At 58.1% G+C, this 55629-nt stretch carries 53 protein-coding genes and 9 pseudogenes (1 of these 62 only partly in view); 29 read left to right on the forward strand and 33 right to left on the reverse strand.

Going from position 1 to position 55629, the window contains the following annotated elements; genetic code table 11:
- A pseudogene (locus CU103_RS21775) lies at positions 1-443 on the forward strand (hypothetical protein); the annotation flags it as partial.
- Here CU103_RS21775 and CU103_RS21780 read toward each other — a convergent pair.
- Positions 440-2023: a DHA2 family efflux MFS transporter permease subunit gene (locus CU103_RS21780; protein ID WP_106666146.1), complete on the reverse strand. Its 1584-nt coding sequence runs from the start codon at positions 2021-2023 to the stop codon at positions 440-442. The pseudogene CU103_RS21775 and the gene CU103_RS21780 overlap by 4 nt on opposite strands.
- 22 nt (positions 2024-2045) lie before the next feature.
- The gene (locus CU103_RS21785) at positions 2046-3230 is read right to left on the reverse strand and encodes an HlyD family secretion protein (protein WP_106666147.1); all 1185 of its coding nucleotides are present in this window, start codon (positions 3228-3230) and stop codon (positions 2046-2048) included.
- Between the two features lie 133 nt (positions 3231-3363).
- Between CU103_RS21785 and CU103_RS21790 the strand changes: the two genes are divergently transcribed.
- The 3 genes from CU103_RS21790 to CU103_RS21800 all read left to right on the forward strand — a co-directional run bounded on the left by CU103_RS21790 (position 3364) and on the right by CU103_RS21800 (position 5029).
- Positions 3364-4011, forward strand: coding sequence for a TetR/AcrR family transcriptional regulator (locus CU103_RS21790; protein ID WP_106666148.1), 648 nt, complete (start codon positions 3364-3366; stop codon positions 4009-4011).
- A gap of 118 nt (positions 4012-4129) precedes the next feature.
- Positions 4130-4558 (forward strand): MarR family winged helix-turn-helix transcriptional regulator, encoded by a 429-nt coding sequence (locus CU103_RS21795; RefSeq protein ID WP_106666149.1) that lies wholly within the window; start codon positions 4130-4132, stop codon positions 4556-4558.
- Between the two features lie 87 nt (positions 4559-4645).
- The gene (locus tag CU103_RS21800) at positions 4646-5029 is read left to right on the forward strand and encodes a hypothetical protein (RefSeq protein ID WP_106666150.1); all 384 of its coding nucleotides are present in this window, start codon (positions 4646-4648) and stop codon (positions 5027-5029) included.
- A gap of 577 nt (positions 5030-5606) precedes the next feature.
- Here the strand turns inward: CU103_RS21800 and CU103_RS21805 are convergent.
- Positions 5607-6950: an aminotransferase-like domain-containing protein gene (locus CU103_RS21805; RefSeq protein WP_106666151.1), complete on the reverse strand. Its 1344-nt coding sequence runs from the start codon at positions 6948-6950 to the stop codon at positions 5607-5609.
- 180 nt (positions 6951-7130) lie between these two features.
- Here CU103_RS21805 and CU103_RS21810 point away from each other — a divergent pair, with 180 nt between their 5' ends.
- The 3 genes from CU103_RS21810 (at position 7131) to CU103_RS21820 (ending at position 8800) form a co-directional block, all read left to right on the forward strand.
- Entirely contained in the window at positions 7131-7367 is a 237-nt protein-coding gene (locus tag CU103_RS21810; protein ID WP_106666328.1) for a DUF1127 domain-containing protein, read from the forward strand.
- On the forward strand, positions 7367-8146 hold the full coding sequence (locus tag CU103_RS21815) for a sulfite exporter TauE/SafE family protein (RefSeq protein ID WP_106666152.1): 780 nt from the start codon (positions 7367-7369) through the stop codon (positions 8144-8146). Before CU103_RS21810 ends, CU103_RS21815 begins: the two co-directional genes overlap by 1 nt.
- 186 nt (positions 8147-8332) lie before the next feature.
- On the forward strand, positions 8333-8800 hold the full coding sequence (locus tag CU103_RS21820) for a MaoC family dehydratase (RefSeq protein ID WP_106666153.1): 468 nt from the start codon (positions 8333-8335) through the stop codon (positions 8798-8800).
- A 65-nt stretch (positions 8801-8865) separates the two neighbouring features.
- Here CU103_RS21820 and CU103_RS31525 read toward each other — a convergent pair whose 3' ends face one another.
- Positions 8866-9042, reverse strand: coding sequence for a hypothetical protein (locus CU103_RS31525; RefSeq protein WP_162707140.1), 177 nt, complete (start codon positions 9040-9042; stop codon positions 8866-8868).
- Between the two features lie 200 nt (positions 9043-9242).
- Here CU103_RS31525 and CU103_RS32850 point away from each other — a divergent pair.
- A pseudogene (locus CU103_RS32850) lies at positions 9243-9356 on the forward strand (DUF983 domain-containing protein); the annotation flags it as partial.
- Positions 9357-9692: 336 nt separating this feature from the next.
- On the opposite strand, the gene CU103_RS21825 reads toward CU103_RS32850, so the two are convergent.
- Positions 9693-10310 (reverse strand): TetR/AcrR family transcriptional regulator, encoded by a 618-nt coding sequence (locus CU103_RS21825; protein WP_106666154.1) that lies wholly within the window; start codon positions 10308-10310, stop codon positions 9693-9695.
- 88 nt (positions 10311-10398) lie between these two features.
- Here CU103_RS21825 and CU103_RS21830 point away from each other — a divergent pair, with 88 nt between their 5' ends.
- Positions 10399-11172, forward strand: a complete 774-nt coding sequence (locus tag CU103_RS21830) for an SDR family oxidoreductase (protein WP_106666155.1) — start codon at positions 10399-10401, stop codon at positions 11170-11172.
- 492 nt (positions 11173-11664) lie between these two features.
- Here CU103_RS21830 and CU103_RS21835 read toward each other — a convergent pair whose 3' ends face one another.
- From CU103_RS21835 to CU103_RS21860, 6 genes and pseudogenes are all read right to left on the reverse strand, one after another.
- Complete coding sequence (locus CU103_RS21835) at positions 11665-12000, reverse strand: ion channel (protein ID WP_342588910.1); 336 nt, start codon at positions 11998-12000, stop codon at positions 11665-11667.
- An 82-nt stretch (positions 12001-12082) separates the two neighbouring features.
- Complete coding sequence (locus CU103_RS21840; RefSeq protein ID WP_106666156.1) at positions 12083-12547, reverse strand: hypothetical protein; 465 nt, start codon at positions 12545-12547, stop codon at positions 12083-12085.
- Between the two features lie 191 nt (positions 12548-12738).
- Positions 12739-12978, reverse strand: coding sequence for a hypothetical protein (locus tag CU103_RS21845; RefSeq protein WP_106666157.1), 240 nt, complete (start codon positions 12976-12978; stop codon positions 12739-12741).
- Between the two features lie 27 nt (positions 12979-13005).
- A complete protein-coding gene (locus CU103_RS21850; protein ID WP_210203818.1) occupies positions 13006-13389 on the reverse strand; it encodes an anthrone oxygenase family protein in 384 nt (127 codons plus the stop codon).
- A 98-nt stretch (positions 13390-13487) separates the two neighbouring features.
- A pseudogene (locus CU103_RS21855) lies at positions 13488-13751 on the reverse strand (antibiotic biosynthesis monooxygenase family protein); the annotation flags it as partial.
- 101 nt (positions 13752-13852) lie between these two features.
- Positions 13853-14764: a LysR family transcriptional regulator gene (locus tag CU103_RS21860; RefSeq protein ID WP_106666160.1), complete on the reverse strand. Its 912-nt coding sequence runs from the start codon at positions 14762-14764 to the stop codon at positions 13853-13855.
- A gap of 138 nt (positions 14765-14902) precedes the next feature.
- On the opposite strand from CU103_RS21860, the gene CU103_RS21865 reads away from it, so the two are divergent.
- Positions 14903-15232, forward strand: a complete 330-nt coding sequence (locus CU103_RS21865; protein WP_106666161.1) for a nuclear transport factor 2 family protein — start codon at positions 14903-14905, stop codon at positions 15230-15232.
- Entirely contained in the window at positions 15229-16008 is a 780-nt protein-coding gene (locus tag CU103_RS21870) for an SDR family oxidoreductase (RefSeq protein WP_106666162.1), read from the forward strand. Before CU103_RS21865 ends, CU103_RS21870 begins: the two co-directional genes overlap by 4 nt.
- A 28-nt stretch (positions 16009-16036) precedes the next feature.
- Here the strand turns inward: CU103_RS21870 and CU103_RS21875 are convergent, their stop codons facing one another.
- Positions 16037-16504 (reverse strand): MarR family winged helix-turn-helix transcriptional regulator, encoded by a 468-nt coding sequence (locus tag CU103_RS21875; RefSeq protein WP_106666163.1) that lies wholly within the window; start codon positions 16502-16504, stop codon positions 16037-16039.
- A gap of 144 nt (positions 16505-16648) precedes the next feature.
- On the opposite strand from CU103_RS21875, the gene CU103_RS21880 reads away from it, so the two are divergent.
- Both CU103_RS21880 and CU103_RS21885 read left to right on the forward strand, forming a co-directional pair.
- Entirely contained in the window at positions 16649-17446 is a 798-nt protein-coding gene (locus tag CU103_RS21880) for an alpha/beta fold hydrolase (protein WP_106666164.1), read from the forward strand.
- A 191-nt stretch (positions 17447-17637) separates the two neighbouring features.
- On the forward strand, positions 17638-19245 hold the full coding sequence (locus CU103_RS21885; protein ID WP_106666165.1) for a GMC family oxidoreductase: 1608 nt from the start codon (positions 17638-17640) through the stop codon (positions 19243-19245).
- Positions 19246-19388: 143 nt separating this feature from the next.
- On the opposite strand, the gene CU103_RS21890 is transcribed toward CU103_RS21885, so the two are convergent.
- Entirely contained in the window at positions 19389-20276 is an 888-nt protein-coding gene (locus CU103_RS21890) for an AraC family transcriptional regulator (protein WP_106666166.1), read from the reverse strand.
- A gap of 132 nt (positions 20277-20408) precedes the next feature.
- Between CU103_RS21890 and CU103_RS21895 the strand changes: the two genes are divergently transcribed.
- Entirely contained in the window at positions 20409-20603 is a 195-nt protein-coding gene (locus CU103_RS21895) for a Rossmann-fold NAD(P)-binding domain-containing protein (protein WP_210203819.1), read from the forward strand.
- 108 nt (positions 20604-20711) lie between these two features.
- Here the strand turns inward: CU103_RS21895 and CU103_RS21900 are convergent.
- Both CU103_RS21900 and CU103_RS21905 read right to left on the reverse strand, forming a co-directional pair.
- Positions 20712-21015: pseudogene (locus CU103_RS21900) on the reverse strand (aldo/keto reductase); the annotation flags it as partial.
- 81 nt (positions 21016-21096) lie between these two features.
- The gene (locus tag CU103_RS21905) at positions 21097-21978 is read right to left on the reverse strand and encodes an NmrA family NAD(P)-binding protein (protein ID WP_106666167.1); all 882 of its coding nucleotides are present in this window, start codon (positions 21976-21978) and stop codon (positions 21097-21099) included.
- A 257-nt stretch (positions 21979-22235) separates the two neighbouring features.
- Here CU103_RS21905 and CU103_RS21910 point away from each other — a divergent pair, with 257 nt between their 5' ends.
- A complete protein-coding gene (locus tag CU103_RS21910; RefSeq protein WP_106666168.1) occupies positions 22236-23135 on the forward strand; it encodes a LysR family transcriptional regulator in 900 nt (299 codons plus the stop codon).
- Positions 23136-23385, forward strand: a pseudogene (locus CU103_RS32855) (GMC oxidoreductase); the annotation flags it as partial.
- 219 nt (positions 23386-23604) lie between these two features.
- Here CU103_RS32855 and CU103_RS32155 read toward each other — a convergent pair.
- The 5 genes and pseudogenes from CU103_RS32155 to CU103_RS21940 form a co-directional block, all read right to left on the reverse strand.
- Positions 23605-24462 (reverse strand): annotated as a pseudogene (locus tag CU103_RS32155) (IS110 family RNA-guided transposase); the annotation flags it as partial.
- Between the two features lie 156 nt (positions 24463-24618).
- Positions 24619-25395: an ABC transporter permease gene (locus CU103_RS21925; RefSeq protein ID WP_106666170.1), complete on the reverse strand. Its 777-nt coding sequence runs from the start codon at positions 25393-25395 to the stop codon at positions 24619-24621.
- Positions 25379-26209: an ABC transporter ATP-binding protein gene (locus CU103_RS21930; RefSeq protein WP_106666171.1), complete on the reverse strand. Its 831-nt coding sequence runs from the start codon at positions 26207-26209 to the stop codon at positions 25379-25381. The genes CU103_RS21925 and CU103_RS21930 overlap by 17 nt, the downstream gene beginning before the upstream one ends.
- Positions 26210-26219: 10 nt before the next feature.
- On the reverse strand, positions 26220-27221 hold the full coding sequence (locus tag CU103_RS21935; protein ID WP_106666172.1) for an ABC transporter substrate-binding protein: 1002 nt from the start codon (positions 27219-27221) through the stop codon (positions 26220-26222).
- Between the two features lie 47 nt (positions 27222-27268).
- Positions 27269-28351: a 4-oxalomesaconate tautomerase gene (locus tag CU103_RS21940; protein WP_106666173.1), complete on the reverse strand. Its 1083-nt coding sequence runs from the start codon at positions 28349-28351 to the stop codon at positions 27269-27271.
- 111 nt (positions 28352-28462) lie between these two features.
- Here CU103_RS21940 and CU103_RS21945 point away from each other — a divergent pair, with 111 nt between their 5' ends.
- Complete coding sequence (locus CU103_RS21945; RefSeq protein ID WP_106666174.1) at positions 28463-29362, forward strand: LysR family transcriptional regulator; 900 nt, start codon at positions 28463-28465, stop codon at positions 29360-29362.
- Positions 29363-29841: 479 nt separating this feature from the next.
- On the opposite strand, the gene CU103_RS21950 is transcribed toward CU103_RS21945, so the two are convergent.
- Positions 29842-30045, reverse strand: a complete 204-nt coding sequence (locus CU103_RS21950; RefSeq protein WP_106666329.1) for a cold-shock protein — start codon at positions 30043-30045, stop codon at positions 29842-29844.
- A 519-nt stretch (positions 30046-30564) separates the two neighbouring features.
- Between CU103_RS21950 and CU103_RS21955 the strand changes: the two genes are divergently transcribed.
- From CU103_RS21955 to CU103_RS21965, 3 genes are all read left to right on the forward strand, one after another.
- A complete protein-coding gene (locus tag CU103_RS21955; RefSeq protein ID WP_106666330.1) occupies positions 30565-31014 on the forward strand; it encodes a thymidylate synthase family protein in 450 nt (149 codons plus the stop codon).
- 243 nt (positions 31015-31257) lie between these two features.
- A complete protein-coding gene (locus tag CU103_RS21960; protein WP_106666175.1) occupies positions 31258-31629 on the forward strand; it encodes a COG4315 family predicted lipoprotein in 372 nt (123 codons plus the stop codon).
- A gap of 146 nt (positions 31630-31775) precedes the next feature.
- A complete protein-coding gene (locus tag CU103_RS21965; protein ID WP_106666176.1) occupies positions 31776-32039 on the forward strand; it encodes a DUF982 domain-containing protein in 264 nt (87 codons plus the stop codon).
- A gap of 868 nt (positions 32040-32907) precedes the next feature.
- On the opposite strand, the gene CU103_RS21975 is transcribed toward CU103_RS21965, so the two are convergent.
- The 6 genes from CU103_RS21975 to CU103_RS22005 form a co-directional block, all read right to left on the reverse strand.
- Complete coding sequence (locus CU103_RS21975; RefSeq protein WP_106666177.1) at positions 32908-33234, reverse strand: DUF982 domain-containing protein; 327 nt, start codon at positions 33232-33234, stop codon at positions 32908-32910.
- Positions 33235-33484: 250 nt separating this feature from the next.
- Positions 33485-34831 carry a DegQ family serine endoprotease gene (locus CU103_RS21985; RefSeq protein ID WP_106666179.1) on the reverse strand — a complete coding sequence of 449 codons (1347 nt, stop codon included), beginning with the start codon at positions 34829-34831 and terminating at the stop codon, positions 33485-33487.
- Between the two features lie 81 nt (positions 34832-34912).
- Positions 34913-35173, reverse strand: coding sequence for a hypothetical protein (locus CU103_RS21990; protein ID WP_210203822.1), 261 nt, complete (start codon positions 35171-35173; stop codon positions 34913-34915).
- A gap of 75 nt (positions 35174-35248) precedes the next feature.
- On the reverse strand, positions 35249-36877 hold the full coding sequence (groL, locus tag CU103_RS21995) for a chaperonin GroEL (protein WP_106666180.1): 1629 nt from the start codon (positions 36875-36877) through the stop codon (positions 35249-35251).
- A gap of 48 nt (positions 36878-36925) precedes the next feature.
- Positions 36926-37240, reverse strand: coding sequence for a co-chaperone GroES (locus tag CU103_RS22000; protein WP_106666181.1), 315 nt, complete (start codon positions 37238-37240; stop codon positions 36926-36928).
- A gap of 328 nt (positions 37241-37568) precedes the next feature.
- The gene (locus tag CU103_RS22005) at positions 37569-37775 is read right to left on the reverse strand and encodes a hypothetical protein (RefSeq protein WP_106666182.1); all 207 of its coding nucleotides are present in this window, start codon (positions 37773-37775) and stop codon (positions 37569-37571) included.
- Between the two features lie 444 nt (positions 37776-38219).
- Between CU103_RS22005 and CU103_RS22010 the strand changes: the two genes are divergently transcribed.
- The gene (locus CU103_RS22010; RefSeq protein WP_106666183.1) at positions 38220-38567 is read left to right on the forward strand and encodes a hypothetical protein; all 348 of its coding nucleotides are present in this window, start codon (positions 38220-38222) and stop codon (positions 38565-38567) included.
- A gap of 159 nt (positions 38568-38726) precedes the next feature.
- On the opposite strand, the gene CU103_RS22015 is transcribed toward CU103_RS22010, so the two are convergent.
- Positions 38727-38972, reverse strand: coding sequence for a hypothetical protein (locus tag CU103_RS22015; protein ID WP_106666184.1), 246 nt, complete (start codon positions 38970-38972; stop codon positions 38727-38729).
- A 267-nt stretch (positions 38973-39239) separates the two neighbouring features.
- On the opposite strand from CU103_RS22015, the gene CU103_RS22020 reads away from it, so the two are divergent.
- Positions 39240-39710: an Hsp20 family protein gene (locus CU103_RS22020; protein WP_106666185.1), complete on the forward strand. Its 471-nt coding sequence runs from the start codon at positions 39240-39242 to the stop codon at positions 39708-39710.
- 89 nt (positions 39711-39799) lie between these two features.
- Positions 39800-40309 carry an Hsp20/alpha crystallin family protein gene (locus tag CU103_RS22025; RefSeq protein WP_106666331.1) on the forward strand — a complete coding sequence of 170 codons (510 nt, stop codon included), beginning with the start codon at positions 39800-39802 and terminating at the stop codon, positions 40307-40309.
- A gap of 393 nt (positions 40310-40702) precedes the next feature.
- Here CU103_RS22025 and CU103_RS22030 read toward each other — a convergent pair whose 3' ends face one another.
- Positions 40703-41065: an SPW repeat protein gene (locus CU103_RS22030; protein WP_106666186.1), complete on the reverse strand. Its 363-nt coding sequence runs from the start codon at positions 41063-41065 to the stop codon at positions 40703-40705.
- 1323 nt (positions 41066-42388) lie between these two features.
- Between CU103_RS22030 and CU103_RS22040 the strand changes: the two genes are divergently transcribed.
- The 4 genes and pseudogenes from CU103_RS22040 to CU103_RS22055 all read left to right on the forward strand — a co-directional run.
- Entirely contained in the window at positions 42389-43345 is a 957-nt protein-coding gene (locus tag CU103_RS22040) for an AraC family transcriptional regulator (RefSeq protein ID WP_106666188.1), read from the forward strand.
- A gap of 224 nt (positions 43346-43569) precedes the next feature.
- A complete protein-coding gene (locus CU103_RS22045) occupies positions 43570-44028 on the forward strand; it encodes a (2Fe-2S)-binding protein (RefSeq protein ID WP_106666189.1) in 459 nt (152 codons plus the stop codon).
- A gap of 3 nt (positions 44029-44031) precedes the next feature.
- On the forward strand, positions 44032-46251 hold the full coding sequence (locus CU103_RS22050) for a xanthine dehydrogenase family protein molybdopterin-binding subunit (protein ID WP_106666332.1): 2220 nt from the start codon (positions 44032-44034) through the stop codon (positions 46249-46251).
- 225 nt (positions 46252-46476) lie between these two features.
- Positions 46477-47179: pseudogene (locus CU103_RS22055) on the forward strand (molybdopterin cofactor-binding domain-containing protein); the annotation flags it as partial.
- A gap of 594 nt (positions 47180-47773) precedes the next feature.
- On the opposite strand, the gene CU103_RS22065 reads toward CU103_RS22055, so the two are convergent.
- A complete protein-coding gene (locus tag CU103_RS22065; protein WP_106666191.1) occupies positions 47774-48367 on the reverse strand; it encodes a TetR/AcrR family transcriptional regulator in 594 nt (197 codons plus the stop codon).
- A gap of 98 nt (positions 48368-48465) precedes the next feature.
- Here CU103_RS22065 and CU103_RS22070 point away from each other — a divergent pair, with 98 nt between their 5' ends.
- Together CU103_RS22070 and CU103_RS22075 are read left to right on the forward strand one after the other, a co-directional pair.
- On the forward strand, positions 48466-49572 hold the full coding sequence (locus CU103_RS22070) for an efflux RND transporter periplasmic adaptor subunit (protein WP_106666192.1): 1107 nt from the start codon (positions 48466-48468) through the stop codon (positions 49570-49572).
- Positions 49572-52682: an efflux RND transporter permease subunit gene (locus tag CU103_RS22075; protein WP_106666193.1), complete on the forward strand. Its 3111-nt coding sequence runs from the start codon at positions 49572-49574 to the stop codon at positions 52680-52682. The genes CU103_RS22070 and CU103_RS22075 overlap by 1 nt, the downstream gene beginning before the upstream one ends.
- Before the next feature lie 158 nt (positions 52683-52840).
- Here the strand turns inward: CU103_RS22075 and CU103_RS22080 are convergent, their stop codons facing one another.
- From CU103_RS22080 to CU103_RS22085, 3 genes and pseudogenes are all read right to left on the reverse strand, one after another.
- Positions 52841-54550, reverse strand: coding sequence for an FAD-dependent oxidoreductase (locus CU103_RS22080; protein ID WP_170117098.1), 1710 nt, complete (start codon positions 54548-54550; stop codon positions 52841-52843).
- Between the two features lie 727 nt (positions 54551-55277).
- A pseudogene (locus CU103_RS32165) lies at positions 55278-55484 on the reverse strand (oxidoreductase); the annotation flags it as partial.
- Positions 55485-55506: 22 nt separating this feature from the next.
- Positions 55507-55629 (reverse strand): annotated as a pseudogene (locus CU103_RS22085) (SDR family NAD(P)-dependent oxidoreductase); its annotated part runs 186 nt beyond the window's last position; the annotation flags it as partial.

The following is a 55629-nucleotide window of genomic DNA, read 5'->3' on the forward strand; positions in this document are numbered from 1 at the left end:
CACGCTCCTTCACCAGCTTCACCGCTTCAAGCTTGTATTCGCGGCTGAACTTTCGTCTTTGCATTCATACTCTCCGGTTTCACGCAGAACACCTTAACTCAGTGTCTATGAAACCGGCAGCAGGCCATCCTTCAGCAGCGGGATTAAACCAGAAGGACCACGCTATCGCCGTCAAGTTGCTTGGAGACACTTTGGGAAAGCGCTTCCTGACGCCCAAGGCGCGCCTTAGCAAGCTGCTTGCACGCAAGGACGAGGTGCAACAAAGCTCGCGCGCAGGCCGCAGTCAGGAAGCGGAACTCATGTTGAAAATCTTGGACGAATTCGGCGTCTGGGCAAAGCAAATGCTCGCGGACGGATCCGTGACGCTGCGATGCGCTGCGACGTACTGGGGCAGCCACCGACCCAGCTTGCTGAACGACCGTTGCGGGGCGGTTCAACGTTAATGGGCGCCGGCCCCTCCCGTCGCTTTCGGCTTTTCGGCGAACAAAAGGGCGATAGCCGCAAGGGCGAGAAGGACACCAATGACGGCAAAGGTATCGCTGAAGCCCATGATCAGCGCCTGGCGCTTGACAACTCGACCAAGGGCGACCACGGCTTGCTGGGCGGCGAGGGCCTGATCGGAAACGCCATGGGCCACGAAATAGCCGGTCAGCCGGTCGAGGCGCTGGTGAACTTCATCCCGCGCCAAGGTGACGGATTGCCCGATAATGTTGGAGTGGAACTGTTCACGCTTGGTCAGCACTGTTCCGAGTGTTGCCGTTCCGACGGCACCGCCAAGATTGCGCAGCATGTTCGTCAAACCCGATGCGGCGGCAGCGTCGGCCGCGGCAATGCCTGCCGTGGTAATGGCCGTGATCGGTGTCAGAACCAGCGCCTGGCCGATTGCACGAACGATGTTCGGAATCCAGAATTGATCGCCGGCATTGTCCGGTGAGAGCATGGCGTTCATGAAACAACTGGCGGCAAAGATGCTGATTCCGAGGAAGCCTATGTAACGGGCGTCGAAACGCCTCATCAGCATCGGGACAAGCGGGATCAGAAGCAATTGCGGCAGGCCGGTCCAGGCGAGCACATTGCCAATCTGCTCCGCATTGTAACGCTGCACCTGCCCAAGGTATTGCGGCAGGATATAGACCGTACCGAACAGCGCGACACCGACGAGGACGTTGACCACCACACCAATGGCGAAATTGCGCTGCTTCAACAGGCTGAGTTTGACCAGGGGCTTTTCGACTGTCAGCTCTATCCAGATGAAGGTTGCGAGGAACACGACGGCTACGGCGCTGAGCTTCAGGATGAAAGGCGACGAGAACCAGTCGTCCTTATTGCCCTCTTCGAGCACCGTCTGAAGCGCCGAGAGTCCGACTGCCATGGTAAAGATTCCGGCCCAATCGCCTTCTTTCAGCAGATGGAGTTGCATCGGCGTCTTGTCCAGCGTTGCGGCCAGCGCGATGGCCATGACAGCGCTTGGTATCGCATTGATAAAGAAGATGGTCTGCCATCCGTAATTCTCGGTCAGATAGCCGCCGATCGTCGGGCCAATCGCCGGAGCGAAGGTGACCGAGAGGGCGAAGAGGGCGAGGCCGACCGGCTGTTGCGATTTTGGCAGCTTCGTCAACACCATGGTGAAGGCCATCGGAATCAGCACGCCGCCGGCAAAGCCCTGCAGGCCGCGCATGACAATCATTGAACCAAGATCATGCGCGAAGGCACAGGCTATGGAGAACAGCGGGAACAGGATCGTGTTCACAAGGATGTAGCGGCGAAACGAAAACACGTTGCTGAAATAGGCGGTGAGCGGGATGACGACGATCTCACCGATCAGATAGGACGTGGAAATCCAGGCGCCGTTGTCGACGCCTGTGCCAATACCGCCCTCGATGTCGAGCAGCGACGCATTGGTGATCTGGATGTTGAGGATCGCCATGAACGCGCCGATCATGCCGGCGAGAACAGCAACCCATTCCTTTGTGCTGGCGCGCGGTTGTGGTACGGCCGCGGCGTCGAATGTGATGGCAGACATGACACGATCCTCCTGCCAGCGATCAATGGCTCTGACGCTGGGTAGCGTCCGCCTTGGTGTCGATGCTTGGTTGAACGGACATGCCTGGCCGCAGGTCGCCGCCAGCAGCGCTGTCGGCATCAAGGACGATCTTCACGGGAATGCGTTGAACGACTTTGGTGAAGTTGCCGGTGGCATTGTCGGGCGGCAGCAGTGCGAACTCTTGACCGCTCGCCGGAGCGACGCTGTCTACATGGCCGTGGTAGGCGCGGCCTGGAAACATATCCACCTCGATATCGACCGCCTGGCCGGCATGAACATCGGTAAGCTGCGTTTCCTTGTAGTTGGCAATGACGTAGACCGAAGCAGTTGGCACGACGGACATGAGCTGAGTGCCAGCCTGCACATACTGGCCAACACGCAACGTGCGATTGCCGATGACACCATCGACGGGGGCGATAATTGTTGCATAGGACAGGTTCAGTTCGGCCTGGTGTAGAACGGCGAGATCATGCTCCAGAGCCGCTTTTGCCTGTGCGAGCTCTGCTTTTAGAAGATCGACCTGCTTCATCGCAGCGTCTAGCGCAGCGCTATCGCGAACGACGGTGGCCTTCGCGGCGGCGATTTGCGAAGCGGCCTGCTGGGCATTCTGGATGTTGCCATAGCCGCTCGTGGCAAGCGTTGCATAACGCTTGTTATTCTGTTCGGCAAATGTCGCGTTGGCTTGATCGACGTCAACCGTGGCGCGCGCCGCCGCGATAATGGATTGCTGTATCGCGAGCGACGCCTGCTTGGCTTCGATCGTTGCCTCGGCGGCCGCGACATCGCCCTTCGCCTGCTCGAGCGCCGCCTTGAAATCCCGATCGTCGATGCGGGCGAGGGGCTGGCCTTCCTTTACGGCTTCATTATCCTTGACGAGGACGTCAGCGATATATCCCGAGATTTTCGGGGCGACAGCGCTATTGTCCGCCTTCACGTAGGCATCGTCGGTCTCGACTTCAAAACGTCCGACCGTCCAGTAATTGTGTCCGTAATAGGCGCCTGCAGCGATCAGAATAATCGCGGCCGTGCCAAGTAGTAATTTGCGGCCGCGCTTGCGGACCGGTTTTTCGCTCACAGCGGGCGAATGGATCGCTTCTGGAACACGAACGGGTTTGCCCGCATCGGCAGTTGGGACACCTTCGACAGGTTGAGCTACGTTGTTGTTGAAGGCTTGCAGCTTGCTCATTGTGGTCTCCGAATTTCCGGTCGCCGTCACATGGGCTGCGGCCTTTGGTTGATGAAAACTCCATTTAAGAAACTTGATGTTTTCCAAAATACGCTCTATAAACGGGTTGTCAATAATATTTTGGAAAATCGCTATGGTCGTAAATCACAAAATTGAGAAACGCCCGCGGGGCCGACCGCAAGTTCGTTGCGACGATGATACGAAAAGTCTCATCATCGAAGCTGCCAACGCGCAGTTTCATGAGAGCGGGTACGCCGCCGCGAGCATTAGCGCCATTGCGCAGAACGCCGGTGTGTCAACCAAAACCTTGTATCGGCTGTTTCCCACCAAGGCAGATTTGTTTGCCTGCATGATATCCGATCGGATTGACCGCTTCTTCTTGGCGATCAATCCCCATGCCCATGCGAACGAAGATTTGCGAACAGGTCTCGAGCGCATGCTGACCGCCTATGGCATGCTGACACTCTCGGACGACACGATTAATATCATCCGGCTTGTCATCGGCGAATCCGACCGGTTCCCGGAACTTGCTGCATCTTTCTACGAACGGGCCATCGTCAAAACGAACACAGTGATGGAGGCTTGGCTCCACGAGCAAGTCGAGCGGGGGCGCATTGCGCTCGACGATCCGCACGCTGCCAGCGGCATGCTGCGCGGAATGATGGTCATGGAGCCGCAACGTGCGGCCATGTTGCGCCAGAAACCCGCGCCACAAAGTGAGGAAATCCGCGCTCGCGCGAAAAAGTGTGCGGATCTTTTCCTGAAGGGATGTGCAGTCTAGGCGCTTATCTTTGATCAAAGCACTGTTCTGCCTTGGAAATACGATGAAAACGGATTGTCCTGACAAAATATAGCCGCCACCTCTTGACAAAGTGCGTACACACACATACACTCACGAAATGATCAAGTCGTCATTCATGGTCGCGTGCAACAGCTTCGCTACGAGGCAGGCGGCTCGCTACATCACCAGGCTCTATGAGCGACACCTCGGGACAGCTCACGTTACGAGCACGCAGTTCTCGATATTGGTGTTGCTCAGCGAGACGCCGGGTATGACGATGAGCGAGCTTGCCGAGGCATTGGTCATGGAGCGGACTTCACTTGTGCGCGCCATCAAGCCGATGGAAAGAGATGGCTGGCTGAAGGCGGAGCGGGCATCGCAGGATACGCGAAAACTTGTATTGTCGCTGACCTTACAAGGGCAGAACAAAGTCCGGGAAGCCTTGCCCTTGTGGCAGAAGGCGCAGCAGGCATTTGAGGCCCAGGTCGGATCTGAACGAGCCGCTCAATGGCGGCATGATTTTCTGGAATTGACGCGCGGGACGTAAGCTTTTGGCTAAGCAAAACCGAGCGCCGATTAATGTGTATATACACATTAAGTTGTCAATCACAAACAGAACGTAAGGAACATAGCCATGATTAGAGTTCTGAAAACTGCAGGTAGTGTCATCTTCTATGGCATGATTGCTACTGCGTCACCGGTTCACGCCAGTGAACAGCTCCCCAATGTGAAAGAAGGGCAGGGCGTTGTGACCTCGCTCGGACCCAATGCGTCGGCCATAACCTATTGGGTCAGCCAGGCAGATGGTTGGCACGTCGTGACGACTGTCGATACAAAAAGTCCGGAAAGCTCGGAGTCAGGCAATCACGCCGTTGTAAGATTTTCTGCGGTGCTGCAGCCGGGCCAGTCCCAGTCGATATCGATTCCGGTGACGATAGGCGAGCGGCAGCCGAAGTTGCTCATCCGCCGCGTTGCGGACCGGATCGAAGTGGAGCAGAACTCGAACTTGTTGAACTAGCTCAACAAATCCGATCCTCGGCGCTGTCCCCCAATTCGCGCCGAGGATCTGCGCCTTGTCCAGGCGCAAGACCGATGCATGTTGGGTAGCGGTTGTTGTCTCGGCCGCCGTGATTTATCAGGCGACTTTATGCATATCGATCGTATGACCGCTCTTTGAATAGCGCTCAGCCCGTTTTTAAGTCATCGAACGAATTAAAGCGGCGGAGCTCGTTTGTTGATTGCATCAATCATTTCCGATTAAATTTCCATAACATCTGACTAGGATGATGCATCAACAAACTATGGATGCAACGTGCAGCTTAATGTTAGCACTCGAAATGCTGGGAAGGGTCCACACGGTCGCGCCATTTGCAAATGCAGACAAGGCGAACCAGCGCAAGAGAGTCAGCCCGGATGCACGATTCTCTCCTACGCGCTCATCCCCAGGAAATTTACGAGGCCCTAGCTTCGACTGACTCGAGAACTCGAACGTGCGGTGCATCCCAATGCGGCATCGGTCCGAAATCCCTAGCGGAAAGTTTTCGACCTTTTTATGCAACTTGTCAGATCCTGTTTGGCGGTCATCGACGCTTTGCTTATTCCGTTGAATCGAAGTCGTCCTCCCGGCCGTGCAGCAGGGCAACGAGTGTACGGAGCCCGCTGTCGAGCTGATCGATTGTCGGCGCAGCCAACGCCAACCGAACGGCGTTCGGTGCATGGCCGGGCGTGATGGCGAATGTCGTCGACGGCGTCAACGCAATATCGCGTCTCGCGGCGGCAGCGACGAATGCCTGCGAGCGCCAGTGTGCTGGCAGCGTCAGCCACAGATGATAGCATTTTCCATTGGTCTGTATTTCGAAGCCTGAAAGACGGTCAATTGCCAGTTTCTGACGCGCGCGTGCGTCTAGACGTTTCAGCCGAGCCAGCTCGGCAATCGTCCCGTCGCTCATCATCCGTTCCGCGGCCGCAAACGCAAATCCTGATGCGGTCCACCCGCCGGAACGGACCGAAGTGATCACGCTTTCCCGCAATCGATGCGGAGGCACGATAAAGCCGAGCGTCAGACCCGGGGCGACCTTCTTGGAGAGACTGTCGATGAAAATGCAAGCGTCCGGCGCGAGTGCGGCAAGCGGCGGCTCATCATCGAGGAAACCGTAGACATTGTCCTCGATGATCGGAAGGCTAAGCCTTTCGGCAACGCCCAGCAGATCGGCCCTACGCGCCGCAGGCATCGTCATGCCCAACGGATTCTGGATCGCCGGCTGAATGTAGATGGCCGAGAGATGGGCCTCACGGTGCGCCTTCTCTACCGAGTCTGGTCGTACTCCGTCTTCGTCCATCGCCATTGGCACCAGCGCAATACCCAACCTGGCGGCGATACCCTTGATGAAGGGGTATGTCAGAGCCTCCACACCGCAACGGCCCCCTGTAGGAACGACTGCAGCGAGAGCTGCAGCAATGCTCTGTCGCCCGTTGCCGGTGAATACCAGTTGTTCAGGGGTGGGGGACCATGCGCCCTGCGACAGGTATGCGGCCGCAATGCTTCGGCTCGCCGGTGTTCCGACACTGGTCGCCTGTCTCAACGCAATTTCAAGCGCGGCAGGTTTCTCGAGGCCATTCAGGCTCTTTGCGATAATCGCGGTCTGGTTGGGAAGCAACGGGTAGTTGAACTCAAGGTCGATCCGGATGGCGCGTGGCTCAGATAGTGCCGCCGCGCCGCGCCTGGCATCGCCGGAGATGAAGGTACCCCTCCCGACTTCACCGACGGCAAGGCCACGGCGCAACAGCTCGGCGTAGACGCGGCTCGCCGTCGAGACGGCGATCTTGCGCTCATAGGCAAAGCTGCGCTGTGGAGGCAGGCGGTCGCCCGGCCTGAGAGTGCCGTCAGCAATTTCTTCGGCAATAGTGTCAGCAAGCTTTAAATATTCAGACTTCGACATTTATTGCTCCGAGTACAATGTTTTAATTGCACCGAGTACACTATCGGAACATAATGGCTACGTCAAACCGGATTGCACCGGGAATTGCCAAGGTCTGCGGTCAATGAGCACGCGGCGGCGCTCAACAAGCGCCGGAGCCGGCGGAGTCGCATTTCCGCAGAGCAACATCTGGAGGTCGAAATGTCTGCAACTCTTTCAACGATCGAGAAGCCGGCGGGAACAAAGACCCACGGCGTATTTCTTCGGACATTCAACGCTTGTTGGCAGCGGATCGCTCGCTATTGCATCCGTCGCGCTGCCATTACAAGCCTGCGCGAACTCGACGACGAAGCACTTCGGGATATGGGTATCACGCGCGCTCAAATCGAAGCGGCGGCTTACGGCTTCGTGACCAACCGCAACCGGGCGAGGCGGTGATGATGGCCATCCCGGTAGTACCGGAGCTGACCGCTGCCACGATCCTGGTCGCGTTTGCCGGTGTATTCCTGATCAGCTTCATGAGAGGAGCGTTCGGTGGCGGATTCGCTATTGTCGGAATTCCCCTGTTGTCGATTGTAATGGATCCGGTCACCGCGGGCGGTCTGCTCGCACCCCTGTTCATCGCGATGGATCTGTTCGCGCTGCGCTACTGGAAGCCCTCGACGTGGTCGAGGGCTGACCTTATGCTGCTCCTGCCGGGACTCGTGGTCGGCATCGGGTTCGGCTATGGGCTTTTCCGCTTCCTCGACCACCGGGCCATCGCGATCGTGATGGCCGTGATCACCCTGATCTTTGTCGGCCTCTGGTTTCTGAGGGGCGGGGAGGTGATGACCCGTCCGCGTTCGACCCCGAAGGCGATTGCTGCGGGTCTTACCTCAGGAGTGACCACGATGGTGGCGCATTCGGGCGGGCCGCCGCTTGCGATGTATCTGTTGCCCCTCGGCCTCAGCAAGGAAATCTACGCGGGAACGACGAGTATGTTTTTCACCGTAGGCAACGCCACCAAGGCGGTGCCGTGGCTGTTGCTGGTGAAGCCGACTGCCGGTGTGTGGGCATTGATGGCGATTTGTTTCTTTGCCATCCCCAGCGGCGTCTGGCTGGGGTGGCGGCTTAACGGGAGGCTGGACCAGCGTCAGATCTATCGCGCCTGCTACGGATTGTTGGTTTTGACTGCGTTGAAACTGTTGTGGGATGGCGTTTCCGGCTTTCTTGTTTGAGCACAGTGCACGATCCGGGCAGGAGTTGGTCAGACAAATGCCAAGAGCACATTCCATGAGCACGTGATACATTTGCCGTGATTATTATGGCCCTTGGCTCGGGGCAATAGCCCCGCTCCCCACTAAGGAGGCGGATCTTGCCGGCAGCGGTGTCGACACTCATTAAATACACGGAGGAGATGAACCATGAGTGATCAAATCCCGGCAGATCGTCTCCATTTGGACGATCTCCATGTGGGGCAGCGCTTTGTCAGCGCCACTCACACAATCGATAAAACACAGATCAGGGCGTTCGCCGCGCAATTCGATCCACAATTGTTTCATACTGATGAGGAGGCAGCCAAGAGTACGCTCTTCAAAGGTTTGGCAGCAAGCGGATGGCACACGGCCGCTATCACCATGCGGCTGAATGTGGAGGGCGGCCTGCCGCTGGCCGGCGGGATCATTGGGGCAGGAGGAGAAATAAACTGGCCGGCACCGACACGCCCAGGCGATACTTTGCACGTGGAAAGCGAGGTCATCGAAGTCACACCATCCCGATCGAAGCCGGATCGCGGTATTGCAGTCATCGTTAGCCGGACCATCAACCAGCGTGGCGAAGTCGTCCAGACGCTCACAGCCAAACTTGTTGTTCCACGTAGAGCCACAGGCTGATCGGTGCGGGTATGCCGACTTTCCGCCAAGCCAAAGACGGGACATAGCAATAAAGGTGGAATTTATTACGAGCGTGCGGTGCTCGTGGCTGCCTTTGATCGCACTGGAACTCCGAACGCAACCGGCTGCCTGCCTTCCGCCCATGCCCGCCCGAGATAGCGGTCGCATTCGAGTATGTCGGCAAGAGTTTCCTGCGACCAGAACAGGTAGGCGAGACATTCGGAAAAGCGGATATGGTCCATGCGAGGCCCTAAATTAAAGTCCAAATCATATCATCGGCATGTGGCTTGTCACTGGAGGCATTTGTGCGGCGGACGGGGATACCAACAGCGACACTCTATTGACGCAGCGAATGGCAGAGCAGGCCCTGAAATTCTCAGAGCACGGATGATGCCGATCAAAATGGCCGATCTCCACACAAATCGAGGAAGCCCCGATTTTCTGTATGCCTCCCCTGCGACCGCTCAACGGTTGGCACATTGCTTCACAGTACTTCTATAAGGCCGAGGAGGGCCGACTCGTCTCACCCAATACGGCAGACACACCCGAGCCGTAAATGCGACTCAGGATGAGACCGAGGAAGCCTTCCGTCCGCGTATCGCTAATTGCACAATTGCCAATTGTGCGCCGTTATAGAATAACGATGGTCGTCAGCCGTGGTGATTGTGGCCGCTGACTGCCAGTCAGGATTGCGAGAATGCGGGCGCCAGTCTAGGAGTGGCGCCCGAGCAAGCGAGCTTGTTGGATCCAACGCAAAATCAGAGCACTGCGTGTTCCAAAATGCAGGGGTCGACGGATCGGATCCCATCAAGGATGGGCGAACCACCGATAAAGTTCTGCGACGCTTGCGGTCAGCACGAGCAGTTCACGTGTCTTCGAGCCAGACTCCCCGTTAGGTGCTACGCTTCCCGGGCCAGGCCGTGAGTGCGAGATCGATCAGCCGCTTCAGCCGCGCATTGCAGGCGCCATCGCACGCCTGTGCGGACATGCCCTGGATAATCGCACCATAGAAGCGCGCGAGCGTGTCGGTATCGGTTTGCGCCGGCAATTCGCCTTCCTCGACGGCACGGTCAAAGCGGGCTTTTAGAGTCTGCATCGACGTCTCGCGCAATGCCGCCGTCATCCGCGCGATGGACGCATTCTCTTCCGCATGCTGCAGGACGGCCGTCGAGACCATGCAACCTCGCGGCTTGTTCGGCTGGGTGTTACCGTCTGCGATATCGTATAGGTAGAGGCTCAGGGCTTCGTAAACCGGGAGGTTGGATTGCAGGATTTCCAACCGGCGACTGTTTTCACGGGCAATGCTGAAGTCGAGAGCCTGACGGTACAATTCCTCCTTTGAGCCGAACATCGAATAGAGAGTTGGCGGATTGATCCCCATAGCTTTCGTGAGGTCGGCGGTCGAGGTTCCTTCGTAGCCACGCTCCCAGAACAAGCGTGCCGCTATCTCGAGGCCGATGTCGCGATCGAGCACGCGCGGTCTGCCTCGTTTGCGAACTGGATCTGTCATTAAAATAGTGATCCCTATTAAACAGTTGACAGAAGGTCTCCTGCTCTTATCATAGGGGTCACTATTTAATTTAGCAACGGAGTGATCGATGTCCCAAAGACTAGCAAACAAGATAGCTCTCATCACCGGAAGTTCACGCGGCATCGGCCGCGCGGCTGCCCTAGCGTTTGCGCAGGAGGGTGCGGCGCTGATTGGCGTGCACTACACCGCCAATGCAGATGCTGCCAATGCCACCGTACGCGACATCGAGGCGCTTGGTGTCAAGGCCGTCGGTGTGAAGGCCGATCTCAGACACGGCAAGGACGCGGCCGACAGCCTCTGGGCGCAGTTCAGCGAAGCTGCGCGAACCGCGACGGGCTCGTCCGCTCTCGATATCCTGGTGAACAATGCCGGCATTGCGCCCGCACTGGCGTTGAAGCAGACGAGCGAAGCTGCTTTCGACGAGGTGATGACGATCAACTACAAGGCGCCGTTCTTCCTGATTCAGGCAGTGGCCGACCACATTCGTGACAACGGCCGCATCATCAATGTCTCCACCGGGTTTACGCGGATCGCGGCGCCGACCCATCCCGCCTATGCGGCCTCCAAGGGGGCGCTTGAGACATTAACACTGGCGCTGGCACCTGAATTTGCAGCTCGCGGGATTACGGTCAATGCCGTCCTGCCGGGTGTGACGGAGACGGATATGAATGCCGAGTGGCTGGCATCGCCGGATGCGCGCGCCGGCGCTGAAGCCCTTTCGGTCTTCTCACGTGTCGGAAAGGCGGAGGACGTCGCCGACGTCATCGCCTTCCTCGCATCGAACGATGCGCGTTGGACGACGGGCCAGATGATTGATGCGACGGGTGGCGCCCGGATCTGATCGATCCCAACACTCCGCTATGTTTGCAGCTATTCAAACCACGGCAGAGGCTGCATCCTTGACGTGGTGCCGATTGAGGTCCGGTTCCCCATCAGTCCACGCGCTTTCTGAGCGCGATCTCGCCTTCACTCGGGCGCCTGTCCAAGCTGGCGGGATGATTCCTCGCATCCCGAACGGTTCGCCGCCCCGACATCAACTCCCCGACCAGACGCTGCCTGGTCTCGTCCTCTAGTGTTGGATCGCTCTTGCCTCAAACGTGCCGCCCACTGCTAAAGTGTTTCGCTTGAGATTGCATGACATGCCTTTGGTTCAGATCCTTTCGAGACCTTAGAGCCGAATCTTGAGCGTCTCGTTTGAGCGGCATTCGCATAGGGCGTCAGTCGATGTGCAGGCTACTTGCATTCGTTTCATCACGCTGTTGCATAGCTCGCGTCAGGACCTCGAAAATAACCGCGGTTGACCAGCCGAAAAGCAACACTCCGTTCATTGAAGTTATTGGCCCAGGAGGCGCCAGCTCTCGACCGGCACCACGTCGCCATAGCCGAGCGTCGCGTAGTTGACGAACGCGAAGTAGAGGATATCGGCTCCGGGTGGAGCGACGCCCAGAAGGGCATAGATTGCAGCCCATAGCGTCACTTCCACGGCATGCGCGATCATGAGAACAGAGACGGTAGCAATCATGACGACGGTGAGCCACACCTGAGGATGCCTGTGCTCCCATCTGAACGCCCGGTTCACAGTGGCCACCAAGGGCGTCATTAAGATTGCATGGACGGCGATGTTGCCAAGGCTAACAATGCCGCCAAAAAGGAGTTGTGTAAGTGCCATCCATTTTCCTCTAGGAGCCGACTTATTTCGACGTGCTCGTCAATCCCAGTACTGCTTTGCGAACGCCCCCGAATAGAAGTGGTCAACAGGGCTCGTTCTTCCGGCTCGTAGACGGTCGCTTTGCCGCCAACTCCATTCGGCAAGCCTCGCTGAAATCGAAAAGAAAGTTCATCGCGCCGGAACGCGCGAGGTCAGCGATCTCGTGCAGCGAGCGGTTGGGTGCAAGGTAGGCTTCGATGATATGATCCATAGTCAGTTCGGCTGCATTCACAACCGGACGAGATGAAATCAGACGCATCTGGGCGACCAGTGCGTACAGGAGTACGAGGTCGGACACGTCGTCCTTCTGATGGCTCAGTGCATCTCCAAAAAGCCGAGTCGCTTCGGCGATGAAATCTGAAAAGAGCTTCTCTCGCTTGGCAACCTCGGCGTCGCGATGCTTTTCGTTCAACTCGGATCTGTGTGTCAGCCAGGTGGCGGCGAAGGAGGTCAAGCTGCCTATGGCCACGCCGACGAGACCTGTCAGAGCCGAGATGTAGGGGTCCATAGAGTCTCTCCTGCCAAAACGAGTTGATCCCCGCACGCGGCGGCGCAATCGATAATTATGTAAGCGCTCGGCGAGCGGCGTTATCGCCCCGGACCACGCCCTAAGGCCGAGCGACAGAGGCTAACCTGTAGTCGGACTGACGATGAGGGAGCTTCGGCCCACGGCTGACACTTCTATTGCAATTTGCACGTTTAAGTCAGATCGACCATATAGTCAATATGAAACTTATGAATTGTGTAATGTGTGGCCGGTAACGAAAGTTGATCCCGGATGCGCGCGTGCGGCTCGAATACTGGATTTCCTTTTGCCGCGATGCCGATGATACTGATGCGCTTCCAGCCAATCGGCATTTGGCACGCCAAGATCAACGAAGCTTTGCATTCGCTCGATGAGTCAGGCGACGTCGGCGACCGGATGATGATATTGATCATGGCCTCTCATCGACTGATTGCCAGAATTCAGAGTGCTGACGCAACGATGGCGAGCGCAATGCGAACGTTGTGAACCATAAGCCAAGTGTCGAGCCGTGCGGGCACCTGATCCAAAGGAATCGACTTGGTGGCGAATTTCGCGTTGGCTGGAAGGAACCAAGCAACGGTGAGAACCAGAACGGCCGCAACACAGGCCGTCGCTCCCATCCAGAGTGGACGCGCTCGTCCGTCGCTGCAACTGAGCCAAAGAGAGCCGATCAGGCCGATGAGGGTCGGAACTACGACAAGAGGGATTACCTGTACGATAAACTGGTCATTCTGGCCGAACCAGTTGAGGAATTCGGCGGCCGGAAGGCTCTTCCAGTAGCCACCCAGCGTCACGCCGATCGCAAGCATGACGCCCGCGAACATCGCAGATGCCGAGAATATAAAATAGGAGCCGCATCGGAATTTTTCCCTTTTTCGTTGATTTCGCTTTTGATGAATACGATTTCTTGCGGGGATCATGCCTATGCTACACAAATGCCCGGTACCGCGACCTTTTGGAAAAGGTGCGGAGAAGCAACCGCCGAGGTTGGATAGGCTGAGAGTTTCGCCCTGAACTCCGGATGCGAGAATGCAGCGCGGAAATCGGCCATTGTGTCCCACACGGCGTAGTTGAGATAGGTGGGGCTTTCGCCAACCGCACGGTGGAGCTGGGTGGAGATGAAGCCGGGTTGCTGCTTCATAAAGTGGGCATCGTCCTGCCAGGCTTTGAGGAAGTTCTCCTCGTCCATACTTGGATAACCGTCGTTTCCCGGACTGTTCTTCACAGCAAGACGGATGACGTCAAAGTATGTTGGGTGCGTATCTTCAATGTCGAGAAGACGTTGATTTATGCACCGGGCGAATATCCATTCGCAAAATCGCGGGCAGCCCCAATGAACGCGCTGAAAGCAGCCGGAGGATTCTTTCTGCCCGGGTAGTACAACGCTAGTGGGGCCAAAGAGGGTGTCCAATCCTCGAGAACGCGCACTAGTCGACCGGCCGCAATTTCATCGCGCACATCCGCTTCCATGACATATCCAATTCCAACGCCATTCTGAGCCGCTATACTGACGAGGCTTGGCTCGTCCAGCGTGATAGAGCCTTGGACATCGATCTGCACGGCGTTCCCGTCCTTCTCGAACCGCCAACGAAACAAGGCGTTGTTGGGCAGACGCGCACGGATGCAGCGAAATCGGTACAGGTCGGCCGGGACGGTTGGCCTGCCGTGAGTGCGCAGGAAATTCGGCGACGCGACGACGGCATTGCTGCGATCGAGACCGAGTGGCAGGGCAATCATGTCGTTCGGGACCAGATCAACCGTCCTCAGGCCCAGATCAAAGCCGGCCGCGACGATGTCGACGAGTTTACCCTCCGTGACCAGATCAACATGAACCTGGGGGTAACGCCGCATGAACGACAGGATGAGCGGCTCCATCACCTCTCGAGCCGCTGACGCAAATGCATTGATACGCAATGTGCCGGTCGGAGTATCCTGAAGCGATTGAGCCGCGAGCATGGCATCGTGGATGTCGGTCATTGCCGGTCCAATTCGCTCGACAAAGGTCGTTCCCCCATCGGTGAGCGAAACGCTGCGCGTTGTACGGTTGAACAAGCGAATGCCCAGGCGCTGCTCTAGCTTCGCAATGGCGTTGCTCAGTGCGGTCGTGGACATGCCGAGCTCTAGCGCTGCGGCCCGGAACGAGCCCAGCCGGGCAATGCTCAGAACGGCATCCAGGTCGGTAAGAACAGATCGCGCCATTGTCCCTCTTTTCGAAATTCCTCATCCTGCTTTGTCCCAGTTATCATGTCAATCATCCGGCCTTAGATTGACCTTGTCGGCCGGAAGAGAGTCGAGGTTACAGCCGGTAAAGGCTGGAAATATGATTGGAGGATACGAATGACGATCAAACTACCCAAAGGCATCGAAGACTATTTCGAGGCCGACCGGACAGGCAGCCCGGATGTGATCGCTTCCACATTCACCCAGAACGGCATCGTGAAAGATAAAGGCCTCACGCACCGGGGCCGGGATGCCATCCGCGCATGGATGGCTGATGAAGCTCAGCAATACAGCTACATGGTGGAACCCTTCTTCATTGCCACCGAAAACGGGAAAACCCAGGTAATGGCCCATGCCGTCGGCGACTTTCCGGGCAGCCCGATCGATCTGCGCTTCTTCTTCGTCCTCGCGAACGACAAGGTCGCCGAACTGGAGATCACCGTATGACACAGTTTCTAACCTTGCAGGGCCGTCGCGCCCTGATCACCGGCGGGACCTCGGGCGCCGGCGCTGCAACCGTGGCGCTGTTCAAGGAGCTCGGCGCCAGCGTACTGACCACAGCTCGTAAGAAGCCCGCGGATTTCTCCGGTGCGGCATTCGTTGAAGCCGATCTGACCAGCCCGACGGGGGTTCAAACCGTCGTCGATGCGGTGCATCGGGAACTCGGCGGCCTCGATATTCTTGTGAACGTGCTGGGCGGTTCTTCGGCACCTTCTGGCGGCTTTGCTGCGCTCACAGACGAGGAGTGGGACAAGGAGTTCAACCTCAACTTCTTTCCGGCGGTCAGGCTGGATCGTGCACTGATCCCTGGCATGGTCGCTCAGGGAAGCGGTGTCGTCATCCACGTCACCTCGATCCAGCGAAACCTTCCGCTCCCAGAAGCGACGACCGCCTATGCTTCGGCCAAGGGGGCGCTCAACACCTACAGCAAAAGCCTTTCCAAGGAAGTTTCTCCGAAGGGTGTACGGGTGGTGCGGGTTTCTCCCGGCTGGATCGCAAGCCCGGGATCCAATGGCCTGGCCCTGCGCATAGCCGAGCAAGCCGGTATCAGCTACGACGACGCGGTGCAGGTCATCATGAATTCGCTCGGCGGCATACCGCTCGGACGACCAGCCGCGCCGGAAGAGGTCGCAGACCTGATCGCATTCCTTGCCTCGGATCGGGCATCGTCTATCACCGGCACGGAGCATGTGATCGACGGCGGGACTGTTCCGACCGCTTGAGCATTTAGGCCATCTACCGCCGTCCAGGTCAGGCGGGTGCGTCCCACCCGCCGATCTGGGAGTAGATCGCGTCACGAAGATGCCGCACGTCGCGGTTCAAGGCAGCGAGTTCCGCTGGTGTCTGGGTCGAGGCTGCAAGCAAGGTGTCGCTGAGACAGCCTGCCCGGTGCTGCAACGCACGACCCTGGTCTGTCAGTCCAACCAGTACCTGCCGTTCGTTGCTGGGGTTGCGTGTTCGACGTAAGTGTCCAGCAGCTTCAAGGCGTTTCAGAAGCGGTGTCAACGTGCTGGACTCGAGAGCCAGTCGGTCGGCGATAGAAACCACGGTTTGTTCGTCTTCCGCCCAGAGAACGTTCAGGACGAGATACTGCGGATATGTCAGCCCAAGGTCGTCTAGAAGGGGCTTGTAAGCCCGCTGAACGGCGATGCCGGCGGTGTAGATCGCATAGCACAGTTGGTCGCGCAGGGGTGGGGGATCGTTATGGCGTTGGGTCATTCTGTACTCCTGTACTCACACATATAACTTGCCTTATCACGAAAACCAATATCGCGATAAGAATTAAGTTGACGTGCAGATCAAGATGTGAAATCTAATAGATATCGCGATAACAATTATCGCAATTAAAAAGAGGAGAAGGCCATGACACGCAAGTCCATCACCACCATTTCGGCAATCGCAGCTGCAGCCTCACTGTCGGTTGCGCTACCGGCGGCGGATGCCGCCGACATTATTCTTAAAGATCAATCCGTAAGAAACGTCGTTCTGGTTCACGGCGCGTTTGCTGACGGTTCCGGCTGGAAGGGTGTTTACGACAACCTGACGAAACGCGGTTATCGCGTCACCATCGTCCAGAACCCGTTGACGTCGCTTGCAGACGATGTCGCCGCCACCAAGCGTGCGCTTGAGCATCAGGATGGTCCGGTCATTCTCGTCGGTCATTCCTGGGGTGGCACGGTCATCACGGAGGCTGGCATTGATGAGAAGGTTGCGGGCCTCGTCTACGTCTCCGCTCTCTCCCCCGATGCCGGCGAGACGACGGCTCAGCAATACGAAGGCTTTGCGCCTGCTTCTGAATTCGTAATTGAGACCACAAAGGATGGTTTTGGCTATGTCAGCCCGGAAAAGTTCAAGGCGGGGTTCGCACATGACGTCAGCGACGCCGATGTTGCCTTCATGAGGGACGCGCAGGTTCCGATCAACATGTCGGCGTTCGGCACCAAGCTCGAAAATGCCGCTTGGCGTACCAAGCCCAGCTGGGCCGTCATTGCTACTGAAGACAAGGCCTTCGACCAGGCCATGTTGATCCACATGGCTGAGCGCATCAAGGCCAAGATCACCAAGGTGTCGGCAAGCCACGCCCTGTTCATGACGCAGCCGGCGGTCATCGCCGAGACCATTGATAAGGCTGCCAAGGCCGCGTCGGCGAAAAAGCAATGATCGACTTCGCGCCATCGGGACGGTCGAGACCCTCCCGATGGCGTCGAGACGAACCCGTTAAACAGATCGGCAGGCCCGATGCGAAATAACGGTAGGACGTCGGATCTCTGACCGAGATCCGTAAACATTTCCTTGTCTTAGCGTCCAGGACTCCACCAAATTTACCTGAAACAATTCACGGAGGATCTCACGTGAAACGGCATAGCCATGATAAAAATGCACCCGATACCACGTTTCACCCACATGACGCGGTCGGTGACGTCTACGACTTCATCGTCTGCGGCGCCGGCTCTAGCGGCTCGGTTGTCGCAGCGCGGCTGGCGGAGGATGGAAACGCGACCGTTCTGCTGATTGAAGCGGGCGGAGATGATGAATCCGAGACCGTATCGAACCCTGCTCAATGGCCACTCAATCTTGGATCGAACCGGGACTGGAGCTTTGTCGGACAGCCAGCGGCTGGCCTGGATGGCCGCCGACTTCCTCTGAGCATGGGCAAAGGGCTTGGGGGCGGTTCGAGCATCAACGTCATGGTATGGGCCAGGGGACATAAGGAAGACTGGAACCACTTTGCGGCCGAGGCCCGGGATGACGCCTGGGGCTATCAAGCGATCCTTGGCTACTATCGCCGGATAGAAAATTGGCAAGGCGTCCCGGACCCATCTCGTCGCGGTACCGGCGGGCCCGCCCATGTATCGCAGCCTGCGTCGCCGCAGCCAGTGGCGCAAGCGCTTTTGAGCGCTGCGTCAGCGATGGGCATTCCGGTCTTCGGTTCAACAAACGGCGAAATGATGGAGGCCGCTGGCGGCGCATCGATTGCTGAACTGCGTATCAGGGAGGGCAAGCGGGAAACGGTGTTTGAATCATACGTTCGTCCGCTGCTGTCGCGTCCAAATTTGACGGTGATAACGGAGGCGCTGGTTACGCGTCTCATCTTCGATGGTAAGCGGGTGAGAGGAGTCGAAGCTCTGATCGATGGTCGGCGACGCCAGTTCATGGCGCATTGCGAAACGGTGTTGTCGCTTGGAGCGATCAACACGCCAAAAGTCCTTATGCAGTCCGGTATCGGCCCGGAAGACGAACTGCATTCCCACGGCATTCCAGTCGTGCAACACCTGCCGGGCGTTGGTCGCAATCATCAGGATCATCTGGCCTTCGGCTGCACCTGGGCCTACCGAAAACCGGAAGCCATCGGCGGGAGCGGCTGCGAGGCAAATCTCTACTGGAAGAGTGACGCACGTCTGTCCCAGCCTGATATCCTCCAGTGCCAGTTGGAGTTCGCCGTTCCGTCGCCGCTTGAGTCCGGTCTCGAAACACCGGAGCACGGCTGGACAATGTTCAATGGTCTCGCCCAGCCGAAAAGCCGCGGCCGTTTGAGGCTCTCTGGCCCCAATATAAATGATCCCATCCTGATCGAACCGAATTCACTGGGTGAGCCGGAAGACACGGCCGCCGCGTTGGCCGCAGTCGAGTTGTGCCGCGAACTCGGAAACAGTGATAGCTTCAGACCTTTGGTAACGGGCGAAACCGCGCCTGGTCCGCGCGACAGATCAGGCATGATCGATTTCATCCGACGCTCGGCCGTCACCTATTGGCATCAATCCTGTACCGCCAAGATGGGACGCGACGCCATGTCGGTAGTTGACAACGAGCTCAAGGTCTACGGCGTCGAAGGCCTTCGCATCGCGGACTCCTCGATCATGCCGCGGATTACCACCGGCAACACGATGGCGCCGTGCGTGGTTATTGGAGAGAGGGCATCCGATTTGATCCGAAAGATGCATTTCCTAGGAAATTACTAAGGTTTGCTCAATCCATCTCGCATCACCGATCGAAAACTCGGCGGCCTGACTGCGTCGGCCGCCGAGTGCTTGCCGATGGGCAAAGCGATCGTTCAAATTGGAATGAGAGCTCAAAGCCAATGATATAAGGGTGATCCCAGCAGCTACGCTGCTCTCACGTCGTGCATCGCCTTTGCCAGATCCCTTGATGGCGGCAATCCGAACAGTCGTGCATATTCGCGACTGAACTGGTTTGGGCTTTCGTATCCCACACCATAAGCGATCGAAGTCGCGGAACCCTGACCGGCGATCAGCAGCGATCGAGCATGTAGAAGTCGGACCCGTTTCTGATATTGCAAAGGGCTGAGTGCCGTGACCGCCTTGAAGTGACGGTGAAACGCCGAAACGCTGAGCGCTGCCATCTCGGCAAGCGCCTCGACCCTGATCGTCTCCGCAAAGTTTTGACGGATCCAGTTGATCGCGATGCTGATGCGCGAGAGTGCGGTATCGGGCGAGGCGATGTCGCGCAGCATCCACCCGAGCGGTCCCTGTAGGACCCGAAACAGGATTTCCCGCTCATAGGCGGGTGAGAGTGCGGCGATTTCGTTCGGCCGCTCCATCAGCCGCAGCATGCGGACCCAGGCGTCGAGAAAATCTTCGTTGACCGGAGCGACGGAAAACCCAGACCCGAACAGCTCGCTGGACATATTGACCGGCAAATCTCGGATCAGTCCTGCAACGATCACAGGGTCAAGCGTCAGGCTCACTGCGAGATAGGGTTCGCCCGTCGCTGAAGGATGGACCGATCCAACGGCGGGAAGATCCACCGACATGACGAAATAGGTGGCCGGGTCATAATGGAACGTGCGCTCACCCACCGTCATCGTCTTCGAGCCAGTCAGGATCAGGTTGATCATCGGATCATAGACGGCGGCAAGCTTGTGTTCTGGGATTTCACCCTGAACCATCGCCACACGCGGAATACCCGTCTCGGTGCGCCGGTTATCGGCGACCGAGGCCAGCGCCCGTAGTTCCTGCAATTGCTTTTCCATGCTTCGATCCTGTCAGAGGCCATACTTTCGTGCAAGCCAAAAGCAGAAATAGGCAAGCTTCAGAGAGGAATGGGTGAGCAGCCGATGCGGCGCCGACGTAGCTTCAGGTCAACACGGACATGGAGCAAGAGAATGAAGATCGTCATCGTTACCGGCGGTATCAAGGTCAACGCAGTCGAGCCCGGCAGCGTGGCCACCGACCTCAACGGCAATAATGGCGCCCAGACCCCGGATGAGGGTGCCGCCAGTGCGATCCGGCTGGCAACGACCGGCCCCGACGGCCCGACGGGCGGCTTCTTCGGACACCATGGCACCCAGCCCTGGTGACCGCACACGCCTACTTCCCATCAAAGAAAGGAAATTCAAATGTCCCACAACCCATCAAGGGTCGACGTTATTGAGCGCCTTGTGGCCAAGAGCGACATCGGCCGTCTGGACGAGGAAGAGATTGATATGGTCGAGGCGAAGCTTGCCGAGGCTCGTGTCGAAGGACCGGCGCAGGGCATCGGGGGAAAGCTTGTCGTGCCAGACCTTGGTGCTGACGAAGAGGTCCGCGCGATTTATGCCGGAGGCCGCAAGCGCCGCGCCGACGGCGGCTTCATTGTCGTACATGGCGGCAGTATCGATGTGGTGAGAGCCGAGTTCAAGCCCGCTTTCGACCACCGGTCGGGCGGCATCGCCCGGCATCCGGAAAGTCCCCCAGTCCTGGCCGGGGGATCGCGACACCGTGAGTTTCAATCGTTCCATGATCGTTCCTATCAAGTTGCGGGGGACGCGGCGGCGGAGGCAGAAGCCGTCCGCCGCCCGTTTTCTCGCGGGCTTAAGCGGTCCTGCTCGCGGCCGCCTGCCGGACCAGCGCTTCGATTACCCGCTCAAGTGGCGTCTTCCCCCTGGCACGGTTTCCGCCCTCGGCCTTGAAGTCGATCCAGCCTTCGTTGAAGCCGTCGAGCATACGCATGCGCGGCTGCGGGTTACGCGAACCCTGAGCACGGAACAGGCCCTCCCAGTTGGCCCGCGGGACGATCTCCACCCGCACTGGATGCCCGAGCACCGACGCGAAGGCATTGGCGAGATCATTGGGCGAGACCCGTGCAGGACCTTCCAGTTCCACCACGCGCTTGCCGATCCATTGCTCGCGGATCAGATCTGCGGCGAGCCGGCCGATATCCTGCGTCGCCACCATGGCGAAGGTCTTGTCGGCAGGCTGGAGGAAGCTGTGCAGCACGCCTTCGTCGCGGGCTGAGGCCACGTCCCAGACCGCATTCTCCATGAACCAGCCGGGCCGCAGGAAGGTGACGGGAAGATCAAGCTCGCCGAGGGCTTCTTCCAGCTTCGTCCGCTGGCTCAACAGATTGTCCACTTCCGCATCGGCGCCGATGGTGGAGAGGCAGACAACCCTTTCCGGGCGGGCAGCAAGGAGAGCGGTCGTCAGCACTTCATTCTGCTTCGCCGCCTCCGGATAGCCAGGCGCCGGATCGAACTCCGACGGCGGCAGGATGAAGACGCCGGTGGCGCCCTTGAACGCGGCGGCAAGCTGCGTCGCGTCGCCCATGTCGGCAAAGGCGATCTCGCAACCGCGCTTGCGCCAGATTTCCGCCTTGGCGGGATCGCGCAGCACCGCACGGACCGGTTCTCCGGCTTCGATCAGGGCTTTCGCCAGCGCGCCGCCGACCTTGCCGGTAATTCCTGTAATCGCATACATGATATGTCTCCTGTTGTTGGGGGTCGGGAATGGATCAGGCGAGGCCGTCATAAAGGCGGCGCTCAAATGTGCCGTAGAGCTCTGCAAGGCCGGAGACTTCCGCGGTTCCGGCATGCCGCTGGCGCCATCCGGGCGCTGAGGAAGTATCTACGGGACGCAGAAAGATGATTCACGCGCATTAAAATCAAAGATAAGATGACTTCAAATCATCATGATAAGACGGTCGGCAAAGACCGACCTTGCGACGGAGAGAAGGCATGAGTTTCGACACGCGGCTGCTGACCGGGGTCGGCGTTTTCGGGGCGGTGATGGAAGCGGGCAATTTCGTGCGGGCCGCGGATGTTCTCGGCCTCACGCCATCGGGAGTCAGTCGTGCGGTAGCGCGGCTCGAACAACGCGTCGGCGTTAGATTGTTCGACCGCAATCCGCGCGAAGTTACGCTGACGGAAGAAGGCGCCCGCTTCCACGCAAAGATAATGCCGTTGCTTGCCGGGCTGGAGGAGGCGGCCTCCGAAGCCGCCGGTTCGGCGGCATTCGTCGGCGGGCGGCTAAGGGTTTCGATCGATCCCTGGTTCGCGCGCATGGTGCTGGCGCCGAGGATCGGTGAATTTCTGGCGCGCTATCCCGCTCTGACGCTCGATCTGACCTCCAGCAACTATCGCGAAGAGATGATGAGCGGCGCGGATGTCGCTGTGCGTTTTGGTCCGCCGGACGAATCGTCGCTGATCGCGCGCAAACTGCTGGACGTACCGGTGCTGACCTGTGCCGCCCCAGGCTATCTTGCCCGCCACGGAGTTCCAGCGACGCCCCACGACCTGATGCACCACGATTGCATCCTGTTTCGCGACCCGCAGACCGGGCGACCGTTCACCTGGGAATTCCAGGGGGACAACGGTGCCATCGAGATCAAGGCAGCGGGGCGGTTGGTCATGGACGATCCCTCCGCTGCCGTCGCGGCGTGTCTCGCGGGGCAAGGCATATTCCAGAGCTTTGCCATCGGTCTCGACGAGTGGCTTGAGAGCGGGACGCTCACGACGATCTTGACGGAATGGTCCGGCGAGCAGTTTCCGCTTTACGCCTATCATCCGTCACGCCACATGCCACCTGCCAAGGTGCGGGCTTTTCTGGACTTTGTTCAACGAATTGCGGCGACGTAGCGTAGGGCATTGATCGACTTTATCCGGCGCTCGGCCGTGACCTTTGGCATCGATCCTGCACAGGCAAAATGGGACGCGACAGCATGTCGGTGGTCGACAACGAGCTTAAGGTATACGGCATCGACGGTCTTCGCATTGCAGACTCTTCGATCATGCCGCGTATTACCACGGGCAATACAATGGCACCCTTGTCATCGGCGAACGGGCTGCAGATATGATCCGGGCTCAACAGGGCTTGTCGCCTTTTTAGGTCTTCGCTTCATACGGAATTTGACTGGTACCAAGGACATTGGTGTATGAAATCAGACTAATCGTAACTTTGAACGTTTCTGATGCAGCGTTTCTCGTGGCAAGTTATCGTCGCAACAAGTTTGTACAAGAATGCTCGGATATGATGTCAATCACTGCGAGTGTACTGGCTAGGCGCTCCACTAATCCTTCAGGACAGCCACGGCGAAATGGCCCAGCGCACGACAGTAGCGGCTCCATTGATTAACAATCGCCGCAAATTCCGTTGCCCCATTTTCGAGGTTTTCCCAAGCCGGGCCTTGCCACCAGTGGAATGCTGCCGCGGCGTCAGCCCCATCCATGCCGAGAAATCCCTGCCACGGACAAAGGTTTCCACAGGCGGTGCCAATGCTTCAAGGGCCGTTGCGACGATCGGTCCAACGCCGGGGATTGTCATCAGCCGTTTGGCGACATCATCTTCTCGTGCTCTCCCGGCGATCTCCTGATCCAGTTCCCGGATACTGTCGATCAGCGAGCGCAGCGTGGAAACCACGGTCAGGCACGGAAGGCGTGCTGGCTCTGGTAGCGCGGAGTGGGGATCCTCAACATCGGCGATCAGTGTGCCGACATGCGCCGATCCTTGTGGTACTACTCAACCGAACTCAGCCATATGGCCACGCAGGGCATTGATGATCTGCGTCTTTTGCCGCACCAGCAGATCGCGTACCCTGAAGACAGCGGCGGACGCCTGCCGGGTTTCGCTTTTAACCGCCACAAAGCGCATGGTCGGTCGCATTGCAGCTTCGCAAATCGCCTCCGCATCCGCCGCATCGTTCTTTTGCCGCTTGACGAAGGGCTTTACATATATCGGCGCGATCAGCCGAACCGTGTGTCCGAGTTTCGCAATCTCCCGTCCCCAGTGGTGGCTGCCGGCACAGGCCTCCATGGCCACCGTGCATCGATCGACCGTCGATAGGAATTGCAGCAGCTTGCTACGCGATATCCTTCAGCGAAGACCCACCGAGCCGTCCGCGCAAGCTGCATGCAGCTGGATGGTATTCTTGGCCAGGTCCAGGCCGACTATGCTAATCTTTTCCATGGACGCTTCCTCTCTTGATGGTTCCAACACAACCATTCTGGCACATGATGCCGTCGAGTGGGGGCGTCCACCCCATCGGTGTTGACTTAATATTAACTTGTACAGGTGGCCGCTTCTTGTGGCGGCCACCGCTTCAAGCTGCATCGTCTATTCCAGCTAAGCCGCCCGTTCCTCCGAGGCATTGGGCCGCCACTTAATCAGGCGATTTTCCACCACATCCAGTATTCGGTCGATCACGAGGACGAACACTGCCAGGATGATGATACCGGCGAAGACGCCGACTGCATCGAAATTGCCTTCTGCCTGGGCGATCAGGTAGCCAAGCCCCGCCGATGCACCAAGGTACTCGCCGATAATGGCGCCGACGACTGCGAATCCGACCGAAGTTCTCAAGGAAGACAGGATCCAACTTGCCGCTGCAGGGAAATAGACGTGGCGCAGAAGCTCGGACCGCTTGGCGCCAAGAATACGGGCGTTTGCCAGCACCACCGGGTTGACTTCGCGCACACCCTGCATCGCGTTGAAGAATGTAATGAAGAAAACGAGCGTCACAGCGAGCGCAACTTTCGACCATAGGCCCAGACCGAGCCAAAGCACGAAGATCGGGGCAAGCACGACGCGCGGGATGGCGTTCAAGCCCTTGATAAAGGGGTCAAGAATGCGAGCGGCACTACGGCTAAGACCAAGCCAGACGCCAGCAGCGACACCCAGACCGGTTCCGATAACATAGCCCAGAACGGTTTCCGTCAGCGTGATCGTCACATGGCGATAGAAATTGGGATCAATGACCCAACTGACGATCTGGTTGAAGATGTCCATAGGCGCAGGGAAAAAGAAAACATCGATGATGCCAACGGATACCCCCAGCTGCCAGCCCCCAAGAATGGCAAAAAGCAAGCCTAGTTGGATAAATCGTTCAGTCGCGACGTTCATAGCTCTTCTCCACTTCGCCGCGCAGCGACGCCCAAATATTGCGGTACAGATCCATGAAGCGCGGATCCAGTTTGATTTCGGCGACGTCGCGGGGACGCTCAAGATCGACGGGAAAGCTGTTGATAACCCGGCTGCGCGGTCCGGCAGCCAACACAGCCACCCGGTCGCCGAGAGCAATCGCTTCCTCCAGATCATGCGTAATCATGACCACGGCCCTGCGTTCCTCTTGCCACAGGCGCAAAAGCTCGTTCTGCATCAGATGGCGAGTATGGATATCGAGCGCCGAAAACGGTTCATCCATCAAAATGACCTTTGGACCGCTGATCAATGCCTGGGCCATCTGGACACGCTTTCGCTGACCGCCGGAAAGCTGATGGGGATATCGCTGTTCGAATCCCTTGAGACCTACCTTGGTGAGCCACGCGGTCGATCGCTCGCGACGTTCCAACGTGCCTACGCCCCGAAACAGGAGGCCGAGCTCGACGTTCTCGATGGCCGTTTTCCACGGCAACAGCGCATCCTGTTGGAACAGGTAGCCGATATCATTCTGAATACCCGAGACGCGATTGCCATCGATCGAGACGCTGCCGCTCGTCGGTTTGAGCAGCCCAGCAATTGCGTTCAGTATCGTACTCTTGCCGCATCCGGTCGGCCCGACGATGGCAAGGAATTCTCCGTCCGCTACCGTCAGATTGACGTCCTCCACCGCAACAAAAGTTCCGAAGGACATTGTCACGGAGTCGATGGCAACCATCGCCTTCTTTTGTTGCGGGGTGGGTTCCTCCACCACCGGTTTTACCACTGCCAAGGCCATCGCCTCCTCCTCAGTTCGTGCTGTTGCGCGGCGCTTTGTCGACGAAAGCGTTGGTGTATGTTTTCTTCAGATCGATTTCCGTTGCGGCAACCTTGTCGTTGAAACTCCTCAGAACAGCGAGCGGGGTTTCTACCTCAGCTTCGTTGAAGCGCCCATCCACGGAGAAGATCGGCTTGGCATTCGCGACAGCCTTCACGTAAGTCTCGCGGTCACCGGAAATGAAGGCTTCGGGAAGCTTCTGAACAATCTCCTCTGGGGAACTGTTGTTCATCCATTCCAAAGCTTTGACTGTTGCGTTGACGACTTTCTGAATCGTTTCGGGGTTCTCATCGATATAGGTTTGTGTGGCATAAAGAACGGAGGTCGGATAAATGCCCCCGTAGATCTCCTTAGCACCTTCATCGCTGCGCGCATCAATCAGGATCTTGCCAACGCCCTTGGCCTCGATGAATGTGGCAGCGGGATCATAATTGACCAGCAGATCAACTTTTCCCTGTTCGAGGGCGGCGACCGCAGCCGAGCCGGAGCCGACGCCGATCAGCGAAACATCGTCCGCCGAGAGCTTGTGGCGCTGCAAATAATAGCGAACGAAGAAATCCGATGAGGAGCCCGGGGCCGTAATGCCGATTTTCGCGCCCTTGATGGTTTCAGGCTTTGCCGGATCAAATGTCGAGTTCTTGCCGCCTGCAAGGACAAGACCGGAATTGCGCGCCAGCAACACAATACCAACCACGTCCTTCCTTTGTGCCTGCATCTGGATCGTATGATCGTAGAAGCCGACGGCTATGTCTGTGGAGCCTGCCACAAGCGCCTGCAAGGTCTTGGATCCGCCCGAGGCGAAATTCTCGACGGTGACTTCGAGCCCTTCCTTTTCATAGAGACCAAGGCCCGACGCTACGGGGAACGGCAAATTGTTCAGATTGTAAGAGCCGACGCTGATTCTGACGGGATCCGCAAATGCCGATCCGGCGAATACAACAGTAGCCGCGAGCGAGAGCATAAGTTTACGCATGGTATTTCCTCCCTGATGTGCGGCGCCCTCCCGGCCACCGCATTCAATTATGCCGCGCAAACCATTTGCGCGATAGGTTTTGCAAAGACCTGGCCCTCGAACAGACGGCGGGCTGTACGCAAAATGCCTGCGACTGTCTTGCCGTCCCGGGAGTCCAACTTTACCTCCAGGCGTCCGCTTGGATGTTCGAGAACGAGAACGACCGGGGGCTTGCGTCCGCCAATCAGTCTGGACGCAACGGTGTTGTCGCTGATGCAGGCCGTAGCAATACCGACGGCCCCTGTCGTGGCGAGCGAGGGATGGCACTGATGCGGCATGAAATAGCGCACATTCAGATCACCGCCGGCTTTTGGCTTCGAGATCAGTACCGGTTTCGGGGCAACCTGTGCCCTTACGTCGCCCATACCCATACGCTGGCCTGCCTGCAGCCTCAATTTTTCCAGCCGCTCGAGGAGAGCACTGTTTGCATTGAGCTCCGTCGCCGTTTCATAACCGTTTGCCCCGACGGCCGTGGCCTCAAGGATCATCATTGGCATGGCGCAATCGATACAGGTCACCTCTATGCCGTCGATGGTCTCGCGAGGCTGTCCAGTGGGGAAGAGCCTGCCAGTACGTGCACCAGCGGCATCCATGAATGTCAAGGCGATCGGCGCGGCGTGGCCGGGTACGCCGTCAATCGAAGCATCGCCAAGATAGGCGACCTGGCCCTCCGGCGTCGGAACCTCCGCCTCGATGAGCTTTCCTGTATTCACATTGTGTATTCGCACCCGCGTCGCCGGTCCGGTTACCTTGACGAGGCCGGCTTCGATGGCGAAGGGACCGACGGCGGCGAGCATATTGCCGCAATTGGGCGATGTGTCGACCATTTGCTGATCGGTGCGCACCTGGGCAAAGAGATAATCGACATCTGCTCCCGATACAGTCGCCGGTCCAACAATGGCAACTTTGCTCGTGACGGGATTGCCACCGCCGATGCCGTCGATTTGTAGCGGATCACCGGAACCCATTACGGATAACAGAATCTGGTCGCGCTGGCGCGGTTCTGAAGGGAGGTCCGACGCCAGGAAAAACGGGCCTTTGGACGTACCACCTCTCATCAAGACACAGGGTATACGAATGAGGTCATTCATGACTTGCCGCTCTTTTATTCATGCGCCTGACAGATCAATCTGTCGATTTCTTGCACTTTGCGGTAAAGTGATTGATATGTGAAATGCGAAGATTCGGAGGATTGATGTGTTATGAACATCAATTGTGAGATACTTGACCTGCGCGCGTTCTTAAGCGTCGTGGAACTGGTGAGTTTTCATCGGGCTGCCGAGGCGCTCAATCTCTCTCAGCCCGCGCTCAGTCGGCGCATCCAGAAACTGGAAATGGCGATCGGCGCTCCGTTGCTGGAGCGGACGACACGGCACGTCTCTTTGACAGCTTTGGGGACGGAATTACTTCCACTCGTTCGCCGCTTGTTGGAAGAATTCGACGGTTCGCTATTTGCCGTCCGCGATGTCGGCGTCAATCGGGGCGGTCTGGTCACGATTGCCTGCCTTCCAACCGCTGCGTTTTACTTCCTGCCGACTGTCATTCGGTTGTTCAATGAAGAACATCCCAATATCCGTTTCCGTATCCTTGATTTGCCTGCGACCGACGGCCTGCAGGCCGTTGCGCGGGGTGAGGTGGAGTTCGGCATCAACATCATGGGTACGTCCGATCCGGATCTGACGTTCGACCGTCTTGTTGAAGATCCGTTCGTTCTCGCGGCGCGGAACGATCATCCGCTTGCGGAAAAAGCGGAAGTGGGGTGGGCCGACCTGGAACCTTACCCTCTGATCACGGTTCACCGGTCAAGCGCGAACCGCACACTTCTCGATGCGGCCTTGGCGAAGTCGAATATCAAGCTTCGATGGTTCTATGAAGTAACGCACCTTTCGACGTCACTTGGTCTTGTCGAAGCCGGGCTTGGCATATCAGTGCTGCCGCAGATGGCAACGCCCCAAGGGGAACATGCTTTTCTCATTAGCCGCCCGATACGCAATCCGGCAATTTCAAGAACAATAGGCGTGGTGAGGCGTCGCGGAGGGACCTTGTCGCCGGCTGCAGAGCGATTCCTCAATATGCTAATTGGCACCTGGTCCGAAAGGTGAGTTCGAGTCTGGCAAGGTATGTGTAAATCAGCATCGAATGCTGACCCTCGAGCTGACTGCCGTTTTGGTATGTCGGAAGCAAATGTAGACATTCTACAATTGGTTCAGTACCGCCATCGGGTAGAGGTCGTCCCCGTATTGCTTGGCACTTCCTTTTTTCGTGGACCGCTCGGACGGGACAGTTCGAGGCCTGCAGTGCCCTGGCGGGGCCAATGTGCGTAAAGCCAGTGCTACATTGGACTTCCGCAGTATGTGACGGCTGGCAAGCCGTTACAAACTGCGGAAGCGGTGTGCCTCCAAGATCTACCTTCTTGCATGATCCATTCCTGTTATTTGCTTCGAAAATCGCATAATGCCTCAAGTGGAACCGCTTTTCTCTCGTGCTGAATATTGGAGAGTCTGATTCAAGGCGAAGGACTTCGGATCTCCAAACCAGGATCGGCCTGCACGCGGCCGATCCATCAACGGAACGATCACAATCAAAGAACGCGAACGTCTTCAGCTTCCGATTTCCCGGTCTTGCGATCCTGACCGATGTCGTAGCGCACTTTCTCTCCTTCACTCAGTGAGCCGCCGCCCTCCAAAGCAGACAAGTGTACAAACACGTCAGCTCCTCCATTTTCGGGTGTAATGAAGCCAAAACCTTTGTCTCCATTTAAAAACTTATCCGTGCCAGTGGGCATAAACAAATCCTCGACGCTTTCACGGCTGATCGCCGCTTTCAAACCTTTAAGACGGCGAAGTGTCATCCGCAATCTATTTACGGTGGCCAAACGTGCGCGGCGGAAGCTCAGGCCGAGAAACTGGAAACAGCGAACGCCGTACCACGCCGTGATCTTATTCCCGCCTTAGAGGTCGAGCGAGAATGGTCCGCCGTCCTGAGGGATGTCCCCGAAGCCGAGCTGTTACCGGCTGCGCATGTCCGGGTAGGGAACGGCTGATGGAACAGCCGGTCTCTTCAGGCAATATCTCCTCCTGTGAAACAGAAACTCACGCGACTTGCAGGTCGCACGAAAACATTCTTTGCCAGATCCACTCCGATCATCGTATCCTTCATCCGCCGTCCTCTCTGTTCTGTGGCCTACACCACGTAACCTTGGCACATTGCGATGCCGTTGGGGGAGACGGCAACCACCCCATCTGCCAAGGACAGGGCCGATGACAGGCGCGAACAGAGCGGGCCGGCTATGGATGGAGTTCTCATGAAGAAGACTGTCGTTAGAGTTGTCTGTGCCATCGGCCAAGCGGGGCAGCTCGGCCTCAAAGGCGGTCTTCCATGGGAAGGCGACCGGTCGCCTGAGTTCGTCGCTGACGTTGCACGGTTTTTCGACGTCACGAGAGGACACGTCTTGCTCGCCGGCCCCAAGACGATCGCGAGCGTTCCGGATTTTGCTCGCGCGGATCGGGAACTTGTCGTCGTTCGCTCCAGCATGGATCCCGAGCACACACTCAGGCGCTTTGCTGGCCGTGTCGTCTTCATCGGCGGCGGCCCACCGGTCTGGGAGGCTTACGCACGCTTCGTAAGCCACTGGGATGTCACGCGGCTGCCCTATGACGGGCCGGCGGACCGATGGTTCGATGCAAGATGGCTTACGGGTGGGGTCAGAACAAGGGTTGCTCGAAATCGTACGCTAAGGTCGAACGGACCATGACCAGTTGTCTCAGTTGCGCATGATAGTCAGTCGGCTACCTTGATTTCCGTAGTCTGACCAGTCGGAGACTGGGGAGGCGCGCTAGCCGCAAGTCCGCACGATCGATCGGACGAATTGGTTCTTCGGTGCGAGCATCACGACTAGTCGGGTTGAATGGAACCGCTTTCGTAACGGTGCGTTTCTGGAAGCTTAGATCGGACCCTACTGGCATTCCGCCCGCACTCCCGAACCGGAAAGAAAATCATGAGAACGATGCTAATCGCAATCGGCGTCCTGGCCGCCGCAATGGTGGCGGCTTTCGCTGCCGAGCCCGTCAAGATGATGGACACGAAAATGGGTAAGGTGATGGCCACTGAGAAAGGCATGGCGCTCTATACATTCGACAAGGATGCAAAGGGCAAATCGAACTGCAACGCTGATTGCCTGAAGAAGTGGCCAGCGTTTCATGCCGATGCCAAAGCCAAGGCGGAAGGCGAGTGGTCGCTGGTCAAGGCGGCGGACGGCAAGGAAATGTGGGCCTATGAGGGCAAGCCGCTTTACACCTATGCCGAAGATAAAAAAGCCGGTGAAATGAGCGGCGATGGTGTTGGCGGCGTTTGGCATATAGCCAAATAAAACCGCGCTGCATAAAGCTGGGGCGGTCTTGGATCGCCCCTTCTCCCAAAGAGGCAGTTAAGCGGGCACATGACGCTTAATGCTATCTGCGGCAATCTGCTTTGTTCCTGTACAAATAGTCAAATTCTAACTGGGACGCCTCGCTAATGGAAAACGTATATTTCAAATCGGTGACCGTTGAGTCGGCATATCCCGGCAAACTACAGAACATCAGTTCGGTCGGTACGGCGGTCAAATTTCTCTTGAATGAATGGCCAGGGAAACCGGGAAAGCTTCACGGTTTGGCGCGACAAGCGTGTCTGGAGGCGCTGGATGGCACTGTGACCGGCGACATGGCAAGGTCGGCTTTTCTCGAGGCTGCCACGGAAGCAAATATCTATGTCGAGAACACCAGTTGGGTGCATTATTAGCCGGACGATGACAAGGTGATACGGGTCAGCGCTGCTTCTCGGCACAGCCTGGCGCCATCGGATCCAGTGCTCGCCAGCGATGTTCAGCTCGGCCGCCGCAATCTGGAGAAGAAGGCGACGTAGGATTTGCGCTGACCTCAGAAGCCGGGCTGAATGACGGATTGCGCTTTCCGTTTGTACATCTTTCCGTGGCGATCTCGCTTGCTTCCGCCGCAGGAGAACCATGGTGTCGCAAATGCTCATTGATGTCTTCTGAGGGCTTGCCGCGGTTTGTTGGTTTGGGGTGGCTGGCACGCACCGGCGACGGGTTGGTCGCGCTGGAACCACCTGTGTGATTATGGATTGATCCAATGGCCAACGGATATGGTTTGTCGGCGTGTTTGTCACAGCCCTCACCCTGAGAGCGGCGGAAAGGGAAAGCCGGTATCATGAAAACGGCAGCGTATTTGTGTGAGATTTGCAGGGGTTGCGTTGCTACGACAAACTTAAGTCCATGCGGGCCCTTTTTGTTTCATCGCCGCCTCGCGCCGTGCTTATCTGCTTCGTTTGGGTCTTCCCGGCGTGGCCCCGGCGCGTTAGATTGGCGACTTGTGCGCCACGCAATGCGCCAAGCTTCCTTGCTCGATAGTCTCGGCTTGCGGTCGATAAATGCAACGACGATGCCGGCTAACGCGCAGAAAACTGGTACCGCAACGGACATACAAAGAAGCAAGACAATTTCGTCCATGATCCCATCCCCGCGACACAAACGATGTTATGCGGACAAGAATAGGCATTCCTCGGTCTCAGTCCCTCCGTTGCGAAATGTACAGGCCTGCCATCGCCAAGACCACGGCGAAGGCGATCAGCGCGGTCGCTTGCAAATCTGTCATGTTGGCCTCCTATCATGCTCAAGAGAGACGCCGAAACGAGCTCTTTCGCCTGCATCACCTTGCGAGGCACCCTCATCGTGCCCAGGCGCCAAAAGGTCGTGCTTATGGGCAAAGGCGACGAACAAGCCCCGTGCCGTCTGCGCTTCGATCTCTCCAGACAGCGCTGCCCTGCACGCGTTAATCGCCAACGTACGCGCAGGGTCGGTTTTCGATGAATGCCATTCGCCGAGCAGCGCATAGGCTTCTGCTACGGTTCTGACCTGAGTTGGGAAACCGAGCCCGACAATCAGGGTGACGGGCTCTTCGAAGACGTTGTATTCCATAAGCTCCTCCAATGTTGCAGGTTGGCGTTCGACCGGGCGAGCCAATTCAAGTCCGTTTCGAACGTGCGCTGCGCCGTTCCGAGACGTGGCGTCATAAGCCGAAACTCGTTCAACTCCGCGCCCTCGCCAGCTGGTGCTTAAGCGCCGCCGCCAAGACTGATGTCGCCCGGCATGTCTCCATCGAACAGATCTCCTCATTTTCTTCTCCCAAATGATGAACAGTATTCTCCAAGCCCGGTAAGCAAGCCTCCTAGCGAATAATCAGGAACAGCTTCGTTCCACCGCGCACAAGATCGAACGCGAGCGTGCCTTTTGCGTCACGCAATGCCTCTGTCAGTTCTGCGACCGAGGAGATTGGCCGGCGGTTGACGGCGACAATCACGTCGCCAGATTTCAAGCCTGATTGAGCCGCGGCGCTGCCTTCCTCAATGTGTTCGACGACAACGGTTCCTCCCGCGTCCCGAAACTCAGCGCCCTCAAGGCGATTGGGAAGGACTTCGGCCTCCTCAACTGCGCCGCCCGCTTCGATGCGCAGGGTCACGGATTTATGCACGCCATCGCGCATATAGTCGATGTCGATGTCCGAGCCGACCGGGGCGAGTCCGACGCGGTTGCGCAGGTCGGCCGAACTGGAAATGCGATGCTTATCGACGCTCATGATGACATCACCCGCCTGAAGGCCAGCGCTCGCGGCGGGGGAGCCTTGTTCAACGCGGCTGACCACCACGCCGGAACTCTCGGTAAGACCGAGCGCCTGCGCCAAATCCGGGGTGACGTCTTGAATGGCAACGCCGATGCGCCCGCGACGTACCTCGCCGTGGTCGACGAGCTGCTGCATTACAGTGGAGGCCATGGCGATCGGCACCGCAAACCCGATGCCGACATTGCCCCCGGCCGGGGCGATAATCGCCGTATTGATTCCGATCAATTTACCGTCGGCCGTAACCAGGGCGCCGCCGGAATTGCCGGGATTGATCGAGGCATCGGTTTGGATAAAGTCTTCGTAACCTTCGATATTGATGCCGCTGCGGCCAAGCGCGCTGACGATGCCGGAGGTCACTGTCTGGCCGAGACCAAAGGGATTGCCGATCGCCACCACAGTGTCACCGACCCGAAGCGTGTCGGAATTGCCAAATGGAAGAGCCTTCAATTGTGGAGCTTTGATCTTGATCAGCGCGATGTCAGTTGCCTTGTCGCTGCCGACGAGCGTGGCGACAAAGCGACGCCTATCCTTCAGGGTTACCGAGATTTCGCCAGCGGCAGCCACGACATGATGATTGGTAAGGATGTAGCCCTTTTCGGCATCAACGATCACGCCGGATCCGGCGCTCAAACGCTGTTGCATTTCAGGCAGGTTGAAATAACGGCGGAAAAACGGATCGTTGTAGAGAGGATTCGTCTCAGCGGATGAGCCGGACTTCACCGCGATGTTGACAACGGCGGGCGTCACCCCCTCCAGCACATCGGCAAGCGGGCGCTGCTCACTCTCACCAATGGCAGGTTGTGACTGCGCCGCTGCCACCGGAAGGGGTGCCGGTGAGAGGAGGGGAACAAGTGCGGCGAACACGTAAAGATATTCGGACGAACGCATGACCATTTTAGCCCTCCAAGTCCTTTGATCCTCCTTTCGACGTCAATCGGCGGTCGGGTCTGCCCTGAGGTTCAGGTTTCTTCTCCGTCAATGTGTGCCAGGCGAAACGGCACGCTGCCAATCCGTCAATCCCGAATTATCCATTTTGACGTCCTGTTGCAAAAACTTCTGTGCGGCGAGAACCATGATTGCATAGGCGGCCTTGCGACGATCCCAGCCTGCCGCCTTTGTCTGATCGAGCAGATCGGTCAGAATCGGGTCGAGCACAGCCTTGAGGTCCGTCTCGTAGCAAAGATCCGAGGCTTGACGCTGCGGCGGCGAAAACTCGGCGATGTTCAGCATATTCATGGCACCACACACCTCTTCATGGCACACACCTCACGCTTGGCGGCTGCGCCCGCCTGGCGGGCGCAGCCTTCCTCGTCAGAAGTCCATGCCACCTGCCGGCATGGCAGGGACTGGCGCTTCCTTCCTCGGCTTCTCGGCAACCATCGCCTCGGTGGTCACCAGCAGGCCGGCGACCGAGGCCGCATCCTGCAGGGCGGTGCGTACCACCTTGGCCGGGTCGATCACACCCTGGCTGTAGAGATCACCGAACTCATCGGTCTGGGCATTCCAGCCAAAGCCGAACTCCGCGGCCTCGCGCAGCTTGCCGACAATGATTGAGCCTTCGGCACCGGCATTCTCGGCGATCTGGCGAACCGGAGCTTCGATCGCGCGGCGCACGATCTCGATGCCGGTTTTCTGGTCAGCATTGTCGAACCGGACGTCGTCAAGCGCTTTGGCGGCACGAAGCAATGCTACACCGCCCCCGGGCAGCACACCTTCCTCGACTGCCGCTCGAGTTGCGTGCATGGCATCGTCAACGCGGTCCTTGCGCTCCTTGACCTCGACCTCCGTCGAGCCGCCGACACGGATGACGGCCACGCCGCCGGCGAGCTTTGCCAGACGCTCCTGCAGCTTTTCACGGTCGTAGTCCGAGGTGGTTTCCTCGATCTGTGCCCTGATCTGAACAATGCGGCCCTGGATCTCGTTCTTCGAGCCGGCGCCATCGACAATCGTGGTGTTTTCCTTCTCGATCACCACCTTCTTGGCCCTGCCCAGCATTTCCAGGGTGACGGTTTCAAGCTTGATGCCAAGATCCTCCGAGACAGCAGTGCCGCCAGTGAGGATAGCGATGTCTTCCAGCATCGCCTTGCGCCGGTCACCAAACCCCGGCGCCTTGACGGCTGCGACCTTCAGACCGCCACGCAGCTTGTTGACGACGAGCGTGGCAAGGGCCTCGCCCTCGACGTCCTCGGCGATGATCAGCAGCGGCTTTGCTGACTGGACCACGGCCTCCAGCACGGGAAGGAGTGCCTGCAGGTTGGAGAGTTTTTTCTCGTGAATGAGGATATAGGGTTCGTCGAACTCGACGCGCATTTTCTCCTGGTTGGTTACAAAATAGGGAGAAAGATAGCCGCGATCGAACTGCATGCCTTCGACGACCTCGAGCTCCGTCTCGGCGGTCTTGGCCTCTTCAACGGTGATGACGCCTTCGTTGCCGACTTTTTGCATTGCTTCGGCAAGGAAGCGCCCGATCTCGGCATCACCATTGGCGGAGATGGTGCCAACCTGGGCGATCTCGCCGTTCTGGGTCACCTTGCGGGCATTCTTCTTTAGGTCCTCGACCACAGCATCGACGGCCTTGTCGATGCCGCGCTTCAGGTCCATCGGGTTCATACCCGATGCCACCGCCTTCGCACCCTCCTTGACAATCGCCTGGGCAAGGACGGTCGCCGTCGTCGTACCGTCGCCAGCGATGTCGCTGGTCTTGGACGCCACCTCGCGCACCATCTGTGCGCCCATGTTCTCGAACTTGTCCTCAAGCTCGATCTCTTTGGCCACGGTTACGCCGTCCTTGGTGATGCGCGGAGCGCCGTACGACTTGTCGATAACGACATTGCGTCCCTTGGGTCCGAGCGTGACCTTCACGGCGTTGGCCAGAATATCAACCCCACGCAACATTTTTTCGCGGGCCTCGGAATGGAATTTCACTTCTTTGGCAGCCATTGTTCTACTCCTTTCTAGACAGCACGTTTGCCCGAATCCTCAGGCACATCAGGCCGCCTCTTTAGCCGCGGTTTCGACTTCAATCACACCCATGACGTCGGACTCCTTCATGATCAGGAGATCCTCACCCTTGAGCTTGATCTCGGTGCCGGACCATTTGCCGAACAGGATGCGGTCGCCGATCTTGACGTCGAGCGGCTGCAATTGGCCGCTTTCGTCGCGGGCGCCGGGACCCGTGGCGATAACCTCGCCTTCCTGCGGCTTTTCCTTGGCAGTTTCGGGAATGATGATGCCGCCGGCCGTCTTTTCTTCGGCCTCGATGCGGCGGACCAGAATACGGTCATGCAATGGACGGAACGTCATGTCGTTCTCCTCTTTAGACAAACAGATTTTGAGGTTCCTCCGCGCCGCAACCGAAGCGGGTCCGGCGCGGGTCGCGCAATCCTTTCCGGCATCGCGCGCATAACGAGTTGGTTTCACATATTTAGCATTTCAAGAGGGCAATGAAAAAAATTTAGCACTCGACATGGGAGAGTGCTAATGACATGGATTCACACAACGAATCCTTCCTGAACCGATCGCCTGGCCGTTGAAGTTTTGCCAGATTTTCACAGAACCTTCATCCGCGTAGGAGCAGCTGGAATAATCCCCTCGCTTGACGTCAGGTCATGCTCGAAGCGGTCAATGCTTTTCAGATCTCCTGGCCGGTTTTTGCGTACGGGACACCACGCCGTTCAGCTTCCTTGACCATCATCGCAACAATGTCGTTAAACGGAATGCGGACAAACCGCCCGGCGTAAAACCTGGCGATCGCCTCGATATCGATCCGTCCAAAGCCTTCCGGCAACGCCTCCATATCTGTGGCGATCTGTTGCTCTAGTTTGATCCTGTCATTCATTGCTGCGCCTCCATAGGAGATGGTGCCCCGCCGGCTCGCCAGCAACCTGCAGCGCCCACCTCCACATCGACTGCTGTCTTCGGTTAGCTTCGATGCGGTTATGCAATGGGCCCTAACGTCATTGCGTCCTCCTCACCACATACAAATATATAAGATACCCTCCCGCGCCCGAGGTACATCCTCGCAGCGCTCGAGCCCTTCGGCATCGGGCCTTCGATCTGGTTTTGCAACAATGCGGCTTCAAGAAGACTTGGGAAAATTTCCCTCAATCAGCACGCTCAAGCACGAGCGCCATGAAATTCACGAAGCTGTTTCGTATGTCCGTCAGTGGGGAGATTGAAATTTCTCGGAAAAATTCCAAAATATTTCGCTATGAAAAGAGGCCTGATTTCGGGCCGCTTCTAGGACACCACCACAAGGAGATTTTGCGAACGGAGGAGCGCCATGGAACCTACCCTTTCGATGATTATCCCCTCGATCGCCCCCGAATGCCCTGATCCGTCCATCGGCCGCCTGCTTCATCCGGCACGGCATTTCAGCCATCCTGAAGACGTGCTCCGGGATGATACGCTCGATGTCCAGGAAAAACGCGCCATCCTCGCCTCGTGGGCTTCAGACGCCTGCGCGGTCGAATCGATGCCGGCGTTGCGCAAGCTGCCGAACGCTGAGGAACCGGTTGCCTTCGACGCCGTCATGGATGCGCTGCGCCAGCTCGACGACATCCGGAGCGAAGTTGACGGCAATTGCGATCGCGCACCACACCGTCAACGCCCGAAGAAACTTGATGCCTGACGGACATTGACAAGAAAAAATAACATGTCAGCAGGGCTTTCCTTGATGCGGGTGGGAGCGATGGACGACTGCGGAAGTGCATCGTCGTCGTCCGAGGATGCGAACGCGTTCTGGCCTTGCATCGGGCAGCAGAGGTTTGAGTGCGCGAACCATCACTATTCATTGAGGCGGGAGAGGCGTAACAGGCTCGTCCCTTAGTGCCTCAGCCTCAAGAAGGTCAATCAGGGCTGCGACGCGACTTGCGGGCAGAGGGCGACTCTCTCCCATCAACACTTCGTCGTTGTTCAGCCATATCAAGGCCTCCCTCAGTTCTTCAAGCGATGCCCCTGTCGAAGCAATTTCTGCAATTGTCATCTCGTCTACCGGACCAAGCACCGAAGTCACGTCCTTACGAGTCAAAACCATCTTTCGTTCCTCCCGGGCTATCTGCCAATCCGCGGTTTGGCGGCAATCCCGTTTCCACGCAAAAGAAACGCTGAGGAGCCGCGCTCGTTGCATCAAACGTCGGAGGCCAACAAAAAAATCGCAGCGTCGGCCACCAGCCTCTTGACGCAGCAGAACGCGATATCCAACTCTTTGTTGCCTGCTGCCGCAAGGGCGGGCCACGGTCAGGGAGCGCCAGCTTCTTGGCGTTCCTCGTACCTATATTGCTCTTGAGAGGAGGATGTAGCTATGAGAAACAACACCGACTTTTCCCCCTTCTACAGGTCGAGCATTGGCTTCGACCGCATTTTCAACCTGCTTGAAAACGCCAGTCCGCCCCCAACCGCCGGCGACTGGCCGCCCTACGATATCTTGAAGTTCGGCGAGGACAGCTATCGCATCATGCTCGCCGTGGCCGGCTTTACCGACGACGAGCTGACGATCACGCATGAGCCCAATCTCCTCGTGATCAATGGCGCGAAGTCGCAAGGCGAGGAAATGCAATACCTTCATCACGGCCTGGCTCTGCGCCAGTTTGTGCGCCGCTTTGAACTTGCCGACTATGTCAGTGTTACAAGCGCGAAGCTGGAAAACGGCTTGCTTGTCATCGATCTGAAGAAGGAAATCCCCGAGGAGATGAAACCACGCCGCATCGCCATCAACGCCCAGGCGGGCAAGAAGTCGGCGTCAAAGCGGATCGAAGGCGACGTGGCCGCCTGATTAAAAACTGGCCAGCAAGCGGGCACCGTCCCCAATGGGCCGGTGCGCTCTCGCATTGCAGAAGGAGAAAGATGAAAGGAGACAAGACCATGAGCGTACGTGATCTTATTCCATGGAACCGCGGCAACAACCAGGTTCCGAGCGTCTATCGCGGTGATGACATTGATCCATTCCTGTCACTGCACCGCGACGTCAACAAACTGTTCGATGAGGTTTTTCGCGGCTTTGGTGCCCCCTCGTTGTTTGGCCAAATGACAGCGCGAAGCGGAACTTGGCCGCGCGTCGAATTCTCGGAGAATGACAAGGAAATCCGGGTCATGGCCGAGGTGCCAGGCCTCGAAGACAAAGATGTCGAGGTTCTCCTGGAAGACGGCGTACTGACGCTTCGCGGCGAGAAGAAATCGGAAGCCGAGGACAAGGACCGGCAGTTCAGTGAGCGTTACTATGGGCGCTTCGAACGGCGCATCGGCCTTGGCCGGGAGATCGACGAGGACAAGGTCGCGGCGACCTTCAAGAACGGCCTCCTGACCATAACTTTGCCGAAGACAGAAAAAGCGCAGGCCAATGCCAAGCGCATCGCCATCAGCAGCGAAAAGTGATCCTTGAACCAAAAGCATGATCGCCGGGTGCATCCATGCGGATGCACCCGGGTCAGTATCCCTGATTAAAAGGGAGATGAGAGGCGGGTCTTGGCTGCCTGACCTTCGAGGGCCGCACACCGCCATTCATCGAAGCTTGGGCTGCCGGCGGCTGGGACGCCAGTTGAGCTGCGCTGTCCCACAAGAGAAGCGGCGGCTGCTTTGCTTGTGAGACACAATATCTGCTTCCTGGTGCAGAACGACCAAGCCGACCACTCGCCGAACGTGAGCCCGAACCGCAGACTGTGGTCGGTCAATTACCCGCCGCGGGATTGAGGTTGAAATTCCAGGGAACATCAAGGTCAACAGTTGAGCCCGCCGCAGCCGCGCCGGGCTCGCTTTCAGAAAACTGCGTCATGCATGTGCATGTGGACCTCGTCGATAGGCCCAAAGCGCCCACGCCGACAGGACCGCGACAAGAATGCCGATCACGACATGCGTCCGCATCGCATTCACATTCGCGCTAAAGGCCAGCACCCACGGCGAGATCACCAGCCAGAAGCCAAGTGCCATGTTGGCCCGTTCCTCCCACTCCGCAAACTCCGAGAGCGTCGCGGCTGCCAGAACAGCAAGAGCGGCACCAACAACCCAGGCGTTCCATGCGGGCGCCGTTTCCGTTGCGAAACCAATCACCCATGGTGAGACCAACAGACACACGGCAAGGACCAGATTGGCCATATCCTGGCCGCGTTTTCCTTCCATTAGATTGTAAGCCATGACAACCTCCATCCTTGAAGCTTGACCACAGTTCGCGTGCAAGCACGCTGTGCCCAAAGAGGTAGTTTTCTCATAGACAAGTTTCAAGCAACTCAAAGAATGGCATATTCTGGCATTCACTGCGACGTGGCCACCGCGTTGCTTGCCGGCTAAACGGCCGACGGACGTGTTGCTTTCCGGATTAAGACCCGGGGTGCCCATTTACGAATGCTGATCAGGGGTTTTGATCACCAAGCGCCCACGGACTTTTCGCGGCTGTCTCGGCTCCCTTTCGCCCCTCAGTTTCCTTTTTGTCGGTGCTCATAGCGACGGTGGGTCGCCAACGCCATGGGCTGATCCTCCAAGTCTTCGCGCCAGGCTGATATGGAGCTAGGGATGTCGCTCTCCGTAACGCCAGCTCCATGTCCATGCCGGCGCCCCAGGGGCTACATTTCTGTCGTGGGTCCTGATGATCCATGGCGATCTATCCTAACCTTACGTGTTCGTTGTCTCCTGTTTCGGCCTCATATAGCGATCTTGGCTCATGGCAGCTCAGACCGACTGCCCGTGGGTATTCCGGGTTGCAGGCCCCGTGAAACTCCGGACAGGAAGGCGCGCATCGCATCAGACTGGTGATACCGCGGCACAGATCTGAACACCGACCCTCCGATGTATTCGGCTGCTCGCTCAGTTAATGATACGCTTTTGATGACCGGTAACGATGGAGCATGCATCCGCCTTTGGCGCGCCGTAAAATCTCGGACAGCGACTGGGGTTCAGATCGCCTCGTGGGCATTTGTGCCTTTATGTGCCGCAACAGTTCCGGCGAAGCGGCTTTCTTGTTCTGGGTCTGCAGCGTCGGTTCTCCCATGATCGTCACTCCCTTAAAGAACAACAGATCTGCCCCGACCGAAGTCGTGGGCTGGCAGTCAAGATTGTCTGGATGGCGAAAATTTAGGACAAATGGCTCGAATTTTCAATATCTGCGACTGCCGCTTTGCTCTTAGAGGCGATATGAGGAAAATGAGCTTACGACTGCTGCTTGATACCGCAACAATGTTCAACGGAATGAACGGATTTTGCAACGGATGCAGCGACTGTAGCCATTTCGGCACCAATCGGATTCGACGGAAATTCGCCTATTATCGGCATTTTCAAAGCAACGTTTATCAGCAACTTCCAGCTGGGTTGCTTGCGAAGGTCAGCAACAGAGGCTCAGGCACCAAGTCATCCGGATGAATCTCTGCGTTCGGCCAGAATCTTGCCTGATACTGTCGATATTTGATTAATGTGATAATACTGAAGAACGGCTTGAGATCCGGGATAGTCAGAAAGAAGGGTTCGATGGAGAGAATTTTGCCCCACGGAGAGAGACTTCAGGCTCAAACAACCCCAATACGCTTACGGATTCTTGATGTGCTGTCGCAATTGCCGTGGGACGGCATCAGTTTCAAGCACGAAATACCGGGTCTTTCGCTTTATCGCGTCGTCGAGCCCGCCGGGCCCTTTTTCACTTTGTATGAGCCCAGTCTCTCGTTAATCATCAAGGGGAGCAAGCGTGTCAGTGCCGGTGACGAAACGCATGTCTACGATGAATCATGCTTCTTCCTCACCACGATTGGTCTGCCCATGACGGGCCAGATCTGTGAGGCGAGTGAGGCGGAGCCGTATGTGGCTGCCATGTTGCGCCTAAACCTTGAGGCGCTTCGGCGTCTAATTGCCAGCCACGACTTGCACCCGACGGATACATCCGACCGCGACCGCGGCGTAGCAGTGGGTAGGGCCACGCCGGAACTGTTCGATGCCTTCTGGCGATTGATCTCGCTCGTAAATTCGCCAAACGATATTCCCTACATGGCAAACCATATTCAAAATGAAATTTTCTACCGGCTCCTCACTGGCGAACAGGGCGCCCGGCTGCGCCGCTTTGCGCTAGCAGGAACGAACAGTAACCGCGTGGCAAAGGCGGTTGCCTGGCTGAAGGAGAACTACACCATGCCCCTTCGTGTCGATGCGTTGGCGGAGATCGCAAACATGGGGGTTTCCACGTTGCACCATCATTTCCGTGCAATGACGGCCATGAGCCCATTACAATTCCAGAAGCATCTGCGGTTGCATCATGCGCGGGAACTGATGCTTTCCGGATCGCTCGATGCAGCGACGGCCGCGCTCAGGGTCGGCTATGAGAGTCCGACGCAGTTCAGCCGGGAATATCGCCGCATGTTCGGTCATCCTCCACTGCGTGACGTCAAGGCCATACTGAATTCGGACGACTCAACCAGACGCGGCTCCGTCGGTTAGCACAATCGCCGATTGGCTGAGACCAATGCCATTCCTTTCAAAATTTAATCACGCAAAATAAACACAAAGTGACGGGCGCGACAGGATCGAGCAATAATCAGGCAGGATTGAACCTATCAGCCCAAAGCATGGTCTTATAAGTTTGCCTGCACATGACGAACGTCAAAGGGAGCCCGGACCGGCTGAAGCTCCACAGGCGCGCATCACAACGCAGGGAGAATACTATGGTGACTTTGACGATCAACGGCAACGAACATAAAGTCGAGGCCGAGGCGGATATGCCACTCCTCTGGGCCCTCCGCGACCTCGTCGGATTGACGGGAACGAAATTCGGTTGCGGCATGGCACAATGCGGCGCCTGCACCGTCCTTCTGGACGGAGCGCCAGTGCGTTCCTGCCAGACACTCGTCGGCGATATAGGCAATGCGAAAGTGACAACCATCGAGGGGCTCACGGGCAAGGTGGCGGAGACCGTGCAGACGGTCTGGGCCGATCTCGATGTGCCGCAATGCGGTTACTGTCAGTCCGGCCAGATCATGTCCGCGACCGATCTCCTCGCGAATAATCCAAAGCCCACCGATGATGATATCGACGCCGCGATGACGGGCAATCTCTGTCGTTGCGCCACCTATCACCGAATCCGTGCCGGGATTCACGAAGCTGCCAAGCGTTTGGAGGCCTGAATGATGATCCCGAAACTGATGCAATCCCTTGTCCTTCCCGTGGCAAAGACGCAGGCTTCCCGCCGGCAGTTCATGCTTGGCGCGCTCGCGGCGGGCGGCGGTGTCGCCCTCGGCTACCATATTCTGGCTTCATCACCCGCGGCCGCGAGCGACTCTGCGGCGGATGGGAACAAAGCGGCTGTCTTTACCCCCTATTTGACGATCGACAGTGACGGCAAGGTCATGGTTCTTTCGTCCCAGTTCGAAATGGGACAGGGCTCATACAACGGCATTGCGACGCTTGTTGCGGAAGAACTCGACGCTGATTGGTCGTCCATCGATGTCCGGGGTGTCGCCGGCAATGTGAAGGCCTACGGTAATGTCGCTTTCGGCGGCACGATTCAAGGAACGGGCGGGTCCACGTCCATGGTCACCTCATGGGAGCGTTATCGAAAGGCGGGCGCGGCGGCGCGCGCCATGCTGGTGGCCGCCGCAGCATCCGAGTGGGGTGTCCAACCGGCCGAGATCATTGTCGAAAACGGTGTGCTAACGCATCCCTCCGGCAAAACCGGCGGCTTTGGTGTATTTGCTGCCAAAGCGGCAGCCATGCCGGTGCCGACCGATGTGAAACTCAAGCAGCCTGGTGATTGGAAGCTGATCGGCAACGCCAAGCTGAAGCGGTTCGATAGCGCCCGCAAAACGAATGGGACCGAACAGTACACGATCGACGTCAAACTGCCCGGCATGCTGACGGCAGTAATGATCCACCCACCGATGTTCGGTGCCAAGGTTAAATCCTTCGATGCCGCCGCAGCGCGTTCCGTGAAGGGGGTCGTCGATGTCGTTGAGACGCCGCGGGGCATCGCGGTCGTCGGTGAGCATATGTGGGCCGCGATCAAGGGCCGCGAAGCCGTCAAGGTCGTCTGGGACGAGACAGCTGCTGAAAAACGCAGCACGCCGGAACTAATGTCGATATATAAGGATCTCGCAGCAAAAGCCCCGGCAGCCATTGCGCGCAAGGACGGCGACATCGATGCCGGCTTCGCAGCAGCGGCAAAGGTCATCGAAGCGAGCTTCGAGTTTCCATATCTGGCGCATTCCGCGATGGAGCCGCTCAATGCCGTCGCGCGCAAGAATGATGACGGCACGCTGGAAATCTGGGGCGGCCATCAGTTCCCCGATGTGTATCAGACGCTTGCCAGCCAGATCGTAGGCACTACTCCGGACAAGGTGCGGTTGCATGTCATGAAAACCGGTGGCAGCTTCGGCCGGCGCGCCGTGTTCGACGGCGATGTGGTCGTCGAGGCGGTGCATATCGCCAAGGCCATCGGCTTCCGGGCGCCCGTGAAGGTGCAGTGGACCCGCGAGGACGATATGCGCGCCGGCCGATATCGCCCCTCCTATGTGCACAAGCTGAAGGCTGGGATCGATGGTGACGGAAAGCTCGTGGCTTGGAGCGATCATGTCGTCGGTCAATCCATCATGTCGAAGACGGCCTTTGAAGGGATGGTTCAGAATGGCGTCGACCCGACTTCGGTCGAAGGGGCGAGCAATCTGCCTTATGCGATTCCAAACCAAACGGTCGGCCTGACGACCACTGAAGTGGGGGTTCCGGTTCTGTGGTGGCGCTCCGTGGGTTCGACGCATACCGCATTTGCTGCGGAAGCCTTCATTGACGAAGTAGCCGAAGCTGCAGGGCGTGACCCGATCGAATACCGCCTTTCGATGCTCGAGCCGCAATCGCGCCACGCCGTCGTCCTCAAGCTCGCAGCGGAAAAGGCCGAATGGACAAAGCCGCTACCGGAGAACCGTTTCCGCGGTGTTGCCGTGGCGGAAAGTTTTGGGTCGGTCGTTGCGCAGATTGCGGAAGTTTCGACCGATGGCAGTGGCAGCATCAAGGTCGAACGCGTCATTGCCGCGGTCGACTGCGGCTTGGCGGTCAACCCGGATCAGGTCCGCGCCCAGGTCGAGGGCGGCATAGGTTTTGGTTTGGGCGCCATTCTGGGCGAGGAAATCACCCTGACGGCAGGCAAGGTCGATCAGGGCAACTTCGATGTGTACTCGCCTCTACGGATCGATGCGATGCCGGTGGTGGAGGTTCATATCCTTGCCTCCACCAATCCGCCGTCGGGTATAGGCGAGCCGGGCGTTCCACCGATTGGCCCTGCGGTTGCCAATGCTGTCTACAAGGCGCTGGGCAAACGGATCCGTGTCATGCCATTCACCAAGACACTTAATGCATGATTCGATCCCCGGCCGCCTCGCGCGGTCGGGGATGTCACCCCGACGTTGAACGTTGGAATTGGCGCTCAGAAGCTCCACCAGGTCTGCGGTTCTGCTCCCACACGGCCGTAAGGGCCGGTCATCGGCGGGCATTTCGGAGGTGGCCACAAGAGTTCCGTCGGCGAGTGGGACGCGTGCATAGGGAGCCCGCGCCGCTGACATAAACTGACGGTTCTCGCGTTTCCCCCCATGTCTTCAGGTTCTGGAGGGCAGTTGGGCGCAAACTGTTCCACCGCGGGTGTCTGTGCGGCCTGTGTTAGGTTGCGCGAGGCGGTTGCGCAGAAGCTTGGCTTCAATTCGGAGGACATCATGTTCGAGAACGGACAAGTCCGTTCCGGCAACAGATCGGTGCCGCTATCCGAGGCGGCAGGTCCCGAGGAGCTTGCAGGTGAGGACAAGATCGAATGGGGAAAGCTGTCGGAGACCCATCAGCAGTCCACCTTCGGCGCGCATTTCGTCGAGGTCGGCGTGGATGTCGCCACAGGCGAGACCCGATCCGCCGCATGCTGGCAGTCTGTGCCGCAGGACGCATCCTTGATCCGATCACGGCCCGCAGCCAAGTGATCGGCGCGATGACGTGACGATGGGGGCGGGTGGGGCGCTCTCCGAAGAGCTGGTGGTGGACAGCCATCGCGGCTTCTTCGTGAACCATGACCTGGCGGGCTATGAAGTTCCCGTCCATGCCGATATCCCCCATCAGGAGGTGATCTTCATGAACGAGACCGATCCGATGTCGTCGCCCATGAAGGCGAAGGGGATCGGCGAACCTGGGCTGTGCGGCGTTTCGGCCGCCATCGCCAACGCCATCTGTAACGCGACGGGTGTCAGGGTCCGGCACGACCCGACCACGCTTGACAAGCTGATTGCAGGTCTCCCAGACGTCGCATGACGCAAATGACGGCGTTCGATCTCTATCGTCCGCCGTCAACTTTCGAAAGGATCCGCATTGAACGAATTCGTCGCTCCCGTTTCCCTGCCGACACCTTTTCGAGAGCGGTGGTGACTGGCGACTCTGCCGAAAGCTTGAACCCGCGGCTGTTAGCGCCGGACCGGATCCCAAAGATTGATGGCGAAGTTCTGAAAGTCCAGCAAATCCCCGCCACGGTTGTTCGGACGGTCTAGCCGCTCGTAGGCTTGCCCGCGCGCGCTCGGCTTTGTCGGCACGCTTTTTCCGTATTCGTTCCATCAAGCCGTCAAAGCCTCCATCGTGGGGCCGAGTCCGCGTGCTTTTCAATGATTTCGTACTCGACCCGAGGCGGCACTTCCGGGAACACGGTCCCACCCGTCTTCTCGTTTAAAATTACGCACCACCCGACTTTCTGGCCGGCGATGCGGCCAGTGCTTGTTCGCAACCTAAGCAGGTTTGTTCAGACGTACGGAGAGCACTATCCGCCCGCACATTCGGGCGGGGTGTCGTTTGTCGAGCCCATGACCTGGCCAGGTAAACGAACCTTGCAGTGGCCATTGGCCGACAGCGGTCGCTTCAGGGGACACCTTCACCACTTGCAATACGCCTGACTTGGACAGCGGCTGCGCCGAGGATGCTTTGCGACAAATTCTCGTCTTCCAGAATCCGCGAGAGCGTGACGGCACCCACCATAAGGGAGAGTATCGCCATTGCCTTGCCGCTGGGACTGGAGCTCGACCTCTTGGCGTCGTCCATCAGCTCATCCAGGATCTCAAAGTGAACTCGGATCCCATCCTCAAATGGCCGCCTCACCTCTTCACTTTGCCGCGCAGCGTCCGATCCCAACGCCGCCAAAGGGCACCCGTCGGCCCTTTCTCCGAGATGTCCCGGTGAGAGGTAGAACTCCATGACGGCTTCGAGAGGATTGGAGCTGTTCGCGGCCGCTGCTGACCATCTGCGTGTGGCGCTTTCCATCGCGCGCCTGGATGCTTGGGCAGCAAGGTCGTCCTTGGACGAGAACTGCTTATAGAACCCCCCTTGCGTCAGGCCAGCACCCTTCATCAGATCCTTCAGGCCAATACCATCGAAGCCGTGCTCTCGAAAGAGACGGCTCGCGACGTTGATAACCGTTTCCCGATTTTCCTCGGCCTGTGCGCGGCTCACTCTCATATCGACCTCCGATTAGATTTCATTTGACATCTATAGTGTAATTAGATTTAGATCGCAATCTAATTTGTGCAGATCGCTCGTCAAGTAGAGAATGTAAAATGAAACGCAAGCACGTCCTGACATTTGTGGGTCTCCTGGCAGTGGCGATGGCCGCCACCTTTTTCCTCGTTTCCGAAACCACTGAACGGAAAGCCGAAGCCGCAGATCCGAGGACGGTTGCACCGCTCGTAAGTGTGGCCGAGGCGAAAAAGACTGGAACGGCGGAGCGGTCGTTTACCGGGAATGTCGCCTCGCGCGTACAGAGCAATCTCGGATTTCGGGTTCCGGGTAAGATTGTCCAGCGGATGGTCGATGTGGGTCAGCAGGTGAGACAAGGCCAGGCCCTGATGCGCATCGACGAAACCGATCTCCAACTCGCACTGACAGCGAAGCGCAATACGGTCCTCGCAGCACGGGCTGTCCTGATCCAGGTGCAAGCAGATGAGAAACGCTATGCGGCGCTGGTGAAGAATGGATTGGCTGCCACCCCACAGCGATATGAACAGGCGAAAGCCGCCCTCGACACGGCCTCGGCCCAGCTTGCCGCGGCTGAAGCTGACGCCAAGGTGGCAGAAAACGCAGCCACCTATACGGTTCTTCTTGCAGATTCGGATGGAACAGTCGTCGAGACGCTTGGAGACCCCGGGCAGGTCGTGGCAGCGGGCCAGACGGTCGTTCAACTCGCGCAGGCTGGTCCGCGTGAAGCCGTTGTCTGGCTACCTGAGACTTTGCGCCCCGATATAGGATCAAAAGCGCAGGCAAGTGTCTACGGAGGCGACGGTCTCAGCGGAAAGGCCCTCCTGCGACAGATTTCCGATGCCGCCGATCCGCAAACCCGTACTTACGAGGCGCGCTACGTTCTCGATGGCGCCGCCGCCTCTGCCCCGCTCGGTTCGACGGTGACGATTAAAATCCTGGACGCGAAAAGGCAGTCGGAGGTCGCTGTTCCGGTAGGCGCCATCCTGGACAACGGTAGTCAGACAGGTGTTTGGGTTGTCAACGGTGCCAAAGTGAAGTTCACGCCAGTCGAAATTAAACGGATCAGCGAGGAGACGGCATTTATCACCGGTATTGGCATTGGTGAGAAGGTTGTCGCTCTGGGGCCACATCTTCTGGAAAATGGCGCAGCCGTCAGAATTGCCTCGCAGCAAGAGGTGACAAGATAATGAGCTTCAATCTCTCAGCTCTCGCCGTTCGCGAACGCGCCGTTACCCTATTCTTTATTGTTCTGTTGGCGGCTGCAGGCGTCTACGCCTTCGTCAAACTGGGACGCGCCGAGGATCCCTCCTTTACCATCAAGACCCTGACGGTCACGTCCGTCTGGCCAGGTGCCACTGCGCGTGAAATGCAGGATCTTGTCGCTGAACCACTTGAAAAGCGCATCCAGGAACTCACCTGGTATGATCGTGTCGAAACGACAACACGCCCCGGCTACGCCTTCCTCACCGTGACTTTGAAAGATAGCATGCCGCCGGCCGCCGTCGAAGAGGAGTTCTATCAGGCGCGCAAGAAGCTTAGCGACGAAGCCCGAAATCTCCCTCCAGGCGTCATGGGTCCCTTTGTCAACGATGAGTATTCCGATGTGAGCTTCGGCCTTTATGCCCTGAAGGCGAAGGGCATGCCGATGCGCGACCTCGTGCGACAGGCGGAGGTCATCCGTCAGGATCTCCTGCACGTTCCGGGTGTCAAGAAAATCAACATTATCGGGGAGCGCCCCGAACAGATATTCGTCGAATTTTCCTATGCCAAGCTCGCAACACTTGGAATATCGGCCACCGATATCGCCGCGGCTTTGCAAAGACAGAATACGGTCACGCCAGCTGGCTCCATCGATACCCGTGGGCCGCAGGTCTTTATCCGCTTCGACGGAGCCTATAACAGCGTGCAGGCGATTGCTGATACGCCGATCGTAGCGGCTGGACACACGCTAAAGCTCTCCGATTTAGCGGATGTGCGGCGCGGTTATGAGGATCCGGCGACCTACATCATCCGCCATGAGGGCGAGCCCACAATCATGCTGGGTGCCGTAATGCAACAGGGCTGGAATGGTCTTGATCTCGGCCAGGCGCTTGAAGCGCGATCCGCCGCGATCGCGCAGACACTGCCGCTGGGCATGACGCTTACCAAGGTCAGCGATCAGGCCGTCAATATCGAAGAGGCGGTTGGCGAATTCATGCTCAAGTTCGCAATGGCGCTTGGCGTCGTGCTGTTTGTGAGCCTGGTAGCCCTCGGCTGGCGCGTCGGCATTGTAGTCGCGCTTGCCGTGCCGTTGACGCTTGCCGTTGTCTTTCTCATTATGCTGGAAACCGGCCGGTTCTTTGATCGCATCACGCTCGGTGCGTTGATCCTTGCGCTGGGCCTTCTCGTGGACGACGCCATCATCGCCATTGAGGTGATGGTGGTGAAGATGGAGGAGGGCATGGACCGCATCAAGGCGGCCGCTTATGCATGGAGCCATACGGCGGCGCCAATGCTTTCCGGTACCCTCGTCACAATCATCGGGCTGATGCCCGTAGGCTTTGCAAGATCAACTGCAGGTGAATACGCCGGCAACATTTTCTGGGTCGTGGGCTTCGCGCTGATCGTTTCGTGGTTTGTTGCCGTGATCTTCACGCCGTACCTCGGGGTAAAAATGTTGCCCGACATCAAACCGGTCGAGGGCGGACATCACGCCATCTATGATACGCCGAATTATCGTCGCCTGCGCTCCCTCATCGAGTTTGCGGTTCGCCATAAATTCATGACCTGCGCCGTGGTCAGCATCACCATGGCCGTCTCGGTCGTCGGGATGGGAGGCGTAAAACAGCAGTTCTTCCCGACATCGGATCGGCCCGAGGTGCTGGTCGAAGTTCGCATGCCCGAAGGCACAAGCATCGAAACCACGACAGCCGCAGTGGAGAAAGTCGAAGGCTGGCTGCAAGCGCAGCCGGAAGCAAAAATCGTCACCAGCTATGTAGGGCAGGGCGCGCCCCGCTTCTTCTTTGCCATGGCACCTGAATTGCCCGACCCTGCCTTCGCCAAGGTCGTTGTGCTGACCCCCGATGCGCACGCACGCGAGGCTTTGAAGCATCGTCTGCGAGCCGCCGTTTCGGACGGACTTGTTCCTGAGGCATCCGTGCGCGTAACGCAGCTTGTCTTTGGGCCCTACACACCGTTTCCGGTCGAGTTTCGGATCATGGGACCGGATCCGGATGAACTTTACAAAATCTCCGAGCAGGCTTTGGCAATTATGAAAGGTGTGCCCGATGTTCGGCAGGCCAACCGGGATTGGGGCAACCGAACTCCGGTGCTACGGTTCGTCCCCGACCAGGATCGGCTCAATCTGATCGGTCTCTCACCCTCTGAGGCAGCCCAGCAGATGCAGTTGCTGCTCAGCGGCATCCCGGTTACCCAAGTGCGCGACAACATCCGCAATGTTCCCGTTGTCGCACGTAGCGCCGGCGAGAACCGCCTCGATCCATCAAGGCTTGCCGACTTTTCACTGATGAGCAGGAATGGCCGCCAGGTTCCACTCGATCAGATCGGCCATTCCGAGATCCGGTTTGAGGAGCCGATCCTGAAACGCCGCGACCGCACGCCGGTGATTACGATAAGATCCGATATCAACGAGGCGACACAACCCCCGGAGGTCTCACAGCAGGTCATGAAGGCACTACAGCCACTGATCGCATCGCTTCCCGTCGGGTACCGCATCGAAATGGGCGGCAACATCGAGGAATCCCTCAAGGCCAATGTCGCACTCGTCAAGATATTTCCGGCCATGATTGCAGCCATGTTGATCGTCATCATCCTCCAGGTTCGCAGCCTGTCAACGATGACGATGGTCATGTTGACTGCGCCACTCGGACTTGCCGGGGTGGTCCCGACGTTGCTTCTCTTCAATCAGCCTTTCGGCTTCAACGCCATTCTCGGATTGATCGGACTGGCAGGTATCCTCATGCGCAACACGTTGATCCTGACAGAACAAATCAAGGAAAATCAAGCTGCCGGTCTCGATGACTATCACGCCGTGATTGAAGCGACGGTGCAGCGGACGCGCCCTGTCATCCTGACTGCACTGGCTGCCATTCTCGCCTTCATACCCTTAACTCATTCGGTGTTCTGGGGATCGATGGCCTATACGTTGATTGGCGGTACGGCTGCGGGCACCGTGATGATCCTGCTCTTCCTTCCAGCTCTGTACGCGGTATGGTTCCGGATCAAGCCAACGAAAGAAGACAGCCACGGGGAAACGATTGAAGAACTGGCACCACGGAGGGCAATGGCCGCGGAGTAGGGCACGTTGTATGCAAGAGATTCTCCAGTGGCTTTCGCATGCCTACCGATGTTTGCGGAGCTTTCACCGGCCATCGTATCCGCTGCACCTGATTGCCTTGTGACGAGGCTTCATCTCGGGAATCTGCTGTGTTAGCTCGACGATTGGTAAGCCATTTCTCACTTGCCTAAAACTGGGATAGGCGAAGGCGCCAGGGCCGACGTGCCTCCCACATTTCGCACCAAGAAAGAATGGATCTGCGCGATGACGGCCGCGCCCTCACCGACCGCGGCCGCAACCCGCTTGGTGGAGCCGGCCCGTGCGTCTCCGACGGCAAAGATGCCAGGGCAACTCGTTTCCAGCGGCAGTCGTTCGCCACGGCCCAGGCGGTCCCCCGTGAGAACGAAACCCTTTTCATCGAGTGCGACACAGCCGTCAAGCCAGTTGGTATTGGGGTCAGCGCCAATGAACAGGAAGAGATGGCGCGACGCACACTCCTCCGTTTCGCCGGTTCGGGCGTTACGGAAGGTGGCCCCGGTCAAACCTCGATCTCGGTCGCCATGCAAGCCCACAATCTCGCTGCCCACGTGGAGTTCGACATTGGGCAATGCCGCGATCCGGTCGATCAGATACTGGGACATGGTCTGCTCGAGCGGTCGTCGGACCACGTGGTGCAGGTGCCTGACCTGCGGTGCGAGGTAGGCGACGGCTTGGCCGGCCGAGTTTCCACCGCCCACGAGAGTGATTTCCTCTCCGGAGCACAGGCGGGCCTCGATCGGCGATGCCCAGTAGGAGACGCCAGCCCCTTCCAGCTCTTCGACATTGATGATATCAGGCCGGCGGTAGCGCGCTCCCGACGCGATCACGATGGAACGCGCTCGTGCGGTATATCCATTGCTGAGCTCGAGTGAGAATGGAGCTTCCGACTCAGATCCATGACAGCACAGCTTTCCGACGGTCAGCGGGATCGCGAGCTCGGCACCGAATTTGGTCGCCTGATTGAAGGCACGGCCCGCAAGAGCCTGCCCGGAGATACCAGTGGGGAAGCCGAGATAATTTTCGATCCGGGCGGATGCTCCCGCCTGTCCGCCGAAAGCCCGCGAATCGAGAACCAGCACAGACAGTCCCTCGGATGCCCCATAGACAGCGGTGGCCAGTCCGGCCGGTCCCGCGCCGACGACTGCCACGTCATAGACATTCTTTGGATCGAGATCCGGCATGATGCCTAGACATGACGCAGCATCCGCGTCGCTCGGATTTCTGAGCAATGTGCCGTTTGGACAAATCATCAACGGCAAATCTTCAGATGCGATGCCGAGGCGTTCGACCAGCTCGCGCCCCTCTACCTCGCATGCGGCGATGAGGGCGTGGGGATAGCCGTTGCGGGTGAGAAATCCAGACAACCTCACGATGTCGGGAGCATCCCGGCGTCCAACCAGAATCGACCCTGCGCCGCCGGCCCGACCTTCTTCGATCAGCGAGACGCGACGGAGGATGTAGGCGCGCATGATCGCTTCACCAATATCCGCCGACCCGATGACTAGCGCGCGGAGATGTGGCGCATCGAAGGGTAGCGCAAGTACGCCCTTCTCGCCGGCGACCACCGATGCCAGGGTTGCATGACCAGACAACTGATTGGTCTCACCGGTGAACTGGCCGGGACCATAGGTGGCGATCAGGGACGACTTGCCAGCGGCGCCGCGCTGAATTGCATCGGCCGAGCCCTCTAGAATAAGCCAGGCAGGGACGCTGCGGGTACCGATCTCATAGAGGATGTCGCCTGGGCCAAAGCGGCTCGGCTCACCGCTCGTGAAGCGTCGAGCCATCCCAATTTGGAAAGCCGAGAGTGTTGGATATGCTTGCTCCCGCCGAGCATCGCTGATCGCCATCGTGTGAACTCCATATCGGCCTATGCTCGTGTGTGACGGCATCCGATGATCTGGTCAGTTTATCCCGTGCACTAAAAAAGCCAACTCTTTCCGCGAGCCTCTCTACCTGACGAAGTTTTCTACGCATCCCATGGCCGAGCGCCAAGGCGAAGACCAGGCTTTCACCAGTCTGCTTCGTTCGTGCAACGCACCAGGGCTGCGCATTGACCGCGATAGGTATTCTCCAACATTCCTCCCTCCATTCGTGGTGTCTGTGCGGATGGCGCCGATCCCAGCATCCTAGCGCACCTTCGTTGTTCAGGCGGATAGTCAAGTTCGGCGACCAGTCCCGAAACCCCGGGTCCTGTGGGGTAGCGGCAACTTTGCCCCTGAATACGCCGCCCGGCGTGCCTCGCTGACAGATTGGTTTCAGAGCGGCGAGATGCACGCGGTTGGGCTTGAACTCTCCATCCCGGTCTTGGAATTAGAAGATTGAGCCCAGCGGCGTGGATCTCGATCAGAACATCATCATCCCGCAACGTCGGCTCCGGCATGTCGGCGAAACGCAGGGCGCTGTTCTTTTGTATTATCGAGGATGAATGCCTTCAGATGATCTGTTCTCCAGTTTCCAGGCAAACCCGCCTCCGGTTGGAGAGCCGCTATCGCAGAATGTGTCGATGAGAAGCGGGGCCGCGCCTAGCGCGGCACCCGATGGGAGCAGCGGCGACTTGCGGCTGCGATGGCGGGATAGGAAGCCATCGTTGACGAACGTCTTGGTTTCAGCCCGGATCGCCGAAGGCGCAACCGGCGCAGCGCCGTTTTCCTGAAGGTCGATGTGGCTGACACATGCCAGAGCTGCAGGAAATCCGCCCGCCCTTGGCGTGCACGCGGTCGCGACCTTGCTCCAACCCTCGATCTAGGCCCGGGAGTAGATGCCGGGCGTGTCCTGGTAGCCTGATCGAATGTTTCGTTGGTGCTCAGGCGACGGTGCTGTACCACTCGGCGGGATGCTGATTCCCATAGTTTGGAAGCATGGCCTGGCGCGCGGCCACAAGCACGTCCCACTGACCGGCATCGGGAAGCGGGGGAACGGTTACCGG

This window comes from Phyllobacterium sophorae, assembly GCF_003010965.1.
GTDB classification, from domain to species: Bacteria; Pseudomonadota; Alphaproteobacteria; order Rhizobiales; family Rhizobiaceae; genus Phyllobacterium; species Phyllobacterium sophorae.

Coding starts and splice junctions, on each gene's coding strand:
- CU103_RS21780 (WP_106666146.1), bottom strand. CDS start 2,023: ATGTCTGCCATCACATTCGACGCCGCGGCCGTACCACAACCGCGCGCC.
- CU103_RS21785 (WP_106666147.1), bottom strand. CDS start 3,230: ATGAGCAAGCTGCAAGCCTTCAACAACAACGTAGCTCAACCTGTCGAA.
- CU103_RS21790 (WP_106666148.1), top strand. CDS start 3,364: ATGGTCGTAAATCACAAAATTGAGAAACGCCCGCGGGGCCGACCGCAA.
- CU103_RS21795 (WP_106666149.1), top strand. CDS start 4,130: ATGATCAAGTCGTCATTCATGGTCGCGTGCAACAGCTTCGCTACGAGG.
- CU103_RS21800 (WP_106666150.1), top strand. CDS start 4,646: ATGATTAGAGTTCTGAAAACTGCAGGTAGTGTCATCTTCTATGGCATG.
- CU103_RS21805 (WP_106666151.1), bottom strand. CDS start 6,950: ATGTCGAAGTCTGAATATTTAAAGCTTGCTGACACTATTGCCGAAGAA.
- CU103_RS21810 (WP_106666328.1), top strand. CDS start 7,131: ATGTCTGCAACTCTTTCAACGATCGAGAAGCCGGCGGGAACAAAGACC.
- CU103_RS21815 (WP_106666152.1), top strand. CDS start 7,367: ATGATGGCCATCCCGGTAGTACCGGAGCTGACCGCTGCCACGATCCTG.
- CU103_RS21820 (WP_106666153.1), top strand. CDS start 8,333: ATGAGTGATCAAATCCCGGCAGATCGTCTCCATTTGGACGATCTCCAT.
- CU103_RS31525 (WP_162707140.1), bottom strand. CDS start 9,042: ATGGACCATATCCGCTTTTCCGAATGTCTCGCCTACCTGTTCTGGTCG.
- CU103_RS21825 (WP_106666154.1), bottom strand. CDS start 10,310: ATGACAGATCCAGTTCGCAAACGAGGCAGACCGCGCGTGCTCGATCGC.
- CU103_RS21830 (WP_106666155.1), top strand. CDS start 10,399: ATGTCCCAAAGACTAGCAAACAAGATAGCTCTCATCACCGGAAGTTCA.
- CU103_RS21835 (WP_342588910.1), bottom strand. CDS start 12,000: ATGGCACTTACACAACTCCTTTTTGGCGGCATTGTTAGCCTTGGCAAC.
- CU103_RS21840 (WP_106666156.1), bottom strand. CDS start 12,547: ATGGACCCCTACATCTCGGCTCTGACAGGTCTCGTCGGCGTGGCCATA.
- CU103_RS21845 (WP_106666157.1), bottom strand. CDS start 12,978: ATGATCAATATCATCATCCGGTCGCCGACGTCGCCTGACTCATCGAGC.
- CU103_RS21850 (WP_210203818.1), bottom strand. CDS start 13,389: ATGTTCGCGGGCGTCATGCTTGCGATCGGCGTGACGCTGGGTGGCTAC.
- CU103_RS21860 (WP_106666160.1), bottom strand. CDS start 14,764: ATGGCGCGATCTGTTCTTACCGACCTGGATGCCGTTCTGAGCATTGCC.
- CU103_RS21865 (WP_106666161.1), top strand. CDS start 14,903: ATGACGATCAAACTACCCAAAGGCATCGAAGACTATTTCGAGGCCGAC.
- CU103_RS21870 (WP_106666162.1), top strand. CDS start 15,229: ATGACACAGTTTCTAACCTTGCAGGGCCGTCGCGCCCTGATCACCGGC.
- CU103_RS21875 (WP_106666163.1), bottom strand. CDS start 16,504: ATGACCCAACGCCATAACGATCCCCCACCCCTGCGCGACCAACTGTGC.
- CU103_RS21880 (WP_106666164.1), top strand. CDS start 16,649: ATGACACGCAAGTCCATCACCACCATTTCGGCAATCGCAGCTGCAGCC.
- CU103_RS21890 (WP_106666166.1), bottom strand. CDS start 20,276: ATGGAAAAGCAATTGCAGGAACTACGGGCGCTGGCCTCGGTCGCCGAT.
- CU103_RS21895 (WP_210203819.1), top strand. CDS start 20,409: ATGAAGATCGTCATCGTTACCGGCGGTATCAAGGTCAACGCAGTCGAG.
- CU103_RS21905 (WP_106666167.1), bottom strand. CDS start 21,978: ATGTATGCGATTACAGGAATTACCGGCAAGGTCGGCGGCGCGCTGGCG.
- CU103_RS21910 (WP_106666168.1), top strand. CDS start 22,236: ATGAGTTTCGACACGCGGCTGCTGACCGGGGTCGGCGTTTTCGGGGCG.
- CU103_RS21925 (WP_106666170.1), bottom strand. CDS start 25,395: ATGAACGTCGCGACTGAACGATTTATCCAACTAGGCTTGCTTTTTGCC.
- CU103_RS21930 (WP_106666171.1), bottom strand. CDS start 26,209: ATGGCCTTGGCAGTGGTAAAACCGGTGGTGGAGGAACCCACCCCGCAA.
- CU103_RS21935 (WP_106666172.1), bottom strand. CDS start 27,221: ATGCGTAAACTTATGCTCTCGCTCGCGGCTACTGTTGTATTCGCCGGA.
- CU103_RS21940 (WP_106666173.1), bottom strand. CDS start 28,351: ATGAATGACCTCATTCGTATACCCTGTGTCTTGATGAGAGGTGGTACG.
- CU103_RS21945 (WP_106666174.1), top strand. CDS start 28,463: ATGAACATCAATTGTGAGATACTTGACCTGCGCGCGTTCTTAAGCGTC.
- CU103_RS21950 (WP_106666329.1), bottom strand. CDS start 30,045: ATGCCCACTGGCACGGATAAGTTTTTAAATGGAGACAAAGGTTTTGGC.
- CU103_RS21955 (WP_106666330.1), top strand. CDS start 30,565: ATGAAGAAGACTGTCGTTAGAGTTGTCTGTGCCATCGGCCAAGCGGGG.
- CU103_RS21960 (WP_106666175.1), top strand. CDS start 31,258: ATGAGAACGATGCTAATCGCAATCGGCGTCCTGGCCGCCGCAATGGTG.
- CU103_RS21965 (WP_106666176.1), top strand. CDS start 31,776: ATGGAAAACGTATATTTCAAATCGGTGACCGTTGAGTCGGCATATCCC.
- CU103_RS21975 (WP_106666177.1), bottom strand. CDS start 33,234: ATGGAATACAACGTCTTCGAAGAGCCCGTCACCCTGATTGTCGGGCTC.
- CU103_RS21985 (WP_106666179.1), bottom strand. CDS start 34,831: ATGGTCATGCGTTCGTCCGAATATCTTTACGTGTTCGCCGCACTTGTT.
- CU103_RS21990 (WP_210203822.1), bottom strand. CDS start 35,173: ATGAATATGCTGAACATCGCCGAGTTTTCGCCGCCGCAGCGTCAAGCC.
- groL (WP_106666180.1), bottom strand. CDS start 36,877: ATGGCTGCCAAAGAAGTGAAATTCCATTCCGAGGCCCGCGAAAAAATG.
- CU103_RS22000 (WP_106666181.1), bottom strand. CDS start 37,240: ATGACGTTCCGTCCATTGCATGACCGTATTCTGGTCCGCCGCATCGAG.
- CU103_RS22005 (WP_106666182.1), bottom strand. CDS start 37,775: ATGAATGACAGGATCAAACTAGAGCAACAGATCGCCACAGATATGGAG.
- CU103_RS22010 (WP_106666183.1), top strand. CDS start 38,220: ATGGAACCTACCCTTTCGATGATTATCCCCTCGATCGCCCCCGAATGC.
- CU103_RS22015 (WP_106666184.1), bottom strand. CDS start 38,972: ATGGTTTTGACTCGTAAGGACGTGACTTCGGTGCTTGGTCCGGTAGAC.
- CU103_RS22020 (WP_106666185.1), top strand. CDS start 39,240: ATGAGAAACAACACCGACTTTTCCCCCTTCTACAGGTCGAGCATTGGC.
- CU103_RS22025 (WP_106666331.1), top strand. CDS start 39,800: ATGAGCGTACGTGATCTTATTCCATGGAACCGCGGCAACAACCAGGTT.
- CU103_RS22030 (WP_106666186.1), bottom strand. CDS start 41,065: ATGGCTTACAATCTAATGGAAGGAAAACGCGGCCAGGATATGGCCAAT.
- CU103_RS22040 (WP_106666188.1), top strand. CDS start 42,389: ATGGAGAGAATTTTGCCCCACGGAGAGAGACTTCAGGCTCAAACAACC.
- CU103_RS22045 (WP_106666189.1), top strand. CDS start 43,570: ATGGTGACTTTGACGATCAACGGCAACGAACATAAAGTCGAGGCCGAG.
- CU103_RS22050 (WP_106666332.1), top strand. CDS start 44,032: ATGATCCCGAAACTGATGCAATCCCTTGTCCTTCCCGTGGCAAAGACG.
- CU103_RS22065 (WP_106666191.1), bottom strand. CDS start 48,367: ATGAGAGTGAGCCGCGCACAGGCCGAGGAAAATCGGGAAACGGTTATC.
- CU103_RS22070 (WP_106666192.1), top strand. CDS start 48,466: ATGAAACGCAAGCACGTCCTGACATTTGTGGGTCTCCTGGCAGTGGCG.
- CU103_RS22075 (WP_106666193.1), top strand. CDS start 49,572: ATGAGCTTCAATCTCTCAGCTCTCGCCGTTCGCGAACGCGCCGTTACC.
- CU103_RS22080 (WP_170117098.1), bottom strand. CDS start 54,550: ATGGCGATCAGCGATGCTCGGCGGGAGCAAGCATATCCAACACTCTCG.